Consider the following 57,671-nt stretch of genomic DNA (forward strand, 5'->3'; position numbering starts at 1 on the left):
AGCTAATTCCGGTTAGATTTGCATAAGTTTGGAAGAACGGTAGTCGATCTCGGGTCTGTCCGGCGGTTCCAGGGGCGTTACCGAAAGTAGTTTCGTCCTGAGCGGTCGAGCTCTTTTGATATTACAATATGTTCAGTTATTTTTTTGTAACTCACCGGAGACTTGCATGAAAATCGCTGGATCGATCCTGGCCGCTTCCATGGCCTTGTCTTCCCCCTCGTTCGCACACATCCAGCAGCAAGCGCCGGCGAGCGCCGCCGCCGCCGCGGCGCCGGATTCCATGCAGAGCGTGGTCGTCACTACCCGCCGCTTTCATGTCGAGCCGCGCGAGTTCGCCGACTATGAGTACGCCTACACCCTCGACAATGGCGAAACGGTGCGCTTCAGTCGCCGGGTAGGCCGTTTCTACGTCGCGATCAAGGGCTACGAGCCGGTGGAAATCCTCGCTTCCAGTCCGGCCCAGTTCGTGAGCCGGGGCGGCGCCACGCTGGTGTTCACGGAAGGCGGCGACGCGCTGACCATCGACAACTATCAGCTGCTCCAGGCTGAATCCGGCAGCCCGATCGTGTACGCGTTCGGCGGGCCCAGATAGGCCGGTCGTCAGGCCCGGCCGCCCGCCGGTCCCGGTCGCGGCCGGCGTGACCGTCCGCTGCGGATCGGCATCAGGCCGGCGCGGGTTCTTGTGGAAGCAGCGCCGCCGCGGCCAGACGCACATCCGGCGCCACCGCCGGCAAATGCGCGAACAGCGCCAGCACCGAGTCCAGCGGCATCGGCCGGTGGAACAGGTAGCCCTGCATGCAGGCGTTGCTGTGCGCGGCCAGGTACTGGGCCTGGTCCGGCGTTTCGACGCCTTCGGCCACCACGCGCAGGCCGAGGTGGCCGGCCATGGCCAGGATCGACTGCACGATCGCGGTCGCGTCCTGGTCGTGCGGGGTGTTGCGGATGAAGCTCTTGTCGATCTTCAGTTCGTACAGCGGCATGCGGGTCAGGTAGGCCAGGCTCGAGTAGCCGGTGCCGAAGTCGTCGACCGAGATGCGCAGGCCGAGCGCGGCCAGTTCGCCCATGCGCGCGATGGTTTCTTCCATGCGCTCGACCATCACGCCTTCGGTCACTTCGAGGATCAGCTGGCCGGCCGGCGCGCCCGTCTCTTCCAGGATCGCCGCGACGCGCGCCACGAAGTCGGGCTGGCGGAACTGCACCGGGCTGACGTTGACCGACAGCGGCAGCGCGTGACCGGCCGCGGCCAGCGTGTGCCAGGCCAGGCAGGCCTGGCGCAGCACCCATTCGCCCAGCGCCACGATCAGGCCACTGGCCTCGGCGACCGGGATGAACACGTCCGGCGGCACGCTGCTGCCGTCCTTGCGCCGCCAGCGCAGCAGCATCTCGGCGCCGCGCGGGCTGCCTTCGTGGTCCAGCTGCAGCTGCAGGTGCAGCGCCAGCTCGCCGTGCTCCAGCGCGTGCGCCAGGTCGCGCTCGAGGGTCAGCTTGCGCTCGGCCTCGACCAGCATGCCCGGCTCGAACAGCGCCACGCCGTTGCGGCCCTGGCCCTTGGCGTGGTACATCGCGGTGTCGGCTTCGCGCAGCAGGTCGTGCACGCTCTGGGCGCCGCCGGCGGCCAGCGCCACGCCGACGCTGGCCGAGGCGTAGTGGCGCTGGCCTTCGATGTCCATGCGTTCGGCCAGCGCCGAGCGGATGCGTTCCGCTATCGCAGTCGCGGCGTGGGTCTCGCCGACGTCGTCCAGCAGCACCACGAACTCGTCGCCACCCAGGCGCGCCACGATGCCGGCGCCGGCCACGATCGATTCCAGGCGCGTGGCGGCTTCGCGCAGCAGCAGGTCGCCGATGGCGTGGCCGCGCGCGTCGTTGATGGTCTTGAAGTCGTCCAGGTCGACGTACAGCACCGCGCCGCGCGCCGGGCCGGCCTGGGCCGCCGCCGCCAGCTGCCCGAGGCGGTCCATCAGCAGGCGCCGGTTGGGCAGGCCGGTCAGCACGTCGTAGAAGGCCAGGCGGTGGATCGCGGCCGCCGAGTTGCGCCGCTCGGTGACGTCGCGCCCGACCATCACCCAGTGCGTGATCGAGCCGGTCTCGCCGGCGAACGGCACCATCTCGAGCTGCATCCAGAACGGCGCGCCGGCGCGCGTGTAGTTGACCAGTTCCGCGCTCACCGCTTCCTTGCGCCGCACCGCGTGCACGATGCGCGCCACGGTGGCGCGGTCGGTCTCGGGGCCCTGCAGCATGCGCACGCTGCTGCCGACGATCTCCTCGCGCCGGTAGCCGGTGTGGCGCAGGAAGGCGTCGTTGGCGAAGATGATCGGCTGCTCGGCCCCAGGCGTGTCGACCATGCGCGCGATCAGCACCATGTCGTTCAGGCGCGCCACCGCCTCCGACGTCAGGCGCAGCTCGGCATTCACCGCACGCAGCCGCTCCTGGCCGGTCTCGAGCGAGGCGGCGGCGGTGCGCGCTTCGCGCAGCGTGTGCGACAGGCCCTTGAGCAGGGTGCCGGCGGTGAGCGTGACCAGCGCGCCGACGCAAGTGAAGTTGATGGCGATGACGACCGAGGTGATGAACGGGGTGCCGTCCAGGCCGTGCACGTACAGGGCGCCGGAGCCGCTGGCGCCGACCGCCACGATGAACAGGGCGCTCAGCGCCAGGCAGGCGATCCCGGGCCCGGTGCCGAGCAGGATCACCGCCATCAGCGGCGGAGCCATCAGGTAATTCAGGCCGACCGGCCCCACCGCCAGCATCAGGCCGACGGCGATCAGGAACAGCACTGCCAGGAAGTGCAGCACGCGCGGGGTGTAGCGCATGCGTTCCCAGCGCCAGATGGCGAAGATCCAGGCCAGCGCGATCACGTCCATGACGGCGACCTGCCACTTGCCGCGGTAGAGCATCAGGCCGATGCTGGGGATGGCCGCGATCGTGCCGAGGCCGAGAACGATCGGGAGCAGGGTGGAGAATACCCGCACGCGCCATCGCGCGATTTCGTCAACCGGGTCCATAGGGGTCCTGTTCTGCATGTCCACAGAAACTTTCTCCACGGCGCATAGTTTTTCTTGGTAGCAAAATTCTAGGCAGGCGGGGGTGCCTTTGTCACGCACTATTTAGGGGATTGTTGTGCTGCTGAAACTGCCGAGTGTGGCGGCGCCAACCGGCACCGCCACAAACCCGGTTCATCCGGCCGTCTGGGCCAGCAGTTCGTTGAGGTGCATGGTATTGACCGGCTTGACCATGTAATGGTCGAAACCGGCCTGGGCCGCCGCTTCGCGGTCCTGGGTGCGGCCGTAGCCGGTGGCGGCCACCAGCAGGGCGTTGCTGGTCTGCGGCAGGCGGCGCAGGCGGCGCGCCAGTTCGTTGCCGTCGACGTCGGGCAGGCCGATGTCGAGCAGGCAGACCTGGGGCGCGAACACCTTGGCGATCTCGATCGCGTCGGCCGCGCAGTACGCGATCTCGACCTCGTGGCCGGCCGCGCGCAGGAACAGGTTCAGGGTATGCGCGGCGTCCAGGTTGTCGTCCACCACCAGGATGCGCAGCCTGGGCGCGGCGGCAGGGGCGGCCCCGGCCTGCACCGGCGCCGTGAATGCCAACGCGGCCGCCACGCCCGGCGCCGCGCTGTCGGCCAGGTGGCGCGGCAGGCGCACGCTGAAGGTGCTGCCGCGTCCCAGGCCGGCGCTGGCGGCGGACACGCTGCCGCCGTGCAGCTCGACCAGGCTCTTGGCCAGCGCCAGGCCCAGGCCCAGGCCGCCCTGCGACCGATCCGGGGTGCGCTCGGCCTGGGTGAACAGGTCGAACACGCGCGTCACCAGGCCCGGCTCCATGCCGATGCCGTCGTCGCTGACCTCGAGCAGCCAGTGGGCGCCGTCTTCGTTCAGGCGCAGCGCGATGTGGCCGCCCTCGGGCGTGTACTTGGTGGCGTTGCCGAGCAGGTTGGCGACCACCTGCACCAGGCGCTTGTGGTCGCCCCGCACCTGGACGGCGCCGTTCGGCAGGTCGAGCACCACCTTGTGCCGGCGCGCCGCGATCAGGGGCCGGATCTGCTCGGCCGCGTCATTGACCACGTTGCGCAGGTCCAGCACCTGGGTCGACAGCGACACCAGGCCGCGCGTCACGCGCGAGACGTCGAGCAAATCGTCGACCAGGCTGGTCATGTGCTCGACCTGGCGCGCGATGATGGCGCAGGTCTGGGTGATCTGGGCGTTGTCGGAGTGCAGCAGCTTGAGCAGGTGCGCGCCGGTGCTGATCGGCGCCAGCGGATTGCGCAGCTCGTGCGCCAGCATCGCCAGGAACTCGTCCTTGCGCTGGTCGGCCGCGCGCAGCTCGCGTTCGGCCAGGCTGCGTGCGGTTTCCTTCTTCTGCAGGTTTTCCGCCATCTCGTCGAGCGCCACCGCCAGCTGGCCGATTTCTTCGCGCGCGCCGCCCTTCAGTCCGGGCATGCCGGTGCGCGCTTCCAGGTCGCCGGCGGCGATGCGGCGCGCCACCGCGGTCAGGCCGCGCACCCGGCGCACGATCAGCTTGTCGCCGGCGAGCCAGGCCGCCAGCAGCGCCAGCAGCGTGGTCGCGCCCAGGCCCAGCAGCGACATCAGCTGGGCGTCGCGCGCCACCTGGGTGATGGTGGCGGTCGGCACGCCGATGGTGACCGTGTAGTCGGTCAGGGCCGGGGCGCCGACGCGGGCAAAGGCGTGCAGGCGCTCGACGCCGTCCTCGCCCATCACCACCAGCGCGCGTCCGTGCTGGCTGCCATGCGCGCCCTGCCCGGTCTGGGCGCGCATTGCGGCCAGCAGCGGCGGCGCCACCCGCTTGCCGAACCAGCGCTCGGGATCGGGCCGGCGCGAGATCAGGTTACCCGAGGCGTCGGCCGTCTCCAGGATCGAGCCGGGCGGCATGCTGATATCGTTGACGAAGGTGTCCAGGCTGGCCAGGTCCATCGCGGCGAACACCACCGCCGCCACTTGCCCGTTGCGGTCGATCACGGGATAGGTGAGGTTGATGGTGTGCTTGCGGATCACGCGACCGAACACGTAGTCGCTGGCGATGAAGCGGCGCTCGGCCACGGCGCGCTTGAAGTGGCTGCGGTCGCCCAGGTTCACCGGATGCAGCATCGGCACCGCGCTGCAGCTGATTTCTCCGTCGGGCTGGATCAGGCCGAAGTTGACGAAGCCTTCGTTGCGGTCCAAAAAGTCGGCCAGCAGCGCGTTGCAGCCGGCGGTGTCGCCCATCAGGTCGGGTACGCTGACCAGGTCGACCAGGATCTGGCGCGCGCGGTCGATCGACTGCGCCTCGTTGGCGGCGGCCAGCGCGGTCAGGCGTTTCAGGTTTTCTTCCGAGGCGCGGATCGCCGCCTCGCGCTCGCGCAGGCCGCCCAGCACGGTGACCACCGCGATCGGCGTGACCGCGAGCAGCACCAGCAGCATCAGGCGGCTGCGCAGGCTGTTCAGGCCGAAGCGGCGCAGCAGACGGCTCATGGCGTTCCCGTTCGCAGGCGTTCGCCGAAGTCGACGATGCGGCGCACGCCTTCCATCAGCGTGGCGTGGTCGTCCGAGATGTAGCCGATGCGGATGAAGCCCGGCACGCCCAGCGCGTCGCCCGGCATCAGCGCCACCCGTTGCTGCTCGATCAGGCGCTCGGCGAAGCCGACGGTATCCATCGTCAGGGCGCGCACGTCGCCCCACAGGTAGGGGCCGGACGCCGGCGCCTGCATACCGATCCATGGCACCTCGGCCAGGTGGTGCAGCACCAGGTCGCGCCGCAGCCGATAGTCGCGCATCATCTCGTGCGGGGCGCCGGTGGCGAAGGCCGCGGCGGCCGCCACCTGCGACAGGTGCGGCGCGGCGGCGGTGATCGGGCCTTGCACGTTCTGCATCGCCTTGACGATGTGTTGCGGCGCCAGCGCGAAGCCGACGCGCCAGCCCATCATGGCGTAGCTCTGCGAAGCCGAGAACATGGTGACGATGCCGATGTCGCGCCAGGCGCGTTCATCCTGGCACAGGGAAGCCAGGCTGACGTGTTCGCCGTCGAAGATCAGGTGTTCGTAGCTTTCGTCGACGATCAGGTGCACGCCACCCGCGGCGGCCCAGTCGAGGATGTGTTCCAGTTCGGCGCGGGTGAACACCTTGCCGCTCGGGTTGTGCGGGTTGTTCAGCACCAGTGCCTTGACCTTGCCGAAGGCCGCCAGCGTGGCCGGGGTCAAGGTGTCCGGCAAATCGGTCATGACGACTTCCAGGCCGAGCAGCTCGGCGGTGGCCAGGTAGGCCGGCCAGTAGGGGCGGAACACGGCGATCCGGTCGCCCGGGTCGGTCATCGCGTACAGCGCCTGGTAGTAGGCCTGCTTGCAGCCGTTGGTGACGATGATCTCGTCGACGCTGGCCGCGATGCCGTTTTCACTGCCCAGCTTGGCGCGCAGCGCTTCGCGTACCCGGAGCGCGCCGCCGACCTCGGTGTAGGGCATGGTGCGCTGCTTGCCGAGCGCCGCACTCACCGCATCCAGCACCGCGGCCGGGGCCGGGAAGTGCGAGATCGCGATCGACAGGTCGATCACCTGCTCGCCGGCATTGCGCAGCGCTTCGGCGCGGCCGTGCATGGCGGTGGTGGCGAGCGGGCGGGAGTGGGCGATCCGGTTCGATATGTTCATCTGGAAGATTCCATGGTTGCTTTGTTGTTATAGGCAAGCTGTGTCTCGGGCAGCTCGGTCAATGGATCAGTGAATACGGCAAACACGGCAAAGTTTCTGGATTGTACTAAAAATTTAAGGATTTTCCGTGCTTCGAGACCTGTCGTGCGCGCGCCGGTTTGAACTTGATTTGTGGCGCTGTCAGCGTTAGATATGGATGAGGATTGAACTGCTGAGATGATCAACCGTCCAACGCCCATCGTCGTCGACAGGAGAGGATCGTGAAGGCGCCGCGGTTGAAGAAGTTGTTCGCGCAGCTCCCTTTGCCTAACCATCCGCAGCGGCGGGTAGTGCTCGACGCCCTGCATCCGGCTGCCGGACGTTCGTCCGCGATCACGGGATCGCCCACCAGGCAGTCAATGTGCAAGCCGGTGCACGGGGGGCGCGGGCGCCCAGGGCGCCGTCCACGTGCAAAACGTTAATGCCTACCATCAACGGTTCAAGAAGTGGCTGGTACGCTTTCATTGCCTGGCGTCATGCCGCTGCCCAACAACCTGGGCTGGTATTGGGCGCTCGATAGCGGCCCAATTGCGTCTGTCGAGCAATTGTTGCGCATCGCGTGCGGATTCATCCATACCTAACGATGACAGCGCCTAATTTGTTGACACTTCAGCCGGGGCCACGAGTAAGATAGTCGGGTGGCGGCTTCCAGGGGTTTTTGACAGTTAGCTTGGAACTCATGAAAATTTGTGTAGTCCTACACATACGGCGGTGAGTTCCACCGTGTCAGCCTGTGGAGAAGAAGGCTCTGGCCCTGCGAAACTGCAAGGTGAAACCGGCTTCGGCGAAGCAGGAATTCAACGGTAAAGCTAGCTATAAATAGTTTTACGTAAGTTTGAAAGAACGGAATCGGCATGAATATCGTGTGCGTGGGCGGTGGTCCGGCCGGGCTGTACTTCGCGCTGCTGGCCAGGTTGCGCGACCCGCTCAACAGCGTTACCGTATTCGAGCGCAACCGCTCCGGCGAGACCTTCGGCTGGCGCGTGGTGCTGTCCGACGCCGCGCTCGACACGCTGGCGCAGGCCGATGCGCCCAGCGCTGCCGCGATCCGTGCAGTCTTCAAGCGCTGGGATGCGATTGACATCCACGTCAAGGGCCGCACTGTCACATGGGGCGGCCACGGGTTCTGCGGCATCGGACGGCGGCGCCTGCTGGCGATCCTGGAGCAACGCTGCCGCGAACTGGGCGTCGCGATGGATCATGAGCGCGAGATCGGCGACGTGGCCGCGCTGGCCCGTGCCCATGCGGCTGACATGATCGTGGCCGCCGACGGCGTGCATGGCGCGCTGCGCCGGCAGTTTGCAGACAGCTTCCGGCCCGAGCTCGAACAACGCCATTGCCGATTCGTCTGGCTCGGCACGCGCAAGCGCTTCGATACCTTCACCTTCGTCTTTGAAAACACGCCGCACGGCTGGTTCCAGGCGCACGCCTACCGCTACGACGAGGAGATGTCGACCTTTATCGTCGAGACGCCGGATGAGACCTGGCGCGCCAGCGGCCTGGCCGACATGAACAGCGAACAGGCGCTGGCGTTTTGCGAGCGCCTGTTCGCGCGGTATCTCGACGGCGAGCCGCTGCTGGCGCAGGCCGGGCAGGGGCGTGGCGCGGCCAACTGGATGCGCTTTACGCGCCTGGTGTGCCGGCGCTGGGTGCTCGGGTTGCCGGTCGACGGCCGCCGCGTGCCGCTGGTGTTGATGGGCGACGCCGCCCACACGGCCCACTTCTCGATAGGTTCCGGCACCCGGCTGGCGCTGGAAGACGCGATCGCGCTGGCCGAGGCGCTGGGCAGGGCGTCGGACGCCGATGAGCCGGACCTGGAACGCTACCAGCAGGCGCGCCAGGTCGAAGTGCTCAAGCTGCAAAGCGCGGCGCGCAATTCGATGGAGTGGTTAGAGAACGTGGCGCGCTATGGCGATTTCGCGCCCGAGCAGTTCGCGCATTCGCTGCTCACGCGCAGCCAGCGCCTGTCGCATGAGAACCTGCGCCTGCGCGACGACGCCTACGTCGCCGGCTTCGAACGCTGGCTCGTGGCGCGCGCGGCAGGGCAGGCCGGGGTCGAGTGCCTTGATCCCGCGCCGCCGCCGATGTTCACCCCGTACCGCGTGCGCTCGCTGCTGCTGAAGAACCGCCTGGTGGTGTCGCCCATGGCGCAGTATTCAGCCGTCGACGGCCTGGTGGGCGACTACCACCTGGCGCACCTGGGCGCGCGCGCCCTTGGCGGGACGGCGCTGGTGATGGCCGAGATGACCTGCGTCTCGGCCGACGCCCGCATCACGCCCGGCTGTCCGGGGCTGTATGCGCCGCAGCACACGGCGTACGGCTACCTGCTGTCGAGCGTCGTCTCGCCGCTGACCAACCAACGCACCGACTTGTATGGCGGCAGCCTGGCCGCGCGTTGCCGCTATCCGCTCGAGGTATTCGCCGCCGTGCGCGCGGTATGGCCGCAGGAGTTGCCGATGAACGTGCGCATCTCGAGCCACGACTGGGTCGAGGGCGGCATCACGCCGCAGGACGCGGTCGCGGTGGCACGCCTGTCCCGCGACGCCGGCGCCGACATGATCGACTGCTCCTCGGGCCAGGTCAGCAAGCAGGAACATCCCGTGTTCGGCCGCATGTACCAGGCGCCGTTCGCCGACTGCATCCGCAACGAGGCCGGCATCGCCACCATCGCGGTCGGGGCGATCACGGACGCCGACCAGGTCAACGGCATCATCGCCGCCGGCCGCGCCGACCTGTGCGCGGTCGGCCGGCCGCACCTGGCCAACCCGGCCTGGACCTTGAGCGAGGCGGCGCGCATCGGCTGGCATGGCGTCGCGTGGCCGCGCCAGTACCTCGCCGGCAAGGCCCAGCTGGAACGCAACCTCGAACGCGAGCGCCTGCAGGCCGCAGCGCCGGACCATTGACGTCATCCACGCCAGGAGCATCGCATGCATCTACCAATGGGCGAACCGCACCGGCTGCCGGGCAGCGGCGCCAGCTTCGCCGGGTACCAGGGGCGCCACGTTGGATTCGCGCTGGAGGCCGGCGTCGCCACCATCACGCTCGACCGCCCCGAGCGCAAGAACCCGCTGACCTTCGACGCGTACGCCGAGCTGCGCGACCTGTTCCGCGCGCTGGCCGACGCTGCCGACGTCAAAGCCGTGGTGCTGACCGGCGCCGGCGAGAATTTCTGTTCCGGCGGCGACGTGCACGAGATTATCGGGCCGCTGACGCGCCTCGACATGCCCGGCCTGCTGGCGTTGACCCGCATGACGGGCGACCTGGTCAAGGCGATGCGCGCCAGCGCCGGTGCGATGCTGGCGCTGGCCTCGGACATCCGCTACGGCACCGCGCGCAGCCGCACCGCCTTCCTGTTCGCGAGCGTCGGCCTGGCCGGCTGCGACATGGGCGCCTGCGCGCTGCTGCCGCGCGTGGTGGACCAGGGCCGCGCCGCCGAGCTGTTATATACCGGACGCTCGCTTGGCGGCGAAGAGGGCGAGCGCTGGGGCTTTTTCAACCGCCTGTGCGAGCCTGATCAGGTGCTGGCCGAGGCCAGGGCCTTCGCCGCGACGCTGGCGAGCGGCCGGACCTTCGCCCACGGCATGACCAAGCGCATGCTGCAGCAGGAATGGAACATGGGCGTCGACGAGGCGATCGAGGCCGAGGCGCAGGCCCAGGCGATCTGTATGGCCACGCGCGACTTCCACCGCGCCTATCACGCCTTCGTGGCCAGGGAGCGACCGCACTTCGAGGGGGATTGATGGAACACGATTACCTGGACTGGCCGTTTTTCGATCCGCACCACGCGGAACTGGCGCGCGCCCTCGATTGCTGGGCCGCGGCCAACCTGGGCGACGCCCGCCCCGGCGCGGAGGGCGCCGACGTCGAGGCCATCTGCCGCGCTCTGGTCAAGCGCCTGGGCCGCGACGACTGGCTGCGCCACGCGGTGGCCGGCGTGGCCTTCGGCGGCGCCGGCCAGGCGATCGACACCCGCGCCCTGTGCCTGGTGCGCGAGACGCTGGCGCGCCACGCCGCGCTGGCCGACTTCGCGTTCGCCATGCAGGGCCTGGGCAGCGGCGCGATCTCGCTGTTCGGCACCGACGACCAGAAGCGGGCCTGGCTGCCGCGCGTGGCGCGCGGCCAGGCGATCGCCGCCTTCGCGCTGTCCGAGCCGCAGGCCGGCTCGGACGTGGCGGCGCTGAGCTGCGCCGCCCGCCGCGACGGCGACGGCTGGGTGCTGGACGGCGAGAAGACCTGGATCTCGAACGGCGGCATCGCCGATTTCTACATCCTGTTCGCGCGCAGCGGCGAAGGGGGCGCACGCGCCCCGCGGCGCGGCGCGGCCAAGGCCTCTGACGGCATCAGCGCCTTCATCCTCGACGCCGCCACGCCGGGATTGCAGATCGCCGAGCGCATCCACACCATGGCGCCGCACCCGATGGCGCGCCTGCGCCTTGATGGCTGCCGGGTGTCGGCGCATTGCCTGCTGGGCGAGGAAGGGCAGGGCTTCAAGGTGGCGATGGCCACGCTCGACGTGTTCCGCACCTCGGTCGCCGCCGCCGCGCTCGGGTTCGCACGGCGTGCGCTGAGCGAAGCGCTGGCGCATGCGGCAATGCGTCCCATGTTCGGCAAGACGCTGGCCGACTTCCAGCTGACCCAGGCCCGGCTGGCGCAGATGGCGCTCGAGATCGATGCCGCGGCGCTCCTGACCTACCGCGCCGCCTGGCTGCGCGACGCCGGCGGACGCGTGACGCAGGCTGCGGCGATGGCCAAGCTGGCCGCCACCGAAAGCGCGCAGCGCGTGGTCGACAGCGCGCTGCAGCTGTTCGGCGCGCGCGGCGTGCAGCGCGGCGCCGTGGTGGAAGGCCTGTACCGCGACGTGCGCGCCCTGCGCATCCATGAAGGCGCAAGCGAAGTGCAGCTGATGATCATCGCGCGCGAGCTGCTCGCCGCGCCTGCTTGAGGAGCGGAACTCTCGGCATACAGTTGGTGTATGAAACTACGTAAGCTGGTATCGGAATGCACCCGTGGCGAGGCTGATGGAAGAGCGGGGCGCGGGTCGAGATCGGGGTCACGGCCGTGTTGCCGTACCGAGTCCCGGACTGAGTCCGGACTGAGCGCCGCCGGCGTGGCGATTCTGCTACCTTGCTCCTTAATGTGACCCAGGGAGCAAGACATCATGAATGATCCAATCGTGCGCGTGATCCGCGACTTCGACATGGCCGAGCGCCTCCGTATCGACCTGCTGGCCGCCGGCCTGGGACCCGACAGCGTGCAGCTGTCCCCGATCGGCGACGAAGCCGGACCGGGCCAATCCAATTTCACCGTGGGCGACAATCCGAACGCCAAGGGCGGCACCGACTACAACGACGTGTACCGTCCCGAAGGCGACCATCATGGCGCGCTGATCCTCAAGGTGCTGGCGCTGGACGCCAACCAGCAGCAGCAGGCGCTGGCGATCCTGGAGCGGCATGGGGCGAACGACAAGGATGTCGTCGGTGGGGCCGGGTTGCACTGATCGACGCGAGCGTGCCGGTCGCCGCGGCCGGCCGGCACGTCACCCGATCAGCTCCAGCTCAGATCCGTTTTACTGAGCGGCAGTTCGCGCACCCGTTTTCCGGTCGCCGCAAAGATCGCATTGCACACCGCCGGCGCCAGCGGCGGCAGGGCCGGTTCGCCCAGCCCGGTCACCGGATGGCCCGATTTCACGAAATGCATCTCGATCCTGCCCGGCGCGTCGCCGATGCGCAGCAGCGGGTAATCGTGGAAGTTGCTCTGCACGATGCGGCCGTTCTCGATGTCCAGCGCCGGGAACATCAACGTCGACATGCCGTCGATCACCGAACCCTCGACCTGGTTCTCGGCCCCCGACAGGTTGACGATCTGCGGCCCGATGTCCGTCGCCACCACCACCCGGTCGACCTTGACTTTGCCGTCTTTCGACACCGTCACCTCGGCCACCTGCGCCACGTAGCCGCGATGGCTGAAGTGGAAGGCGATGCCCTGGCCCTGGCCGCGCGCGAAGGTCTTCTTGCCCCATCCCGCTTTCTCGGCCGCGGTCTGCAGCACCGCGCGCATGCGTGCCACCGCGTACGGCTGGCCGCGCTCGCCGGTCCCCGCCATCACCTCCTTGTCGCCCAGCAGTTCGAGGCGGAAGGCCAGCGGATCGCGTCCGGCCGCGTGCGCCAGTTCGTCGATGAAGCTGTGGAACACCCAGGCGAACACGCAGCTGCCCGGCGCGCGCCATGGGCCCATCGGCACCCGGCATTCGAGCGCGGTCTGCTCCAGCTTGCAGTTCTCCACCCAGCGGCCCGGGAATTCGTCGCCCGAGAGGTTGCCGCCGCTGCCCGGCTGCAGGATCGACTGGCCGTCGCGTTCGACGCGGTTGGCGAAGGTGACGAAGTGGTTGTGCCAGGCCACCGCCTTGCCCTGCGCATCGACTCCGCCGCGCAGGAAGTGAAAGCCGCCCGGGCGGTAGTGGTCGTGCTGCAGGTCGTCCTCGCGGGTCCAGGTCAGTTTCACTGGCGCCGAGGTCTTCAAGCGCTGGGCGATGGCGACCGCTTCGACGATGAAGTCCGAGCTGAGGCGCCGGCCGAAGCCGCCGCCGCTGCGGATGATGTGCATCGTGATTCTCTCCTTCGCGATGCCGAAGGTGCTCGTCACCAGCGCCTGGCCGGCGCCCGGGTTCTGGGTCGGCGCCCACAGTTCCAGCGAGCCGTCAGGCCTGGACCAGGCGGTGCAGTTTTGCGGCTCCATGCTGGCGTGCGAGATGAACGGGTAGCTGTAGGCCGCCTCGACGGTCCTGGCGGCGCCGGCCATCGCCTTGTCGACGTCGCCGTCGCTGCGCATCACGCCCGTTCCCGGCTTGCCGGCGGCTTGCTTCGCCTGCGCCGTGAAACCGGCCCAGCTGTGGGTGGCGCCGACGCCTTCGTCCCATTCGACTTCGAGCGCGCGGCGGGCGCGGATCGCGGCCCAGGTCGAGGTGGCGACGATCGCCACCCCCGGACGCAGGCCGTTCAGGTTGGCCGTGCCGTCGATGATGAACGCATCCTTGACGCCGGGCAGGGCGCGTACCGCATCCAGGTTGGCCTTCAGGGGCTTGCCGCCGAAGACGGGACACTTGGCGTACACCGCGTGCAGCATGCCCGGCAGCTGCACGTCGATGCCGAACAGCGGCTTGCCGACCACGATGGCGCCGTTGTCGACGCCGCCCACGCGCGTGCCGAGCAGCCTGAAGCTGGCCGGGTCTTTCAGCGTCACGCTCGCCGCATCCGGCACCGGCAGCCTGGCGGCGCTGTCCACCAGCGCGCCGTAGGCGATGCGGCGCTTGCTGGCGGCGTGCAGCACGGCGCCGCCTTCTGTCGTGCACTCGCCCGGGGCCACGCCCCAGCCTTGTGCCGCGGCCTGGACCAGCATCGCGCGCGCCGCCGCGCCCAGGCGGCGCAAGTTCTCGTAGTTGTTCGGGGTCGAAGTCGAGCCGCCGGCGCCCTGGCCGCCGTAGGCGGTTGGGTTCAGGTCGCCCTGGACAATGCGCACGCTGTTCCAGTCGACGTCGAGTTCCTCGGCGATCACCATCGGCAGCGAGGTCTTGATGCCCTGGCCGATCTCGGGCTGCTTCGAGGTCAGCGTCACGCTGCCGTCGCGCGCGATGCGGATGAAGGCGTTCGGCGTGAAGTCGGCCTGCGCGGCATCCTCGAGCGCGGCCAGCGCGCCACCGGACGACATGCCGATCAGGAGTGCGCCGCCTGTGGCGCCCGTGCGCAGGAAGCGGCGCCGGGAAAGGGAGCTGGGAGCGTGCATCATGCCTTTCCTTTCGCGCCGGAAGCGGTGGACGCGATCTCGGCCGCGCGATGGATACCCTTGCGGATGCGCATATAGGTCGCGCAGCGGCACAGGTTGCCGGCCATGGCCTCGTCGATCTGGGCGTCGGTCGGCTTCGGGTGTTGCTTGAGCAGGGCGCAGGCGCCCATGATCTGGCCCGACTGGCAGTAGCCGCATTGCGGCACGTCGAGTTCCTGCCAGGCCTGCTGCAGCGGATGGCGGCCTTGCGGGTCGAGCCCTTCGATGGTGGTGATCTTCTGCGTGCCGATGGCGGACACGGGCAGCACGCAGGAACGGGTAGCAATGCCGTCCAGGTGGACGGTGCAGGCGCCGCACTGGCCGAGGCCGCAGCCATACTTGGTCCCGACCAGGCCCAGCGTATCGCGCAGCGCCCACAGCAGCGGTGTATCCGGTTCGACGTCGACGACCATGGCCTTGCCGTTGACGTTCAGGGTGGTCTTGCTCATGACGCTCCTTCAGGCAAACAGAACAAAGGTCCAATCCTAGCGGAAATTTTGCCTTCTCAACAGCATATCGTTGCCCGATCAGGCCGCTTTGAACCGCTTCTGACGGGATCCGGTTCGCCATGCGAACCGTGCAGTCGGAACATCACCGTCGAGTATGTAATACTTTGTCGCTTTCACAGCAGCCACCCCACCTCTTATGCCGATCAACCGCCAGCGCCTGCGCCTGCTCCCCGCGAACCTCAAACTGCGCCTGGCGGCGGTTGCTTCCGTGCTGGTGTTTGTCGCCACGCTGCTCGTGACGCTGTCCACGCTGGCGGTGGCCGAGCGCGGCATGAAGCGCGTGATCGGCGACCAGCAATACGTGCTGTTGTCGAGCGCCGCCTCGTTCATGGACGACCGCATCGAGGCGCGCCTGCGCGAGCTGGAAGGCCTGGCCGCCGGCCTGCCGCGCGATGCGCTGGACCAGCCGCAGCGCTTGCGGCGCCACCTCGAACTGCAGGCGCCGCTGGGGCGGCCGGAGTTCCTGAACCTGTTGCTGCTCGATCCGCAGGGACGCCAGGTGATGTCGATGCGCTCGTTCGGCAGTGAGCGCACGCTCGACGCGCGCGGGCGCGCCTATTTCGACGAGGTGGTGGCGAGCCGGCGCAGCATGATGTCGCAGCCGATCGTCAGCCGCATTTCGGGACGCCAGGTGGTGATCGTCAGCACCCCGGTGGTCGATGGAGCGCGCCTGCTCGGCGTGCTGACGGCCAGCCTCGACCTGCGCGAGACCGGCTTCCTGCGCCAGCTCGGCGCGCTCAAACCCGGCGGCACCGGCTACCTGTTCCTGATGACTGCCGACGGCGTCATGATCGACCATCCCGACAAGGAGCGCGTGCTGCAGCCGGCCGCGCGCGGCGCGCACCTCGGCACCGAGCGCGCCCTGAATGGCTTCGAAGGCTGGCTCGAGGCGCGCGCACGCGACGGCAGCGACGCCATCTTCGCCTACCGCCGGCTGGCCTCGACCGGCTGGATCCTGGGCGCGCGCTATCCGTCCGCCGAAGCCTTCGCGCCGCTGGCGCGCATGCGCCACAACGCCATCTTCGGCGCGCTCGGGCTGGCGCTGGCGGCCGGGGTGCTGGCCTGGGTGCTGATGGTGCGCCTGCTGGCGCCGCTGCAGGCGCTGCGCGAGCGGGTGGCGGCGGTGCGCCACGACGGCGCCGGCATCGAGGTGCTGCACGACGGCCGCCAGGACGAGATCGGCGAACTGGGACGCGCCTTCCACGCCCTGATGGCCGAGCGCGAAGCGGCCGAAGCGTCGCGCTCGGCCAGCGAAAAGCGGCTGCGCATGATTGCCGATAACCTGCCGGTGCTGATCGCCTACCTCGACGAAGAGCGGCGCTTCCGCTACGGTAACGCCACCTTCGAGCGCTGGTTCGGCATCGCTCCCGCGCGCCTGGAAGGGATGTCGATCGCTGGCCTGATGGGCGTCGAGGCGGCCGGCCAGACGCGCGATTGCCTGGACCGCGCCTATGCCGGCCTGGACGCCACCTGCGAGCTGCAGATCCGCATCCACGGGCGCCGTATCCACCTGCAGGGCGTGTTCATTCCCGACCTGCGGCCGGACGGCAGCGTGGCCGGGGTGTACGCGCTCAAGCACGACACCACCCACGTCAAGGAAGTCGAGGCCCAGCTCACGCGCCTGGCGCGGGTCGACACGCTGACCGGCCTGGCCAACCGGCGCAGCTTCAACGAGACGCTGGAGGCAGCGCTGGGGCGCGCACAGCGCAGCCGCAAGCCGCTGGCGCTGGCCTACCTCGACGTCGACCACTTCAAGCGCATCAACGACAGCCACGGCCACGGCGTGGGCGACGAGGTGCTGCGCGAATTCGCGGCGCGGCTGGAGGCCGGCGTGCGCGCCACCGACACCCCGGCGCGCCTGTCGGGCGACGAGTTCGTGGTGATCCTGGAAGAGATCGGCGGACGTGCGGAGGCCGAGCGGATCGGGGCCAAGATCGTGGATGCGATGCGCTCGCCGTTCGTGACCGGGGCCGGGCCGCTGCAGGTGTCGGCCAGCGTCGGCATCGCCTTGTCGCGGCCCGGGCAGGACCAGGAGGGCTTGCTGGCCGCGGCCGACAGCGCGTTATACGCCGCCAAGGGCCGCGGCCGCGACGGTTACGCGGTGTACGACGAAGCCGCGTAGGGTTGGCGGCTACGCCGCCGACGCGTTCAAGGAACGCCGGCAAGTGGCGCGGCGGATCGAAAGCCGGTTGAGGTCAAGGAACGTCGGCAAGTGGCGCGGCGGATCGAAAGCCGGTTGAACGCGTCGGCGGCGTAGCCGCCAACCCTACGTAGCGTGGACCGGGGGGCGCAGCCGGCTTCGCCGTCCACGCGTTCAACCAACGTAAATCACAACCCCTCCGGATACGTCTCCGGCGGCTCGCCCGAATGCCACCCACTGGTGGCATCGAGCGGCTCCACCGCGCGCGTGCGGTCGATGTGGATCACCGCGTCGAACTGGCGCGGCAGCTGGGCGTGGAAGTAGTGGCTCTGGCGTTCGGTGCGCGGCAGGTACAGCACGCCGATGGCGCGTTCCAGCCGCTCTTCCATCAGCGCGTCGCGCACCGGGCCGGGATCGCGCAGCGGCAGGAAGAAGCGCTCGATGCCGGTGTCGTGCAGCAGCCGTTCGTAGCTGCCGGCCAGCGCCGGGCGCACGTGCTTGTGCCGCGCTTCGCCGTCCCATTCCGAGGCGGCGGTGACGCGCCCGTCATAGGTGGTGAATCCGATCAGGCAGGCGTCCTGGCCGTAAGCCTTGCGCGCCAGTTCGCCCACGGTCCACTCGCCCTGGCGCCCGATCTCGGTGGCGCGGGCGTCGCCGATGTGCGAGTTGTGCTCCCACACCACGATGCGCGCCGGCTTGCCGTCCTGCGACAGGTGGCGCGCGACCGCGTCGAGGGTTTCGGCCATGTGGCTGTCGCGCAGATTCCAGGACGAGATGCGGCCCTTGAACATGGTGCGGTAGTACTGCTCCGCGTTCTTCACCAGGCGCGCGTTCTGCTGGGCGTAGAAGAACGCGTCCTGGGCGCTGGCGCCGGCGTCGGCGGCGCCGTGCTGCATGTAGTCGCGCGCGCGGCCCTGCAGCTCGCGCAGCATGTCCAGCACACCCTGCTCGCACGACGGCGTCATGCCGAAGCTGGTGGCGTATCCGTACTGCTGGCTGTCGCGGTCGTAGTGGTCGAAGCAGGAGTATGCCTTGCGCGCCTCGCTGGCGGCGTTCGGGTCGACCCCTTCCAGGTAGCGCACCACCTCGTGGATCGAGGTGAACATGCTGTACAGGTCGAGGCCATAGAATCCGGCCTGGGGCGAACCGCTCTTCGCATTCCGCTCGCGCAGCCACTCGACGAAGTCCAGCACCGCCGTGTTGCGCCACATCCAGGACGGAAAGCGCTCGAAGCCGCCCAGGGCGGCGTGGCCGTCCGCGTCCTGGCCTTCGCCACGTACATAGCGGTTGACGCGCCAGGCGTCGGGCCAGTCGGCTTCGACCGCCACCGCGGTGAAGCCCTTTTCCTCGATCAGGCGCCTGGTAATGCGCGCGCGCTCCGCGTAGAACTCGTGGGTGCCGTGAGTGGCTTCGCCCAGCAGCACGAAGCGCGCGTTGCCGACCAGGTCGAGCAGGGCGTCGTAGTCGTCCGGCCCGCCGTCGAGCGGGTGCGCCGCCAGGCGCACCGCTTCAATTGCGGCGTCCTGCGCGGCATCGTGCGCGCCGGCGGCGCGCTTGTTGCCGAAGATGGCCATGGCTTCTCAATGCAGGAAGCTGTGGCTGGGACCGGCCTGCTGCGCCGCGTACTGCGAGCCGCCGCGCTCGATGAATTCCTTCATGCGCGCCAGGTCGTCGTCCATCTGGCGCTGCGGGTCGGCGCCCAGCATGCGCGCGATGCCGTGGCCCAGCACGCCGGCCGGCGGTGCGTACGACATGCGCACCGTGACCAGGGTGCCGCCGCGGGAGGGTTCGAAGCTCACGGTGCCTTCCTGCTCGATCTCGGAGCCCGGTTCGCTGCGCCACGACAGGCGGTCCGGACGCGACTGCTCGGTCATCACCGCGTTCCAGGCGTATTCCATGCCGCCCGGGCCGCGTACCGCCCAATGCGAGCGGCGGTGGCCGAGGTCGCGCACTTCGGTCACGTGCGACATGAAGCGCGGGAAGTTCTCGACGTCGGACCAGGCGTCATATACCTCTTTCGGGGAGGCGTCGATGTGGATCGTGCTTTCCACCTCGACCTGGCTGGCACTGCCGGCGCCGCGCGCGCGCAGGGCGTCGACCAGGTTGCGGCCACGGTCGCTGCGCAGCAGCACCGCCAGCGCGCCGAGGCCGAGCAGGGCGGCCACCGGCGAGCGGCGCACCAGGCCGACCACGCTCAGCGCGCCGGTGCCCAGCAGGGCGGAGTTGGTCAGGGTCGGGCTGCGCGATCCGAATACCTGCGACAGGTGGCCGCTCCATTCGCGCAGCTGGTCGCCGACCGCGTTGGCACGCTCGCGCGCGCCGCTGCGGATGTCGGCGCTTGCACGCCCGGCGGCCGCTTGCGCGCGGTGATAGACCTCGCCGGCGCGGTCGGTCGCGTGGTCATAGTCCTTGCCGGCGCGTTCGCGCACATCCTCGGCCAGGTGGCGCGCGCGTTCACGGACGTCGTGACCGCGTTCAGCCGCGCGCGCCGATTTTTCACGCGCCTTGTCGGCCGCATAGCCGGCCGCGTAGGCGGCGCGTTCGCGCGCTTCGTACGAGGCATCCGACAGGCGCTCACCGGCTTCGTGGGCGCTGTCGGCCAGGCGTTCGCGCGCATGTTCCAGCCGGTCGCGCGTCTTGTGCGAGGCGGCGGACAGGCGGTCCCCGGCTTTGTGGGCGGCGCCGGCCAGGCGTTCGCCGGCGCGGGCGTACACGTTCGAGGCGCGTTCACGGGCCGAGTCGAAGCGGCTCCCGGCATCGTGCCAGGCGTGTTCCAGATGCTCGCCGGTGCGCTGGCCGGCGTCGCGCAGCGCGCCGCGCGCGCGGGCACGGCGGGCTGCGCCGCGTTCCGGGTCGAAAGCGTACATCAAGAGGGCGCCGGCGACGGCTGCGCCTACCCACGCGCCTACTCCCGCACCTGCTCCTTTGCCCACGTTCATTCCTTGTTCGTTCGATTGGTCCATGTCCGCTCCTTTCGGTTGGTTGGCCGGTGTTCACGGCCGTGATTGGTTCTCAATATGTGCGTCTCATTGGCTGCCTTCCCGAGGCCAGGCCCACGCTTCCTTCAGCAGCTCCTGCACTTCCTCATCGCGCGTCTGGTCGAAGCTGCGGTACCACTGGCCGACGGCGCGAAAGTGCGCCGGCGTGGCCAGGCACACCAACTCGTCGACCCCCTCGCGCAGCGCGCGCACCGTGGCCGGCGCGCCCACCGGCGCCGCCACTACCAGCCGCGCCGGATGGCCGCTGCGCGCCACCTCCACCGCGACCCGCATGCTGGCGCCGGTGGCGATGCCGTCGTCGACCAGGATCACGCTGCGTCCCGCCAGCTGCGGCGGCGCGCGCTCTCCGCGGTAGCGCCGCTCGCGCCGTGCCAGCTCGCTTCGTTCCGCCGCCGTGACGGCGTCGACTTCGTGCTGGGTCACGCCCATCAGGCCCGGCACGCCCGGCTGCAGCACGCGCACGCCGCCGCTGCCGATGGCGCCCATCGCGAACTCGGGCTGGTGCGGCAGGCCGAGCTTGCGCACCAGCATCAGGTCGAGTTCGGCGTGCAGCGCCTGGGCGATCGGGAACCCGACCGGCACGCCGCCGCGCGGCAAAGCCAGCACCAGCAGGCCCGGCGTGCCCGCGTAGTGCCTGAGTTCCTGCGCCAACAGCCTGCCGGCATGGGCGCGGTCATCGAACGGTTCGGTCGCTTGCATGGGTCGCCAACGGTCGTGAATGCAGGTTGCGCCAGGACGTGGCACGGCTACGCGGCAAAGCCGCGACCGTTGTTTCAGCATACACAGGCTGGCGCCGTTCCGGCGTCCGTTTGCCGTGTGGAAATCGCTTGCGAGCTAGCGCAATGCAGAAAGGAAGAAGGAAAGACAGCGCAGCGGCTGCGCAAGGCAGCCGTTGCGGGAGGGGAGGGTGGCGCGTCGCTGCCGCCGCGGTCAGCAGTGGACGTCAGCCGAGCTGGCGATGGTGGAAGCGCAGGTGGTCTTCGACGAAGGTCGAGATGAAGTAATAGCCGTGGTCATACCCTTCGTGGCGGCGCAGTTCGAGCGGCTGGCCGGCGGCGGCGCAGGCGGCTTCGAATGCTTCCGGCAGCAATTGTTCTGCCAGGAATTTGTCGCCCAGGCCCTGGTCGATCAGGATGCCGCCGGGGAAGGGTGCCTTGTCCTGCTGCCCCATCAGCACGCTGGCGTCGTACGCCTGCCAGCTGGACTGGTCCGCGCCCAGGTAGCCGCCAAACGCCTTCTTGCCCCACGGGCACTGGCTCGGCGCGGCAATCGGCGCGAACGCCGAGACCGAGCGGAACAGGTCCGGGTGGCGCAGCGCCATCACCAGCGCGCCGTGGCCGCCCATCGAGTGGCCGAAGATGCCGACCCTCTTGGCGTCGGCCGGCAGCGTGGCCAGCACCAGTTCGCGCAGTTCCAGCAGGTAGCTGTGCATGCGGTAGTGGCGCGCCCACGGTTCCTCGGTGGCGTCGAGGTAGAAGCCGGCGCCGACGCCGAAGTCCCAGCTCTCGGCTTCGCTCGCTACGTTCGCGCCGCGCGGGCTGGTGTCGGGCGCGACCAGGATCACGCCCAGTTCGGCTGCCACGCGCTGGGCGCCGGCCTTGATCATGAAGGTCTCTTCGGTGCAGGTCAGGCCGGCCAGGTAGAACAGCACCGGCAGCTGTCGATCGGGCTGCTGCTGCGCGGCCGGAGGCAGGTAGACCGAGAAGCGCATCGGCAGGCCGATGGCGGTCGAGTCGTGCTGGTAGAAGCGCTGGACGCCGCCGAAGCAGGCGTGTTCGTTCAGGATGTCGGGCATGGTGGTCGGGTCGAGTGATTGATGACGCAAGTATGACGCCTCGCGACCCATCCTGCCAGCCGCGGGCGTTTTCCTGGACCGGGCCGGCCGCGCTTCAGCCGCCGCCGATGCCGCGCATGACGCGGCCGCTGCCGCCGCACATCGGACAGGATTTGCCGTCGGCCAGGGCGCCGCTGCCGGCGCAGGCGTCACAGATGTCCTCGCCGGCGCCGGGCGTGCCCGGTTCGGCTTCGTCGCCGGGGTTCAGGTCGTGTTCGGGTTGAATGCTCATGGCAGTCCTCGCTGGTTGGTGTGATGCCGATTGTAGGCAGGTCGGCAGGAGCGTGGCGCGCCACATGACTGCGGACGCGGCAGGTAACCGGCCGGCGGCACAACGTCATGATGTGCACATTGATGTGGATTTGATATTGACACCGGCGATCCATCAACAATACTCGTGGCGTCGCGTTCAATCCACCGGAGCAGCCCATGAGCCCGTACCGACCCGAGACAATCGACCAGTCCCGCGCCGCGCCGCCCCGTTCCGGCGAGCTGCGCAGCGATGCACGCCAGCGCGACATCGTCGCCGGTGGCATCGCGCTGCTGCGCGAGAGCGGCATCATGACGGCGGTCGAGTATCTGAAATCGCATGCCATCCGCCCGCACGTGATCGAGCGCGTGCTGCTGGAACCGCAGCGCCGCCGCGCCAGCGCCTGACCCTTCGCGTTCTTGCTGTACGTAAGCGACCGGCGCTGCCTTCCATGCACAAAGATTGCTCCAAATTTATTTGCAGTGCATACTAGGCTCACTTGATCTTTATTCGACAAGTGTGCGTAAGCCCTTGATTTTCAGGGCTGCCGGGATTGCCTTCCCATTAGGCAAATTGTTGAAACCCGCACGGATGGCCGCATCCAGCGTGTCAAGCCCCCGCTTTTCCACATACTTATTCACAGACTTTGTGGATATCCGGAAAACTTTAAACTTATCCGTGGGTTAGCCGCGACTGTTCAAGTCATGGCTGATGTCATCGCGCGTGCGTGCATGACAGGCGCGCGACGGCGCTGCAATTTCCGCTTGCCCGGCCTTACTGGATAAATGTACAGTATGGCATTTCCAGATTCGCCGCACCATGTCCGCCGTCGCCACGCCTCCTGCCATCGAAGACCCGTTCGCACTGCTCAACGACGAGCAGCGCGCCGCGGTCGAGCACGACATCGGCGTGGCCGCGCCGCGTCCGCTGCTGGTGGTGGCCGGCGCCGGTTCCGGCAAGACCAATACCCTGGCGCACCGGGTGGCGCGCCTGATGCAGGCCGGCGCCGATCCGCAGCGCATCCTGCTGCTGACGTTTTCGCGCCGCGCCGCCACCGAGATGGGACACCGCGCCAGCGCCGTGCTGCAGCGCCTGCTGGGCAGGGGCAGCAGCCAGGCGCCGGTGGCCTTGCCCTGGGCCGGCACCTTCCACGGCATCGGCGCGCGCCTGCTGCGCGAATACGCCGGACGCATCGGCCTGGATGAAGCTTTCACCATCCACGACCGCGGCGACTCCGAAGACCTGATGGGCCTGGTGCGCCACGAAATCGGCCTGACCGGCACCGAAAAGCGCTTCCCGCTCAAAGGCACTTGCCTGGCGATCTATTCGCGCGTGGTCAACAGCCGCGACCCGCTGGACGCGGTGCTGCAGTCGACCTTCCCGTGGTGCAGCGAGTGGGAAGAGCAGCTCAAGCGCTTGTTCGGCGCCTACGTCGACGCCAAGCAGGAGCAGAACGTGCTCGACTACGACGACCTGCTGCTGTTCTGGGCCGAGATGGCGGCCGACCCGGTGCTGGGGGCGGAACTCGGCGCCCGTTTCGACCACGTGCTGGTCGACGAATACCAGGACACCAATCGCCTGCAGGCCGCCATCCTCACCGGCATGAAGCCCGACGGCCGGGGCGTGATGGTGGTCGGCGACGATGCCCAGTCGATCTACGGTTTCCGTGGCGCCACGGTGCGCAACATCCTCGACTTCCCGAAGCAGTTCTCGCAGCCGGCGCGTTTGATCACGCTGGAGCGTAACTACCGCTCGACGCAACCGATCCTGGATGCCTCGAATGCCGTCATCGCGGCCGCGCTCGAGCGTCACGCCAAGACGCTGTGGACCGATAAAACGTCCAGCATCAAGCCGCAGATGGTATTGATTCCGGACGAAGCCGAGCAGGCGCGCTGGGTCTGCAGCCGCGTCCTCGAGCAGCGCGAAGCCGGCGTGACCTTGAAAAGCCAGGCGGTGCTGTTCCGCGCTGCCAGCCATAGCGCCGCGCTGGAGCTGGAACTGATGCGCCGCAACGTCCCGTTCGTGAAGTTCGGCGGCCTCAAGTTCCTGGAAGCGTCGCACATCAAGGACGTGCTGGCGCTGCTGCGCTTCGCCCAGAACCCAAGCGGGCGCATCGCCGGCTTCCGGGTACTGCAGCTGCTGCCGGGGATCGGCCCGGCCACCGCCACGCGCCTGCTCGATGCGGTGGGGGAGAGCGCCGACGCTACAACAGCGCTGGAAGCGGCCGGATCGCGCCTGCGCGGCGGCGACGACTGGTCGGCGTTCTGCGCCCTGTACCGGCGCCTGCGCACGCCCGGCCTGCGCTGGCCGATGGACCTGGAGCTGGCGATCGACTGGTACCAGCCGCACCTGGAACGGATGCACGACGACGCCGAGGTGCGCGCGGCCGACCTGGCCCAGTTGCTGGCGCTGTCGGCCGGCCACGCCAACCGCGAAAGTTTTCTGGCCGAGATCACGCTCGACCCGCCGGAAGCGACCAGCGACCGCGCCGGCGCGCCGCTGCTGGACGAAGACTATCTGATCCTGTCGACCATCCATTCGGCCAAGGGGCAGGAGTGGAAATCGGTGCACGTGCTGAACGTGGTCGACGGCTGCATCCCGTCGGACATGTCCACCGGCAACCAGGACGATATCGAGGAAGAGCGGCGCCTGCTGTACGTGGCCATGACCCGCGCGCGCGACAACCTGCACCTGGTGGTGCCGAACCGCTTTTTTGTGAAACAGCAGGCGCAGCTGGGCGACCGCCACATGTACGCGGCGCGTACGCGCTTCATCACGCCGGCCATGCTCAAGCATTTCGAAGAGAGCGCCTGGCTGAGCGCGGACAAACGCGAGAACCGCACCCCGATGCCGGACAGCGTGCGCATGCTGGTGCGCGAGCGCGCCCGGAACGCGTGGAAATGACGACAAATGGCGGCACGTTGTCGACTTATCCCCTGTGCACCGCCTTTGTAGGAATTTGCCCCACATATTCTTGCTGCACATTTGGAGTGCATGTGCAAGTCCTTGATTTATAAGGGAAGATTTTTTGCCCGTCGAACGGGCATTTTATTGAAACCCGCATCCTTGCTGCGCTTGCGGCTTGTCAAGAGCCGCTTGTCCACACAGTTATCCACATTTCTTGTGGATAGGCCAAAAGGCTGAATAAAATCAGCCACTTAGTGCTGGGCAATTGATTCAAATCAAGCTTTTCGCGGACAGGTTTTGACCCGTCCCGTTCTCCATTTTCCGCTGTTTTCGGCCGCGGCCCGGCGGCCGTGCATAGGGCATTCCCGTCCATGCTCAGCAGTCATGTGGGAAATTCACTAATATGTAAGCTGTCGAACAGTCAATGTCGACCACGATCCTTATCCTGTGATAAGTATCCCGGCCATTTGCAGCCCATGCTGCCGCCAGCTTGCTTCCGGCCTTCGCAATGGCACGGGGGCGACAGCGCTTGCCGCGCTGTCATGTCCGCGTCGTCCATTTCCAAGAAAGATAGGTATCAATGTCTTCAGCCAACCCCGCAACATCTTCCCAGGCGCCTGTCGCGCCCGCTACTCCTCCCGACACCAAGGAAAGCCGCTTCGTCTTCAAGGTCGCCATCGCCGCCACCATGGGCGCGCTGGCCTTCGGCTACGACACCGGCGTGATCTCGGGCGCCTTGCCCTTCATGAGCCTGCCGCCCGCGAGCGGCGGCCTCGGCCTCGATCCGGTCACCGAGGGCGTCGTCACCTCGTCGCTGGTGTTCGGCGCTGCGCTCGGTTCGCTGATGGCCGGCGGCTTGTCGGACCGTTTCGGCCGCCGCACCACGCTGCTCGGCCTGTCGCTGGTGTTCATGATCGGCGTGATCGGGTCGGTGCTGGCGCCGTCGGTGGCGGTGATGGTGGCGATGCGCTTCATCCTCGGCATGGCGGTCGGCGGCGCCTCGTCGACGGTGCCGGTGTTCATCGCCGAAATGGCCGGCCCCAGCCGGCGCGCACGCCTGGTCAGCCAGAACGAGCTGATGATCGTCAGCGGGCAGCTGGCGGCGTATGCCTTGAATGCCTTGCTGGCGTATTTCTCCGATTCGCCCTCGGTGTGGCGCACCATGCTGGCGATTTCCGCGGTGCCGGCGATCCTGCTCGGCATCGGCATGCTGATGGTGCCGTCCTCGCCGCGCTGGCTGGCCAGCAAGGGCCGCATGAAGGAGGCGCGCGCGGTGCTGGAGCAGATTCGTTCCAGCGACAAGCAGATCGAACTGGAAATGGCCGAGATGAAGAAGCTCAACGCCATCGGACACGAGCAGGCCGGCTGGTCAGCCATACTGGGCACGCCTTGGATCCGCAAGCTGCTGTGGATCGGCATCGGCCTCGGTTTCATGGCCCAGTTCACCGGCATCAACGCCTTCATGTACTTCACCCCGATCATCCTGACCTCGACCGGCCTCGGCACCAATGCGGCGCTGACCGCCACCATCGGCAACGGCGTGGTCTCGGTGATCGCCACCATGATCGGCATCTGGCTGATCGGGCGCCATGGTCGCCGGCCGATGTTGCTGACCGGCTTGAGTGGCGTGATCGCCACCCAGGCCGCCCTCGGCGCGGTGCTGCTGTGGATGCCGGAAGGGCTGCTGCGCAGCTACGCCGCGCTGGGCTGCATCCTGTGCTTCCTGCTGTGCATGCAGATGCTGATCGCGCCGGTGTACTGGCTGTTGATGTCGGAACTGTTCCCGATGCACGTGCGCGGCGTGCTGACCGGCACCGCGGTGGCCTGCCAGTGGGTGTTCAATGCGCTGGTGGCGCTGCTGTTCCCGATCGCGCTGCATCAGCTTGGCAGCGCGACCTTCTTCGTGTTCGCCGGGGTCAATATCGCGTCATTGCTGTTCGTGGCCACCTGCGTGCCCGAAACCCACGGCAAGTCGCTGGAAGGGCTGGAGCGGCATCTGCAGAAGGAGCTGAGCGCGCCGGCCTGACGCACTCGAACGTCCGGTGGCTGGTTCAGGCCGCCGGACTCACTGCTGTCTTGAGCCGCTCCAGCTGCTCCAGGAAGCGTTCACATGCCACGCCTGGAGGCCACGGCTCCCACGGCGTGCAGCCGTAATACTGCGCCAGCGGGTCCTCGAGGAGCACCTCGGAGCGGATCTTGAGTGTGCGCCGCACTTCCTCGCGCGACCATCCCGCCACGTGCACCGCCTCGCTGGCCGCCGCCACGCGGTCGGCGCGTTTATGGGCCGCGTGCGCGCGCGCATCCCAGGCCGGCAGGCCGTAGCGCAGGAACACCATGTGCTCCAGCCGCCTGGTGAGGGCGCGGAAGGCCTCGCCCAGGAACGGCTTGATTACCGAAATCGCATCGAAGCCGAGCAGGCCTTCCTCGGCGTCGTGCAGCAGTTCGCGCAATTCTTCCAGCGGCGTGATGCCGGGCGCCGCGACGCGCCGCAGCAGCATCACGCTGATCGAGTGCTGGGCCACCGACAGCGGCAGCGGCCAGGCCGAATGGCCGCCCCAGCGGTAAGTGCGGGCCAGGCCAAGCGCCAGGTCGGCGTCGTCCCAGTCGAAGGGGGTCGGGTCGAGCAGGTCGAGACGGCGCCCGGACGGCATGCGGACCCAGGCGCGCGTCCTGGCGTGGGCTTGGGCGTCGATGAGTGCAGGATTCGAAGATGTCAGCATGTGGCGATTTTACACACCGCGTCGCGCATTCCCGGCATGATTGACGCAGGCAAAGCCGGCGGCCGGGCGTCTGCCTACACTGGGTCGGATGGCGCTGTGCCGCGCCGGGGAGGGGAATGATGGCTGAGACGATGGATTGCGACCTGCTGGTGGTCGGCGGCGGCATCAATGGCGTGGGCATCGCCCGCGACGCCGCCGGACGCGGCCTGCGCGTGGTCTTGTGCGAGAAGGACGACCTGGGCGCGCATACCTCGTCCGCCTCCAGCAAACTGGTGCACGGCGGGCTGCGCTACCTCGAGCACCGCGAATTCGGCCTGGTGAGAAAGGCCCTGCGCGAGCGCGAGCTCCTGCTTTGCAGCGCGCCGCACATCATGCGCCCGCTGCGCTTCGTGATGCCGCATGTCGCGAACCGGCGCTCCGCCTGGCTGATCCGCGCCGGCCTGTTCCTGTACGACCGGCTGGCGCCGCGCGCCTTCCTGCCGGCCTCGGAAGCGTTCGAGCTGGCCGGGCACCGCGCCGGGCTGCCACTGAAACCCGAGTTCACCCGTGCGTTCGCCTATTCCGACGGCTGGGTCGACGATGCGCGGCTGGTGATCCTGAATGCCGTCGACGCCCGCGAACGCGGCGCGCTGGTGCTGCCGCGCACGCGCTGCGACGTGGTCACCCGGCGCGCCGATCACTGGCAGGCAAGGCTGCGCCGCGCCGAATCGTCTGCGGCCTTTGAGGTGAGGGCGCGGGCGCTGGTGAATGCCGCTGGTCCGTGGGCGGCGCGGCTGGCGGGGGAAGTCGCCGGACCGGGCACGCGCCGCGCGCTGCGTCTGGTGAAGGGCAGCCACATCGTGGTGCCGCGCCTGTTCGACCACTCCTGCGCCTACCTGTTGCAGCATGCCGACGGCCGGGTGGTGTTCGCGATGCCGTATGAAGGCGCCTTCACGCTGATCGGCACCACCGACGTCGAGTTCGACGGCAACCCGGATGCGCCGGCGATCGGCGCCGACGAGACGCTGTACCTGTGCGAGCTGGCCAATCGTTATTTCCGGCGCCAGATCGCGCCGCACGACGTGGTGTGGAGCTATTCGGGCGTGCGCCCGCTGCTCGAGGATGCGGCGGCCAGGGGCAGGGCCAGGGCGGCCGCCGTGACGCGCGACTACTTCCTGGAGCGCGATACCGGCGGGCCGCCGCTGTTGTCGGTATTGGGCGGGAAGATCACCACCTTCCGCAAGCTGGCCGAAGAGGCTGTGGACTGGCTGGCGCCGCTGCTGGGCAGCACGGCGCCGGCGTGGACTGCCGCCAGCGTGCTGCCCGGCGGCGACCTGTTCGGCGCGGCGCCGGAGGCGCGCGGGGTGTTGCAGTTCGACCGCTGGGTGACGGCGTTAAGGCGCAGGCACGAGTGGTTGCCGGCGCCGCTGGCGCTGCGCTATGCGCGCGCGTATGGGATGCGGGTGGAGCGGGTGCTGGAAGGGTGCGCCTCGCTCGGCGATCTGGGCGTCGAGGTGGCGCCAGGGTTGTATGAAGCCGAGCTGCGTTATCTTGTGGAGCAGGAGTGGGCCGCGTGCGCGGCGGATGTGTTGTGGCGGCGGACCAAGCTGGGTTTGCATCTGCGGCCCGGTGCGGCGCGCGATATCGACGCATGGATCATGCGCTCACGCGAGGCGCAAACCGGGATCATCGCGTAGGGTTGGCGGCTCCGCCGCCGACGCGTTCGAACGGCGTTCGATGCATTGAACGGTTTGCCGATGTCCGCTGAACGCGTCGGCGGCGAAGCCGCCAACCCTACGTTAGTGGACGCGTTTGTACCACGCCCCATCCTCGAACAGCGGCTGATAATCCGCCGCCCCCGCATCGGTCCCGTCCAGCACCCGATCCAGCCCCAGCACGCCGAACAAAGCCAGGCTGTCGCGGAACAGGCGCAGCACGCGCTGCCGCAGCACCGGCCCGAAATCCGGCAACGCCCGGCAGCACAGAATCGCATGGAACTCGTTGAACGACCCATCCGTCACCAGGCAGTACTGCAGCCAGGTGATCCGCTCGCGTAGTCGCGGCAGCAGACGCGCACGGCCGTCGCTGACTTCGAAATAATCGGCCAGCCGCCCCGCGCCGCCGCTGGCTTCGTAGCCCGGCTGCGCCGCCAGCAGCTGCGCCGCCGGCAGCGTAGCCTCGCGCACTTCCAGCAGCAGTTCGTCGCTGGCCAGCGTCGCGAACACCTCGGTGCGCCCGTACAGCTTTTCCTCGGCCAGCAGGATCGCCAGCGTCCACGCTTCGCCCACGCCGGCCGCCTCGGGCAGCCAGACCTTGGGCAGGGCGGTGGGGCGCAGGCTGTTGGACAAGGCGCTGCGCTGCCGGCGCGCCCACTCGGGGCGGTCGAACAGCGACGCCGCCGGCACCGCCAGCGCGCGCGTCACGTCGAGCGCGGCGCCCGGCGCGTGCAGCACCTGTTCCTGCAGCCGCGACACCGTCGCCAGCTCGCGCCGCGCCACCACTTCCTGCAGCCGGCGCCGCAGCAGCGCGCGGTCGTGGCTGCGGTAGTCCAGGCCGTGGCGCTGGTACAGGGCCTCGAGCAGCAGGTCGATCTCGAGCTCCTCCAGCGCCGGGTCCGTTGGCATTCCCGTGAATGCGTTCATCGAACGGTCACCGCTCCGCTCAGTTGAGCCAGACCCGCATCATCGACAGCAGCTGCGCCACGTCGACCGGCTTGGTGATGTAGTCCGAGGCGCCGGCGGCGATACACTTGTCGCGGTCGCCCTTCATCGCTTTCGCGGTCAGGGTGATGATCGGCAGCGAACGGAATTTCGGGATGCGGCGGATCGCCCGCATCGTGTCGTAGCCGTCCATCTCCGGCATCATGATGTCCATCAGGACGATCTCGATGGTCGGATCCTTTTCCAGCACCTCGATGCCGTCGCGGCCGTTCTCGGCGAACAGCACCTGCATCTGCTGGCGCTCCAGCAGCGTCGACAGGGCAAAGATGTTGCGCAGGTCGTCGTCGACGATCAGGACCTTGCGTCCGGCCAGGCCGCCGTTGAGCGCGTGGATCTCTTCCAGCATGCGCCGCTGGGTCTCGGGCAGGCTGGCCTGCGAGCGGTGCAGGAACAGCGCGGTCTCGTCCAGCAGGCGCTCGGGCGAGCGCGCGTCCTTGATCACGATGGTCTTGGCATAGCGCTTGAGCTTCGTGACTTCCTTGCGATCGAGTTCCTTGGCGGTGTAGATCACGACCGGCAGGTCGCGCAGGCGCTCGTCGCGGCCGATCTGGTCGAGCAGGTCGAAGCCCGAGATGTCCGGCAGCGTCAGGTCCAGCACCATGCAGTCGAAGTGCGACGACTGCAGCGCCTCCAGCGCGCTGTTGCCGTCTTCGACGGTGACGATGTGGATGTCGTTATTGCCGATCAGGGACACGATCGACTCGCGCTGGGCCGGGTCGTCGTCCACCACCAGCAGGCTGCGCTTGCCGCCCATCAGGAACTTCTGGATACGCTTGAATTCTTCCTGCAGCTGCTCGCGCGCCACCGGCTTGTTGATGTACGAGATCGCGCCCTGGCGCAGCGCGCGTTCGCGCTCGCGCAGCGCCGACATCACGTGCACCGGGATGTGGCGCGTGCTCGGGTCGCGCTTGAGGCGGTCGAGCACCGTGAAACCGTCGATGTCGGGCAGGTCGATGTCGAGCAGGATCGCCGACGGCAGGTAGTCGCGCGCCAGCGACAAGGTGGAATCCCCGCGCTGGGTCACAATTGCTTTGAAATTTTTCTCGCGCGCGAAGTCGAGCAGCACCTTGGCGAAGCGCTCGTCGTCCTCGACGATCAGCACCGACGGGTCGCCCGGCGTCACCAGGCCGCGGTCGTCCAGCACGCTGGCGTATTCGACCACCGCGCCGCTGGCGTCGGTGAGTTCGAAGGTCGCCACTTCACGCTGCTCCTGGATCACCGGCACCAGCGGGGCAGGCACGTTCTGCGGCGGCGCCAGGCGCGCCGGCTGCGGCTGGCGCGCCTGTTCGTAGTTGATGAAGCCGGCGCGGTTGTACGGCAGGTAGAGGGTGAAGATGGAGCCGGCGCCGACAGTCGATTCGACGCGGATTTCGCCGCCCAGCAGGCGCGCCAGTTCGCGTGAGATCGACAGACCCAGGCCGGTGCCGCCGTACTTGCGCGCGGTCGAGCCGTCGGCCTGCTGGAACGCCTCGAAGATCAGCTGCAGCTTGTCGGCCGGGATGCCGACGCCGGTGTCGTGCACCGAGAACGCCAGCACCGCGTCGGCGTGCTCCAGGTTCGGGTGGTCCGAGGTCCAGCCGCTGGTCACCAGGCTGATCGTCAAGGAAACCTGGCCGTGGCTGGTGAACTTGAATGCGTTCGACAGCAGGTTTTTGAGGACCTGCTGCAGGCGCGTGGTGTCGGTCATCACGGCCGCCGGCAGGTTCTCGGCCAGGTCGACCTGGAAGCCCAGGTGCTTGGCTTCGGCCATGTGGCGGAAGGTGCGGTCGACGTAGTTGCGCAGGTTCGAGAAGCGGTACTCCGACACGTCCAGCGTGACGGTGCCCGACTCGATCTTGGACAGGTCGAGGATGTCGTTGATCAGCGTGAGCAGGTCGGAGCCGGAGCCGAAGATGGTCTTGGCGAATTCGACCTGCTTGCCCGACAGGTTGCCCTCGGGGTTATCCGACAGCTGCTGCGCCAGGATCAGCAGCGAATTGAGTGGCGTGCGCAATTCGTGCGACATATTCGCCAGGAACTCGGACTTGTACTTGGACGACAGCGCCAGCTGGGTCGCCTTTTCTTCCAGCGCCAGTTTCGCTTGTTCGACCTCGCGGTTCTTGCGTTCCACCTCGATGTTCTGCTCGGAGAGCAGGCGCGCCTTCTCGCCCAGCTCCTGGTTGGTCTGCTGCAGTTCCTGCGCCAGTGATTGCGACTGGGTCAGCAGCGACTCGGTACGGCTGTTGGCCTCGATGGTGTTGAGCACCACGCCGATCGACTCCATCAGCTGGTCGAGGAAGGACAGGTGGGTTTCGGTGAAGCGGTCCAGCGACGCGATCTCGATCACCGCCTTGACCTGCTGCTCGAACAGGATCGGCAGCACCACGATATTGTTCGGCGGCGCCGAACCCAGGCCCGACGACACCACGATGTAGTCGCGCGGCACGTCGGTGAGCCAGATGCGGGTCTTCTCCAGCGCGCACTGGCCGACCAGGCCTTCGCCCGGCAGGAAGGAAGTCGGCAGCTTGCGGCTGGAACGGTAGCCGTAGGAGGCGATCATGCGCAGGCGCGCGTCGGACTCCTGCGAGTCCATCATGTAGAACACGCCGTGGTGGGCCGACACCAGCGGCGCCAGCTCCGACAGGATCAGCTTGGTCACCGCCTGCAGGTCGCGCTGGCCCTGCAGCAGGCGCGTGAAGCGCGCCAGGTTGGTTTTCAACCAGTCCTGCTGCGCGTTCTTCTGCGTGGTTTCCTTCAGGTTGCGGATCATCTCGTTGATGTTGTCCTTCAGGTAGGACACCTCGCCGCGCGCCTCCACTTGAATGGAACGCGACAGGTCGCCGCGGGTCACCGCGGTCGCCACTTCACCGATCGCGCGCATCTGGTTGGTCAGGTTCGCCGCCAGCTGGTTGACGTTCTCGGTCAAGTCCTTCCAGGTGCCGGCCACGCCCGAGACGTTCGCCTGGCCGCCCAGCTTGCCTTCGGTACCCACCTCGCGCGCCACGCGGGTGACCTCCGATGCGAACGAGGACAGCTGGTCCACCATGACGTTGATGGTGTCTTTCAGTTCCAGGATCTCGCCCTTCACGTCCACGGTAATTTTCTTGGACAGGTCGCCGCGCGCCACCGCGGTGGTCACCGCCGCGATGTTACGCACCTGGCCGGTCAGATTGGATGCCATGAAGTTGACGTTGTCGGTCAAGTCCTTCCAGGTGCCGCCCACGCCCGGCACGTAAGCCTGGCCGCCGAGTTTACCTTCGGTGCCGACCTCGCGCGCCACGCGCGTCACTTCCGAGGCGAACGAGTACAGGTGGTCCACCATCACGTTGATCGTGTGCTTCAGTTCCTGGATCTCGCCGTTCACGTCCACCGTGATCTTCTTGGACAGGTCGCCGCTTGCCACCGCGGTGGTCACCGCCGCGATGATACGCACCAGGCCGGTCAGATTGGATGCCATGAAGTTGACGTTGTCGGTCAAGTCCTTCCAGGTGCCGCCCACGCCCGGCACGTAAGCCTGGCCGCCGAGTTTACCTTCGGTGCCGACCTCGCGCGCCACGCGCGTCACTTCCGACGCGAACGAAGACAGCTGGTCGACCATCACGTTGATCGTGTTCTTCAGTTCCTGAATCTCGCCTTTCACGTCCACCGTGATCTTCTTGGACAGGTCGCCGTTTGCCACCGCGGTGGTCACCTCCGCGATGTTACGCACCTGCGCGGTCAGGTTGCCCGCCATCGAGTTCACGCCGTCGGTCAGGTCTTTCCAGGTGCCGGCCACGCCCGGCACGTTGGCCTGGCCACCGAGTTTACCTTCGGTGCCGACCTCGCGCGCCACGCGCGTCACTTCCGAGGCGAACGAGTTCAATTGGTCCACCATCACGTTGATGGTGTTCTTCAGTTCGAGAATCTCGCCCTTCACGTCGACCGTGATCTTCTTCGACAAGTCGCCGTTCGCCACCGCCGTGGTCACGTCCGCGATGTTACGCACCTGGCCCGTCAGGTTACCCGCCATCGAGTTGACCGAGTCGGTCAAGTCCTTCCAGGTGCCGGCCACGCCTTTCACCATCGCCTGGCCACCGAGCTTTCCATCGGTGCCGACCCCGCGCGCCACGCGCCTCACTTCCGACGAGATCGACGACATCTGGTCCACCATCACGTTGATGGTGTTCTTCAGTTCGAGAATCTCGCCCTTCACGTCGACCGTGATCTTCTTCGACAAGTCGCCGTTCGCCACCGCCGTTGTCACGTCCGCGATGTTACGCACCTGGCCCGTCAGGTTACCCGCCATCGAGTTGACCGAGTCGGTCAAGTCCTTCCAGGTGCCGGCCACGCCTTTCACCATCGCCTGGCCACCGAGCTTGCCTTCGGTGCCGACCTCGCGCGCCACGCGCGTGACTTCCGATGCGAACGACGACAGCTGGTCCACCATCACGTTGATGGTGTTCTTCAGTTCGAGAATGTCGCCCTTCACGTCCACCGTGATCTGTTTGGAGAGGTCGCCGTTCGCCACCGCGGAGGTCACCGCCGCGATGTTACGCACCTGGCCTGTCAGGTTGGACGCCATGAAGTTGACGTTGTCGGTCAAGTCCTTCCAGGTTCCGGCCACGCCATTCACCATCGCCTGGCCACCGAGCGTGCCTTCGGTGCCGACCTCGCGCGCCACGCGCGTGACTTCCGATGCGAACGACGACAGCTGGTCCACCATCACGTTGATGGTGTTCTTCAGTTCGAGAATTTCGCCCTTCACGTCCACCGTGATCTTTTTGGAGAGGTCGCCGTTCGCCACCGCGGTGGTCACCGCCGCGATGTTACGCACCTGGCCTGTCAGGTTGGACGCCATGAAGTTGACGTTGTCGGTCAAGTCCTTCCAGGTTCCCGCCACCCCCGGCACATAGGCCTGGCCGCCGAGCCTGCCTTCGGTACCCACCTCGCGCGCCACGCGCGTGACTTCCGAGGCGAAGGAGCGCAGCTGGTCCACCATGACGTTGATGGTGTCCTTCAGCTGCAGGATCTCGCCGCGCACGTCGACCGTGATCTTCTTCGACAAGTCGCCGTTCGCCACCGCGGTGGTCACCTCGGCAATGTTACGCACCTGCGAAGTCAGGTTGCCCGCCATCGAGTTCACCGAGTCGGTCAAGTCCTTCCAGGTGCCGGCCACGCCTTTCACCTGTGCCTGGCCGCCGAGTTTACCCTCGGTGCCGACCTCGCGCGCCACGCGCGTGACTTCGGACGAGAACGACGACAGCTGCTCGACCATGGTGTTGGCGGTCATCGCCGCGCGCAGGTATTGCCCCTTCAATGGATGGCCGTCGACTTCGAGCGCCATGGTCTGCGACAGGTCGCCTTTCGCCACCGCGCCGATGACGCGCGCCATCTCGGTGGTCGGGCGCACCAGGTCGTCGATCAGGGTGTTGACGGAACTGATCATGGTGCTCCAGCCGCCCACCACGCCCGGCAGGTCGGCGCGCTGGGTCAGGTGGCCTTCGCGGCCGACCACGCGCGACACTTCGGTCACCGTCTCCACCATCTTCTGCTTGGTCTCGATGATGTCGTTCAGGGTATCGGCGATCTTGCCCGACACGCCGGTCCAGTCGGATGGCATGCGCACCGAGAAGTCGCCCTTCTTCAGTGCCATCAATGTGGTGAGCAGCAATTTGACGTCCAACTGTTCGCCCATGTCGGTCATGGTGTTCATCGACTAGATCCTTGTTTCGGGTGAGGTGGTGAGGCAGGTGAGTGTGTATCGAGAATGTGCTTCGAGGAATTTTGACAAGATACCTTGCTGGCTTGCCAAGTCAAGATCCTGCGCGCTCGCTGCGACTTCAGGTTACAAATAATTGCAAATGTGAAATTTTATTCGTGCGGAGGGTAGTGGAAATTACACAAGCGCGGCGCACGATTGCATCCAGCATTGTTGTTTATGCACTACAACATGCAGATCGGGTGCAATTTTCGTGGTGGATTGTTAATTTCCGTGAATTTTGAAGGGGGTCGAAGCAACTAGCATACAGGTGTTGACCAAAAATTCCGCCCCCATGATTGATACCGCTCTATTAGTCGAGCTGATGCAGGCCAAGGATTCCTCCGAATGGAGTGACTCTTTGTACACGCTCGCGCGCAAGCTCGGCTTCGATCGGGTCTTGTATGGGGTGGTCGCGTCGCGCGACGCGCCGTTCGAATCGGCCTTTTTGCGCAGCAATTATTCGGAAAGCTGGCGCGAGCGCTACGACCGCAACGGCTTCGCCTACGTCGACCCGACCGTCACCCACAGCCTGTCGAGCAGCTTGCCGCTGGTGTGGGAGCCGGGCGCCTTCGCTTCCAGCCAACAGCAGACGCTGTACGAAGAAGCGCGCATGCATGGCCTGCGCAGCGGCGTGACGCTGCCGGTGCACGGGCCGCAGGGCGAGTTCGGGGTGCTCAGTTTTGCCTCGGATGCGCGTCCGGATGCCGAGGCCAGGCGCGCCGCCGCCGCCGCCTTGCCCGCCCTGACCCTGGTGCGCGACTACGCGCTGGCCTCGTCCGCACGTTTCCGTGACGCGCTGCTGAATCCGCAACCGCCGCGCCCGCTGCACCAGCATCACCACCAACAGCACCCGTATCACCAGCCCCACGTGCCGCAACACCAGATCGACGCTCAGCGCGCCGCCTTGCCGCGCCTGACCCGCCGGGAGCTGGAAGTGCTGCAATGGGTCATGGCCGGCAAATCGTCATGGGAGATCGCCCGGATTACAAGCTGTTCCGAAGCCACCGTCAATTTTCACCTGGCGAATGTCCGTCAAAAATTTGACGTGAACACCCGCCAGCAGGCGGTGGTCAAGGCGATCGCCCTGGGGCTGCTTACCCCTGAAGATCACCATCGTTGAGTTTGCCATTCATGTACATGCGCAACAGGATCGACACGGGCGCAGGGATCGCGAGGCCGGTTTCGAAGCGGCTGCCGCTGGACTGGGTGACGCCGAAGCGGCCCCAGAATTTTTCCTGGCTTTCGCGTTTGCCGATGCGCAGGCGGCGCAGTTCGTGCGGGGCCAGGCGGATGGGACCGGCGCCCGGAATGCCTCCGTGGGCCTGCAGTTCGGCAGCCAGTGCGTCGCACATCAGATCGTTTGCCATGGGTCTTCCTTTCGAGGTGAACAAGCGGGGCGGAAAGATGAAACGGGTTGATGGACAAAAGTATTGCACCGCCGACATTGCTCAGCACCTATCAGACCTGATAGTTACCGATCTATTCATTTTGCATAAAGAATTTATGCGCAATGCATTTTCTCTTCACGTTTCTGTTCATCACGATGCGATAGCAAGCGAGGGGGCTGACAAATGAGCATGCAAATCCGGATCGCGCCGCGCGGCGCCTTCAAATCGAACGAACTGTGCGAAATGCATACCTTGCGCGCCAGGGTGTTCCGCGGGCGTCTGGGATGGGAAGTGCCGGTCTTGTCCGGCATGGAGATCGACGGCTACGATGCGCTCGAGCCGCGCTACATGCAGATGCGCGAGGGCGATACGCTGCGCGGCTGCTGGCGGCTGCTGCCGACCGAGGGGCCGTACATGCTGAAGGATTCGTTCCCACAGCTGCTCGACGGCCAGGAGGCGCCGAGCGATCCGCAAATCTGGGAACTGTCGCGCTTTGCGCTGGAGACCGACGGCGGCGGCTTTGGTTTTTCAAGCATGACGATGGAGTCGATCGAGGCCGTGATCCGCCACGCCCACGAACAGGGCCTGCAGCGCTACGTCACCGTAACCACGGTGGCGATCGAGCGCATGCTGCGCCGCGCCGGGGTGGTAACTACCCGCATCGGCGCGCCGCAGCAGGTCGGCATCGAGCGCGCGGTGGCGCTGTATGTCGAGATCGGGCCGACCTGGGACGCGTTGTACGCTTCACGCCCGCTCACACCGCGCCCGCTGGCGTCCTAGCCTGGAGTCCGACCCGTTTGCGCGCCCAGCTGATGCACGAGGAAGGTATAGGTCAGCGCCCACATGCGCGCGGTCTGTTCGTTGTCGGCCGCGCCGGCGTGGCCGCCCTCGGTGTTTTCCCAGTACAGCACGTCGTGGCCCTCGTCCAGCATGCGCGCCGCCATCTTGCGCGCATGGCCCGGATGCACGCGGTCGTCGCGGGTCGAGGTGGTGAACAGCACCCGCGGGTAGCGCGTACCGGGGCGCAGGTTGTGGTACGGCGAGTAACGCGCCAGGTAGGCCCAGTCATCGGGATCGTCCGGGTCGCCGTATTCTCCCATCCACGAGGCGCCGGCCAGCAGTTCGTGGTAGCGCCGCATGTCGAGCAGCGGCACCTGGCACACCACGGCGCCGAACAGTTCCGGGCGCTGGGTCAGCGCCGCGCCCACCAGCAGGCCGCCATTGCTGCCGCCCATGATGCCCAGCTGCGCGGCGGTGGTGACGCCGCGCTTGACCAGATCGTCGCCGACGGCCAGGAAATCGTCGAAGGCGCGCTGGCGGTGCTGGCGCAGCGCGGCCTGGTGCCAGCGCGGACCGAATTCGCCGCCGCCGCGGATATTCGCCAGCACGTAGGTGCCGCCCTGATCCAGCCAGGCGGCGCCGGTCATGCCGCTGTAGAAGGGTTTGAGCGAGACCTCGAAGCCGCCGTAGCCGTACAGCAGGGTGGGGTTTGGCGCGCCGGGGCCGGCGCCGCGGCGGGTGACGACGAAGTAGGGCACCGGCGTGCCGTCTGCAGAAATCGCCGTGTGCTGGGCCACGTCGTAGGGTGCGGCGTCAAAAAAGGCCGGCATCGATTTCAATGGCGTGCGCGTGTCGCTGCCCGCGCTCATCAGGTACAGGGTGGTCGGGTGCAGGAAGTCGGTGACGGTCAGGAAGTAGTCGTCCGAGTTGTCGGAGTCGAGCGCTGCCACGCCCAGCGCGCCGAAGGCCGGCACGTCGACGTCGCGCCGCGTCCACGCTGTGCCGTCGACGCGTTGCAGCTCCACCACGCGGTTCTTGACGTTGTCGAGCACCGTCAGCAGCAGGGCGTTTTTGGTCACCGAGACGCCGTCGAGCGAGGTGGCCGGCGTCGGCTCGAACAACACCTCGAACGCGCGTTCGCCGGCCAGGAAGGCGTCGAAACCGGTGGCCAGCAGTGCGCCCTGCGGGTAAGTCTTGCCGCCGACTTCCCAGTCCGAACGCAGCTCGATCACCAGCTGGTCGCGCAGCGCGAAGGCGTTGGCGTCCTGCGGCTTGTCGATCCGGATCAGCTCATCGTCGCGGCGCAAAAACAGTTCGCTGGAGTAGAAATCGATCTGGCGCTGGATGAAGGCGCGTTCCCAGCCGGGCGTGTTGTCCTGGTGGCCGGAGGCGGCCAGGTCGTCTTCGGCCGCTTCGTAGACCGTTTTGGCGTCGGCCAGCGGCGTGCCGCGGCGCCACTCCTTGACGATGCGCGGGTAGCCGGATTCGGTCAGGCTGCCGGGGCCGAAGTCGGTGCCGACGTACAGGCGATCGCGGTCGATCCAGGACACGTCGCTCTTCGCTTCCGGCAGCGTGAAGCCATCCGCCACGAAGGCGCGGGCGGCCAGGTCGAACTCGCGCACCACGTGGGCGTCGCCGCCGCCGCGCGACAGCGACACCAGGCAGCGTTCGCCGTGCGGCTCGAGCCAGGCGACGCCGGCCCAGACCCAGTTTTCATCCTCGTCGCGCGCCAGCAGGTCGAGGTCGAGCACCGTCTCCCACTGCGGCGCCGGCTTGTGGTATTCGTCGAGCGTGGTGCGGCGCCAGATGCCGCGCGCGTGGTTGGCGTCGCGCCAGAAGTTGTAGCACAGGCCGTCGTGCACGCCGACGTAGGGAATCTTTTCGCTGGAGTCGAGGATCGCTTTCAGGCGCGCGCGCAGCGGCGCGAAGCCGGGACGGCCTTCCAGCTCGGCTTCGGCGGCGGCGTTGCGTTCGGCCACCCAGGCGCGCGCCCGTTCGCCGTCGATCTCTTCCAGCCACAGGTAAGGGTCGTGGTGCGGGTCGTCGTGCGGGTCGTCGTGCGCTTCGTTCGGCTGTTGCATGCTGTCCTCGTCAGTGCGTGTGTCCATACATTCATTCGTTGCGCGCCAGGCCGGCGCGCCGCCATACTAACAATTTTGCGAAGCGGGCATCGTCCGCCAGGGATAGCATGAAGCGAACCACTGCGCGCATCACCAGACGGGTGAAGTCCCGGGTCCAGTCCGGCCTCCAGCGTGTCGGACGCACCGTCGCGTTGCTGGCGAGCGGGATGCTGCTGGCGCTGGCGGTCGGGCTGCTGCTGTTCGCGGTCAGCGCGCGCAGCATCGAGGACGACGCCCGGCTGCGCTTCGACAACGAGGCGCGCGGCATCCAGGAGCGGCTCGACAGCGCGATCGCGTCCTACGGCCGCGCCGTGCGCGGCGTGGTGGCGCTGCACGCGGCCGGCAACGCCGACGGCCCGCCCGAGCGCGACGCCTTCCAGCGCTACGTGGCGGCGCTCGATATCGCACGCGATTATCCGGCGATCGAGGGCGTCAACTTCGCTACCCACGTGCCGGACAGGGAGCGCGACGCCTTCGTCGCCGGCATGCGCCGTGCCGGCGACCCGGACTTCGACATCCGGCCGGCCGGGCGCCGCGCCTATTACGAAGTGGTCAGCTACGAATATCCGCACGACCCGTCGAACCGCCGCCTGGGCATCGACATGGCCGCCAACCCGGCGGTGGCCGCGACCCTGGCGCACGCGCGCGACAGCGGCGGCATGAGCGCCTCGGGCCAGCCGATGTACCTGCGCCACCCGACCCCGCACATCGCGATCGGCATGCGCCTGCCGGTGTACCGCGGCGGAACGCTGCCGCCCGACGTCGAGGCGCGCCGCGCCGCCTTCGTCGGCACGGTCGGCGTCGCGTTCTCGGTGCAGGAACTGGTCAGCGGGGCGCTCGGTTCGCTGGAAGCGCGGCCGCTGCGCATGAGCCTCTACGGTTCCACCGCGCCGTATGCCGCGGGGACGCCAGCGGCGCCGGCGGCGGGCGACCGGCTGCTCGACGGCCCCGAGGTGCGCGCCGGCGCGCCCGATCCTGCGACCCATTTCGTCAGCGTGCAAGGCGTGAACTTCGCCGGCAGCCAGTGGAAGGCGCACATCTCGGCGCGCAAGGACGCGATGCTGGTCGGCTTGTCGCGCCACCTGCCGTGGGCCGCATTCGTGGCCGGCAGCGGCGCCACGCTGCTGGTGTACGTGCTGTTCCTGGCGCAGTGGCGCTCGCGCCGGGCCGCCGACCAGCAACGCCTGCTGCTCGACACGGTGCTCGACAACCTGGACGCCGAGGTCTACCTGAAGGACGACGCGCGCCGCATTCGCTACCTCAACGCCAAGGGCGCCAACGCGCTTGGGCGTCCGGCCGCGGAACTGATCGGCCTGCGCGACGTGGAGGCGATGCCGCCGGCGCAGGCCGACGCCGCCTGGGAGCACGAGCGCGCCATCCTGGAAGGCGGCAGCCGCAGCACGGTGCAGGTGGAGCAGGCTGCCCCCACGGATGGGGGGGGCGCGCGCCAGCTGTGGAGCGTGCGCGTGCCGCTGCAGGTGGGCGAGGACCCGGCGGTGCTGTGCGTCTCGACCGACGTCAGCGAGCTGCACCGGCTCAAGGCGCGGGCGGATGCCGCCAGCAAGGCCAAGAGCGACTTCCTGTCCAACATGAGCCACGAGATCCGCACCCCGATGAACAGCATCATCGGCATGACCCACCTGGCGCTGAACGCCGCGCCCGACCCGCGCCAGCGCGACTACCTGGAAAAGATCTACCACTCGGGCCAGCACCTGCTGGGCATCATCAACGACATCCTCGACTTTTCCAAGATCGAGGCGGGGATGCTGGAGCTGCGCCGCGAGACCTTCATGGTCGACGCCCTGATGCGCAACGTCGAAGTGCAGCTGGGCGCGCAGGCGGCGGCCAAGGGCCTCGGCTTCGACGTCGAGATCGCGCCCGAACTGATGCGGCCCCTGTGCGGCGACGTGCTGCGGCTGGAGCAGGTCTTGATCAACTTCGCCGGCAACGCCGTCAAGTTCTCGGAACGCGGCCGCATCAAGCTGCGCGCCCATCTGGCGCGCGCCTTCGGACCGGAAGTGCTGGTGCGCTTCGAGGTGCAGGACCGCGGCATCGGCATCGCGCCCGACGCGCTGCCGCAGCTGTTCACGCCATTCCAGCAGGCCGACCCCTCGGCCACGCGCCGCCACGGCGGCACCGGCTTAGGGCTCGCCATCAGCCGCCAGCTGGCCGAACTCATGGGCGGTGAAGTCGGCGTGACCAGCGACCCGGGCAGCGGCAGCACCTTCTGGTTCACCGCGCGCCTGTCGCTCGAAGACCGCGCCGCCATCGTCGGCCTGGGCGCCGCGCCGGCGCCGGCGATCGCGCGCCTGGACGAGTGCGCGGTGCTGCTGGTCGAGGACAACCCGTTCAACCAGCAGGTGGCGCGCGAGCTGCTCGAGCAGGCCGGGGCCGACGTCACGGTCGCAGGAGACGGCGCCCAGGCGCTGGAAGCGATGGCCAGGGCGGCGATGGCGGGCACGCGCTTCGACTGCGTGCTGATGGACGTGCAGATGCCGGTGATGGACGGGCTGGAAGCGACGCGCCGCATCCGCGCCAATGCGGCGCTGAAGGACACGCTGGTGGTGGCGATGACGGCCAACGCCGGCGTCGACGACCGCGCGCGCTGCCTGGAGGCGGGCATGAACGAGTTTCTGGCCAAGCCGGTGGTGCCGGAACTGCTGGCCGCCACCATTGCGCGCTGCCTTGGGCGCACCACGGCGCCGGTGCCGGATGTGGCAATGAAGTCGGCTACTTCCTCCGGCGCTGGCGCCAATGCGGTGACCGGCGGCGCCGACGTGCTCGATCTGGCGCGGCTGGCCGCCACTGCCGGTGGCGATACTGATCGCATGCGCAAGTACGCCTACCTGTTCCTGGAGACGGCGCGCGATAACCTGGGTGGGATCGAGGAGGCGCTGGCGGGTGGGGATCTGACGCACACGGCCAGCCTGGCGCATCAGCTCAAGTCGGCGGCGCGGGCGGTGGGGGCGCTGGGGTTCGGCGACGTGTGCGAGGACCTGGAGGCGCAGCCGGGGCGGATGGGGCAGGGGGATGGCGGGACGGTTGCAGTGGCTGGCACGGCGCAGGCGAGGGCGCTGGTGGCACGGCTTCGTGCTTTGTTATTGCGGATCGAGCGCGAAGTGTCGGCGCAGTTCGGGTGCAGGGCTAGCGATGGGCGATAAAGGTGATTAACGCTGATCGGACGAGGAAATCCATTGCCGTGGCCAGGCTCGACAATTGGACACAAGCTCGGCAATTTTGACGACAGGAATGGCAGCATTCTTACGCGATACGCGTACCACGTTTACACTTGCTGGATGACAATCGAGATTCGACCTGCCCGCGTGACTGAACGCCTGATCGTACGGAACCTGATGGAACTGTACCAGCATGACTTTTCCGAACTCGACGGCACTGATCTGGACGAGCATGGCCAATACGGGTATGACGACCTGGACTGCTTCTGGATCAACTCGGGATGGTCGGCTTACATAATCAAGGTCGACGATCGGTGGGTGGGATTCGTCCTGACCAACGATGAAGTTCAAACGCCCGGTAATACACGCGCCATCGTCGAGTTCTTCGTCGTTCGTAAATACCGTGGGCGCGGGGTTGGCAGGGAGGCGGCGCAACTCATCATGAGCAGGCAGCCGGCCAAATGGGAAATTCGCGTTATCGAAAGTAATACGGCGGCTCAACAGTTTTGGGGATCATTGATGAACGCCGTATGGCCCGCGAAGCATCAGATCGCATTCGTGGACAACGAACAGTGGCACGGTCCCATCTTCTCTGTCGACACGAACGTCGCGACGCCGTTTGACGCAGCAGAGTAGCAAACTACGCCAGCGCACCCGAGGCTGCCCACGGGTTCCTCCGACGCGTAATAGAATGCCTGCTCGTCAACCCACGTTCATCCCATGTCGATCCATTTCTACGAACCACGCCAAGGCCACGGACTCCCCCACGATCCCTTCAACGCCATCGTCGGCCCGCGTCCGATCGGCTGGATCTCGTCGCTGAGCCAGTCCGGCGTCCTGAACCTCGCCCCATACAGCTTCTTCAACGCCTTCAACTACATCCCGCCCATCGTCGGCTTCGCCAGCATCGGCGAAAAGGACACGCTGCGCAATGTCCAGGAAACCGGGCAATTCGTCTGGAACCTGGCGACCCGCCCATTGGCCGAAGCCATGAACGCCAGCTGCGCCGCTGTCTCCCCGGAAGTCGATGAATTCGCGCTGGCCGGACTCACGCCCGCGCCGTCGCGCCTGGTCAAGCCGCCGCGCGTCGAGGAAAGCCCGGTATCGTTCGAATGCCAGGTCACGCAGATCATCCAGCTGCAGCGCGCCGATGGCGACACGGTACCGACCTGGCTGGTCCTGGGTGAAGTCGTCGGCGTGCACATCGCGCAGGGTTCGCTCAAGGACGGCATCTATGACACCGCCGCCGCCGGCCACATCCTGCGTGGTGGTGGCCCGGCCGATTACTTCTCGATCGGCCCCGAGCAGCTGTTCCAGATGCACCGCCCGCGCTAGCCACCAACAAACGAAATGGCCCACGTCCGCGCCGCGCCGGCAGCGGACGTAACCGCAATCAAAAGCCCCCTCGCAAGGCTGAGCCAAGCTTTCGCTGACCCGCCAAACTTGGTATCCTGTGGCCCCAGCTCGACGGCATCCTCCCGCACCCAATCACTCGCATGTCTTCCCCTATCTCTCCCGGCCTGCTGATCCTCCATGGCAACCAGATGGAGCTGCTGCGCAGCGCCGTGTTCGACTGGCTGCGCAACCATCCGCTCGATCCCTTGGAAGAAGAAGTCTTCCTGGTGCAATCGAACGGCGTCGCCGAATGGCTCAAGATCGCGCTGGCCGAGGAACTCGGCGTGTGCGCCGCCACCCGCGTGGCGCTGCCCGCGCGCTTCATGTGGGAAGCCTATCGCGGCATGCTTGGGCGCGAGCGGGTGCCCACGCGCGCGCCGTTCGACAAGGATCCGCTCACCTGGCGTCTGATGCGCCTGCTGCCCACGCTGTTGCAGCAGGACGGCTACGAACCGCTGGCGCGCTTCCTGGCCGACGGCGACGCCGAGCGCCGGCTGCAGCTGGCCGAGCGCGTGGCCGACCTGTACGACCAGTACCAGGTGTACCGCGCCGACTGGCTGCAGGACTGGGCCGAGGGCCGCGACGTGCTGCGGCGCGCCGTGGGCGAACCGCTGCCGCTGGCGCCCGAGCAGCGCTGGCAGGCCTGCCTGTGGCGCGCGATCCACGAGAGCCTGCCGCCCGAGCAGCGCTGGAGCGGCCGCGCCACCATCCATGCGCAGTTTTTGTCGGCGGTCGAGCAGGACTTCCCGCCGGCCAGCCGCCTGCCGCGCCGGGTGGTGCTGTTCGGGATGTCGACCCTGCCGTATCAGACGCTGCAGGCGATCGCCGCGCTGGCGCGCCACACGCAGGTGCTGTTCGCCGTGCCGAATCCGTGCCGCTTCTATTGGGGCGACATCATCGAAGGGCGCGAGCTGCTGAAGGCCGCGCGCCGGCGCCAGCCTCTGCGCGACGGCGCAGATCTCGGCGCGATCCCGATCGAGGAACTGCACGCGCACAGCCATCCGCTGCTCGCAAGCTGGGGGCGGCAGGGCCGCGACTTCGTGCGCATGCTCGACGAATTCGACAACCAACTCGGCGAAGAGCAGGGCGACAACGCCCACATGCGGGTCGACCTGTTCGCCGACGACGATGGCGCCACGCTGCTGGCGCAGGCTCAGGCCGCGGTGCGCGACCTGGTGCCGCTGTCCGAGCATCCGCACGTGCCGCCACTGCCGGACGACCGCTCGATCGAGTTCCACGTCACCCACAGCGTGCAGCGCGAAGTCGAGGTGCTGCACGACCAGCTGCTGTCCTGGTTCGCCGACGATCCGACACTGCGTCCGCGCGACGTGGTGGTGATGGTGCCCGACATCGACACCTTCTCGCCGGCGATCCACGCGGTGTTCGACCAGCATCGTGGTACCGACCCGCGCCACATCCCGTTCGAGATCGGCGACGTGCGCGATCGCAGCGTCAACCCGCTGCTGGTGTCGCTCGAATGGCTGCTGCGCCTGCCGCAGCAGCGCTGCCGCCAGAGCGAGGTGCGCGACCTGCTGGACGTGCCGGCGGTGGCGCAGCGCTTCGGCCTGAGCGACGAAGACTTGCCGATCCTGGGCCGCTGGATCGAAGGCGCCGGCGTGCGCTGGGGCCTGGACCGCGCACACCGCGCCGGCCTGGGACTGGGCATGGCGGGCGAGCAGAACGCCTGGATCTTCGGCGTGCGCCGCATGCTGCTCGGCTACGCCAGCGGCGCCGGCGCAAGCTTCGGCGAGATCGAGCCGTATGCCGAAGTCGGTGGCCTGGATGCGGCGCTGGCCGGCTCGCTGGCGCAGTTGGTCGACTGCCTGCTCAACTGGCGCGCCGCGCTGGACAAGCCGCGCCGTCCCGCCGAATGGGGCGAAGCGGCGCGCGAGATGCTGTCGTGCTTCTACGCTGCCAGCGACGAAGCCGACCGCCTGACGCTGGCCAGCTTGAGCGAGGGCCTGCAATGCTGGCTCGAGACCTGTGATGCCGCCGGCTTCGACGAACCGGTGCCGCTGGCTGTATTGCGCGAAGCCTGGCTGAATGAACTCGACCAGCCGACCCTGAACCACCAGTTCGTGTCGGGCGGCGTGACCTTCTGCACCCTGATGCCGATGCGCGCGGTGCCGTTCCGCGTGGTGTGCCTGCTGGGCATGAACGACGGCGACTTCCCGCGCCGCGCGCGCCACTCGGACTTCGACCTGCTGGCGCTGCCGGGCATGGCGCGTCCGGGCGATCGCTCGCGCCGCGACGACGACCGTTACCTGATGCTGGAAGCGCTGCTGGCTGCGCGCGACAAGTTCTACGTCAGCTGGGTCGGGCGCAATGTGCGCGACAACAGCGAACAGCCGCCGTCCGTGCTGGTGGCGCAGCTGCGCGACTACCTGGCCGCCGGTTGGGATCTGGATCTGGACGAGCGCACCACGGAACACGCGCTGCAGCCGTTCAGCCGCCGCTATTTCCAGCGCGGCGGCCTGCTGACTTATGCCGGCGAATGGCGCTCGGCCCACGGCGTCGAGGAAGACGCCGTCCTCGACGCCTTGCCGCGGCACGAACTGGAGCCCGACTTCGTGCTCAAGCTGGGCGAACTGGCCAGCTTCCTGCGCCAGCCGGCGCGTTACTTCTTCCGCCGCCGCCTGGGCGTGGTGTTCGCCGATGCGGTGCAGGTGGGCGAGGACGAAGAGCCGTTCGCGCTCGACGCGCTCGAACGCTTCCAGATCGAAGACCACCTGCTCGACGACAGCGGCGAGCCGGAACCGATCGACGAAGTGCGCGCCACGCTGGCCGAACGGGCCGGGCGCCTGGCGCGCGAAGGCGTGCTGCCGATCGGCCTGGTGGGACGCATGTGGCAGGAGCAGCTGGTGAGCTCCCTGGTGCCGGTGCGCACTGAATGGCTGCGCCTGGGCGCGCGCTTCCCGCAAGCAGCGCCCAAGCTGGCGGTGTCGTTCGAACTCGATGGCGTGCCGCTCGACGACTGGATCGACCGCCTGCGCAGCAGCGCGGAAGGGCAGACCGCGTGGCTGATGCAGCTGTCTTCACGCGTGCTGGACCGGGGCGGCAAGCCGCGCGGCGACAAGCTGATCGGCCCATGGCTGCGCCAACTGGCCAGCAGCGCCGCCGGCAGTCCGGTGGCCGGCTACCTGGTGGCGCGCGACGCCGTGGTCGAGATGAAGCCTTTGGCGCAGGAAGACTCGCTGGCCGTGCTGCGCGACCTGGCGCGCCTGTGGCGCGCCAATATGGACAGCCCGCTGCCGGTGGCCTGCCGCACCGCGCTGGCCCACCTGGCGGAGGGCGATCCACGCACTGTGTACGACGGCGGCTTCGAGCTGTCCGGCGAGGTCGAGGACCTGTGCCTGGCGCGCCTGTGGCCGGACTTCGACGCCTTGCGGACGGCCGGCGCTTGGCCCGAACTGGCCGAGGAATTGTATGGACCGCTGGCGCGCTGGATGGATGGCGCACTGACGATCAAACTGCTGCAGGAAGTGTAAAGCATGAGCCAGAAGCTCGACCCTCTCGTATTCCCCCTGCACGGCTCGCGCCTGATCGAGGCCTCGGCCGGCACCGGCAAGACCTGGACCATCGCCGCGCTGTACGTGCGCCTGGTGCTGGGTCACGGTGGCGACGACGCCTTCGTGCGCCCGCTGTTGCCGTCCGAGATCCTGGTGATGACCTTCACCCGCGCCGCCACGCGCGAGCTGGCCAACCGCGTGCGCGAACGCCTGGTGCAGGCCGCGGCCTATTTCCGTGGCGAGCTGCAACTGGACGACGCGTACCTGGAAGCGGTGGCCGACAGCTACGCCGAAGGCAGTGAGCGCAGCATCGCCGCGCACCGCCTGATGCTGGCCGCCGAGACGATGGACGAGGCGGCGATCTTCACCATCGACGCCTGGTGCCAGCGCATGCTGCGCGAGCACGCGTTCGATTCCGGCAGCCTGTTCGACGAAGAACTGGTGAGCGACGAGCGCCTGCTGTTCGAGGATGCGGCGCACGACTACTGGCGCCAGCACGTGTATCCGCTCGGCGCCGAGCCACTCGACGCCGTGCTGCAGACCTGGAGCGACGTCGAGGCCATGAAGCACGGCGTGCGCGAGCTGGTGCATCGCGGCGCGCTGCTGGGCGAGGTCGCGCAGGAGCCGCTCGGGACACTCGTGGCGCGCCTGGCGCGCGCCCAGCGCGAGGAGCTCGGCCGCCTGAAACAGGGCTGGAGCGAGCGCGCCGATGCGATGGAGCGCTGGATCGCAGGACACCGCGAGCGCGACCCCAAGTGCTTCAACGGCACCAAGATGCGCGCCGATTCGCTGGTCAAGTGGTTCGACGCGCTGCGCACCTGGGCGGCAAACCCGGACCTGCACCTGCCGGACCTGAACGACACCGCCTGGCGCCGCCTGACCCCGGGCGGCATCGAGGACGCGTTCAGCAAGAATTTCTCGACCGAGGTGCCGGATGTTTTCGACGCCACCGCCGCGCTGCAGGAAGCGCTGGGCGCGATGGACCCGATCGCGCACGCACTGCTGCGCCACGCGGCCGGCCACATCGGCGCGCGCATGCAGGAACTCAAGCGCCGCAACCGCCAGTTCGGCTTCGCCGACATGCTCGAGCGCCTGAAGGCCGCGCTGGAAGGCGAAAACGGCGCGGCGCTGCGCCAGCGCATCGTGGAGCAGTACCCGGTGGCCCTGGTCGACGAATTCCAGGACACCTCGCCCGACCAGTACCGCATCTTCGACCTGCTGTACCGGGTGGCCGACAACGACCCGCAGCAAGGCCTGTTCCTGATCGGCGACCCGAAGCAGTCGATCTATGGCTTCCGCGGCGCCGACATCCACAGCTATCTGTCGGCGCGGCGCGCCACCACGGGCCGCCACTACCAGCTCGGCACCAATTACCGCTCGACGGCGGCGCTGGTGGCGTCGGTCAACCAGCTGTTCCTGCACGCCGAACGGAACGCCAACGGCAGCGGCTACAGCGCCGGCGCGTTCCGCTTCCGGCGCGGCGACGATAACCCGCTGCCGTTCGAAGCGGTCGACGCCAAGGGCCACCGCAAACAACTGGTCGGGGTCGAAGGCGAAATGCAGGCGCTGGCCGTCTGCACCACCTGCCGCGACGACCTCAAGGCAGAGGACTACCGCGACTTTTTCGCCCAGCACTGCGCCGAGCATATCGTCGGGCTGCTCAACGACGAGCGCGTGGGTTTTCTCGAGCAGGACGATGAAGTCGACGAGAAATTCACGCGGTTGATGCCGGCCGATATCGCGATCCTGGTGCGCGACCGGCGCGAAGCCGCCGCCATCCGGCGCGCGCTGGCGCGGCGCAAGGTCCCGAGCGTGTACCTGTCGGACAAGGATTCGGTGGTCGAAAGCGAAGAGGCGCTTGATGTGCTGCGCTGGCTGTACGCGGTCGCCAACCCGCTCGACGGCGGCCTGGCGCGCGCGGCGTTTGCCACGCGCACCGCAGGCCTGGGCCTGGCCGAACTGGCGCGCTTCTCGCACGACGAGCTGGCGTGGGAAGCGCGCGTCGAGCAACTGAAGGCGCTGCACGGCATCTGGCAGCGGCGCGGCGTGCTGGCCATGCTGCGCAGCTTCATCCACGAACTCGGCCTGCCGGCGCGCCTGCTGCGCGAAGCGGGCGGCGAGCGGCGCCTGACCAACCTGTTGCACCTGGCCGAGCTGCTGCAGGAAGCCAGCGCCCAGCTGGAAGGCGAACAGGCGCTGACGCGCTGGTTCGCCGAGCAGATCGAGGGCCTGGGTTCGGGCGGCGACGAACGGGTGCTGCGCCTGGAAAGCGACGCCGAGCTGGTGAAGGTGGTCACGGTCCATAAATCGAAGGGCCTGGAGTATCCGCTGGTGTACCTGCCGTTCGCGGTCACCGCGCGGCGTACCGATCGCCGCAACCGCGCCTTCTTCGAATACGTCGATCCCGATGGCGAACGCCACCTCGACCTGGCGCTGTCGGACGACGCGCTCGACGCGGTCGACCGCGCCCGCATCGAGGAAGACCTGCGCCTGCTGTACGTGGCGGTCACGCGCGCGCGCCACTTTTTGTGGCTGGGCGCGGCGGCGGTGGCGTCCGGGCGCAAGGGCGACAACCGGCTGCACGAATCGGCGCTCGGCTACCTGCTGGGCGGAGGCGACGCGATCGCCGCCGGCGCGCTGCGCGACCATTTCGAGCGCCTGCGCGGCGACGTGGATGGCATCGCGCTGCACGAGCTGGAGCCGGCGGAAGGACTGACGATGCTGGCCCGTCACGACGCGCGTCCCGAGCTGCTGGAGGCGCCGCGCTACCACGCCGACTTCGAGCGCGACTGGGCGGTCGGCTCGTTCACGTCGCTCACACGCCATGCGGTAGCGCCGCCGGCGCCGATGCGGGCGCAGGAACAGACGCTGATGGAAGAAGCGCCGCAGGTCGTCACGCCGCCGCGCATCGAAGACGCGCCATGGCACCGCTTCCCGCGCGGCTCGGTGCCCGGCAACTTCCTGCACGAGCAGCTCGAATGGCTGGCGCGCGAGGGCTTCGACTGTCTGCACGATCCGAACTGTGAAGCGCGGCTGGTGCAGCGCATCGAACGCGCCGGCTGGGGCCATCGGCTCGACGATGCGCTGGCCTGGTTGCGCGCGATCGTCGACACGCCGCTGCCGCCGCTGGGCGTGGCCCTTAGCGGCCTGCGTGGCGTGCTGCCCGAGATGGAATTCTGGTTCCCGAGCGAGCAGCTCAAGTTGCCGAAACTCGATGCCCTGTGCCGCAAACACCTGCTGGGCGCGGTCGAGCGGCCGACGCTGCCCGAGAAAACCCTGCATGGCATGCTGAAAGGCTTTGCCGACCTGGTGTTCGAAATCGATGGCCGCTACTGGGTGCTGGACTACAAGTCGAACGCGCTCGGCACCGGCGACGATGCCTACACCCGGCTGGCGATGGAAGCCGGCATGGCCGGCCACCGCTACGACATCCAGGGCACGATCTACATGCTGGCGCTGCACCGGCTGCTGCGCGCGCGTTTGGGCGATGCCTACGAACCCGAATATCAGCTGGGCGGGGCGCTGTTCCTGTTCCTGCGCGGGATCGCCAACCCCGAGACGCACGGCTGCTGCGTGCTGGCGCCGGACATGGAGCTGCTGGACAAACTGGAACGACTGCTGGACAAGAACGATGGCCAAGACGAGTACTAAAAGCGCCGGCCCGGCGAACATCGACGCGCTCTGGGACCAGATCGGCGCGCTGACCGAGGCCGGCGAATTGCGCCGGCTGTCGAATGCGTTCGCGCGCTTCGTCGCTTCGCTCGGCAGCGCGCCGCCGCCGCTGGTGCTGGCGGCCGCCGTGCTGTCCGAGCTGGAAGGCCATGGCCACAGCTGCGTGCAGCTGGCCGACCTGGCCGAAGCCGAGGGCAGCGCCGGCCTGGCGCCGCTGCTGGGCTGGAGCGAAGAGCAATGGCGCGCGCTGGCGGCGCTGGCCGGGCCGCTGCCGAAAGGCGTCAAGGGTTGGCACACGCTGCTGTCCGGCTGCGAGCAGGTGTGGGACCGCGAGTCGTTCGACTACGACCAGCCGCTGGTGCTGGACGGCGAGCGCCTGTATCTGCGCCGCTACTGGCGCGACGAGACCCAGGTGGCGCGCGCCGTGCGCCAGCGCGCCGAAGCGGCGCTGCCGGTCGATACGGCGGCGGTGCGCGGCTGGCTCGACACGCTGTTCCCGGCGCAGCCCGATGCGCCGGCGCCGGACTGGCAAAAGCTGGCCTGCGCCATCGCCCTGCGCGGCGCAGTGGCGATCATCACGGGCGGCCCCGGCACCGGCAAGACCTATACCGTGGCGCGCCTGCTGGCGCTGCTGTTCGCGACCGCGCCCGAGGCCAGTCGCCAGCGCGTGGCCCTGGCCGCACCGACCGGCAAGGCGGCGGCGCGCCTGAAGCAGTCGATCGACAAGGCGCTGGGCGAACTGGCCGAGCGCGTCGGCGACCGCCTGCCGTTGCGCGAGCTGACGGGCCGCATGGGCGCGGCGCGCACGCTGCACAGTCTCCTGGGCGCGCGGCCCGACACCCGCGCCTTTGCCCACCACCGCGGCAATCCGCTCGACGTCGACGTGCTGATCGTCGACGAAGCGTCGATGGTGCACCTGGAGATGATGGCCAGCCTGCTCGATGCGCTGCCGCCGACGGCGACATTGATCCTGCTGGGCGACAAGGACCAGCTGGCGTCGGTGGAGGCAGGCGCGGTGCTGGGCGACCTGTGCCACGACGCGCACGACGGCAACTACGATGCCGACACGCTGGCCTACGTGGCTGCCGCCAGCGGCGAGGCGATCCCCGCGCAGTATGCCGGCGCCGGCGGCCCGCTGGCCCAGCAGACCGTGATGCTGCGCCACAGCCGCCGCTTCGGCGGCCCGATCGGGCAGCTGGCGCTGGCCATCAACGCGGGCGACGGCGACCGCGCCGAGGACGTGCTGCGCGCGGGCGAGGGCAGCGTGCACTGGATCGAGGGTGCGCAGCCGGCGCAGTTGCTGGCGCTGGCGCAAACCGGCTACGCGCCGTACCTGGAGCATCTGCGCGCCGGCGAGCAGGGCGACCATGAGGCGTGGGTACGCGGCGTGCTGCAGAAGTTCGAGGCGTTCCGCATCCTGTGCGCGGTGCGTGACGGCGAGTGGGGCGTGGCGGGACTGAACGAGGCGATCGAGAAGCGCCTGGAGTCGGCGCGGCTGTTGCGGCGCAGCGGCGAGTGGTATGTCGGGCGGCCGGTGATGGTGACCCGCAACGACTACGCGACCTCGGTGTTCAATGGCGACATCGGCGTCACCCTGCCGGATCCGGCGCGCGCCGGGGCGCTGCGGGTCTACTTCCTGGAAGGGGACAAGGTGCGCAGCGTGCTGGCCACGCGCCTGCGCAATGTGGAGACGGCGTTCGCGATGACCGTGCATAAATCGCAGGGCTCGGAGTTCGCGCACACGGTGCTGGCCTTGCCGCGCGAGCGCAATGCGGTGTTGACGCGCGAGCTGGTGTACACCGGGATCACGCGCGCCAGTAAAGAGTTTACGCTGGTGACGCCGGCCGGCGACGTGCTGTTCGACGCGATTGCACGGCGGACGCACCGCACCAGCGGCTTGCAGGAATTGATCGGATAGGAGACGGCGGTGCGTGCATCGGGATGGCTGGTCGGCGGTGTGCTCGGTATCGGTGTCGTCCATGCGGCCAGCGCCAGCTGGCCCGAGCCGCCCGTGCACGAGGGAGTGCGGGTGGTGCGCGTGACGGTGCTGCTCACGCCTCCGGGAATGCGTTTCTCCGCGCCGCTGACCTATGCCGGGCTGCAGGCGGTCGGCTGCCGCTTCAGCACCGCATTCCGACCCGACCGGCAGGCGGCTCTGGTGGATATCATGGAGCGTCACCTGCTCCACAGTCAGTCGAGCCGCTTCAGCACCGCCTCTCTGCGCAATGCGATCGAACTGCATCTGCACGACGGCGCCGTGCTGCGCTACACCTTTGGCGATGATTCCGCGGCCGACGGTGTGGTCGATGGCTGGCGTGATCGCCGGGGTGGCACGCGTGGCACGGGGTCGGCATCGATGCCGGTGGTCGCACTGCGCGGTTTCCTGCGCGAGGTACGGGCCTGGGCCGCCGGCGACGTCGGCCGCGTCAACGTCGAGCCAGAATGCCTGCGCGATCCGCAACCATCGATACCGAGCAAATAAAAAGGGCCCTGACTGGCCCCTTGGGTTGATGCGCTGTACGTTTCGCGGCGTGATCAGTCGCGACGCTTGCGCGCCGTCTTGACCTTCGCCTGCTTGCGCTTGCTGACCGCCTTCGCTTTCGCGCCCGACTTGGCGCGCGCGCTCGCCTTCGCCTTCGAGCGCCCGGCGCTGGCCTTGATGCGTGGACCGCCGGTGGCGGCGCGCGCGACACGGGCCACCGGCTCGTCGCCGGTGATGAAGCGGCGGATATTCAGCGCGTCCATGATGCGCGCCGACGAGGCGCCAGCGTTGAGCAGCACCAGGGTCGCGTTCTTGCCGGCGGCCTTGATGTTCATGATCAGGCAGCGGCCCGCTTCGTTGGTGAAGCCGGTTTTCGACAGGCCGACGTCCCAGCCCTTGGCGCCGACCAGGCGGTTGGTGTTGCGGTATTCGACGCCGCGGCCGTTGATGTCGATGATGTCGCGGGTCTCGGTGGTCATGCGCACGATCTCGGGATACCTGGTCGAGGCGGTGGCCATCTTGACCAGGTCGGTCGCGGTCGAGCGGTTGTGCGGTGACAGGCCGGTCGGCTCTTCGATCGAGGTCTGGGTCATGCCCAGCGCGTGGATCTTGCGGCGCACGGCAGCCTTGAAGCCTTCCTTGCCGCCCGGGTAGGTGCGGGCCAGCGCGGCGGCGGCGCGGTTATCCGACGACATCAGCGCCAGGTGCAGCACGTCGCGGCGCGAGATGCTGGCGCCGACCGGCACGCGCGAGCTGCTGTATTTGACGGTGTCGACGTCGCTGCGGTCGATTTCGATCTGCTCGTCCATGTCCAGCTTGGCGTCGAGCACGACCATCGCCGTCATCAGCTTGGTCAGCGAGGCGATCGGCACCACCTGGTCGGCATTCTTTTCGATCAGCACCTTGCCGGTGCCGTCTTCTACTACTAGTACCGACTGCGAGCCGAACGGCACTGCGAATGCAGCGGCCGAGAACGTCATCAGCGCGGTGGCGAACAATTTCTTGATCATTGGGCGATTTGAATTCGGGTGGAGGTTGAACGTCACGGGCGCCAGGCGGCGCTTTCAACATCTGTCTGTAGGGCAACTACAGAATTGAACGATAGCATCTATACGCAATGCATGTCTATGGCGCACAAGAAAATTCCCCTAAAGCAGAAGAAAATTTTACTGAAATGTGACACCTTGGTGAACTGAATTTATTGGTTGAAATAATTAATGAGCAAGCTCAATAGATTCGGTCGGAGATAATGGATGAGTTACGCCCACAAATAAAAACAGCCCCGCACGGAGCAGGGCTGTTTATTTATCCAGTATTTATTGACGATCTGTTCAATATTTATTTCGACTGATAAATCTTATCGAATTCGCCGCCATCGTCGAAGTGGCGCTTCTGCGCTGCGCGCCAGCCGCCGAATACCTCGTCCACGGTGAACAGGCTGATCGGCTTGTAATTGGCCGCGTATTTCTTCATCACGTTTTCATTGCGCACGCGCATGAAGTGCTTGGCGCCGAATTCCTGGCCGGCCGGCGAATACAGGAAGTTCAGGTAAGCGGTCGCCGGCTGGCGCAGCTTGCGGCGGTCGACCACCTTGTCGACCACGGCCACCGGCGATTCGGCCAGGATCGAAGTCGCCGGATAGACGACTTCGAAGTTATTGCCGAATTCCTGGCGCACCATGCTCACTTCGTTTTCGAAGGTCACCAGCACGTCGCCGATCTGGCGCTGGGTGAAGGTGGTGGTGGCTGCGCGGCCGCCGCCGTCCAGGATCGGCACGTTCTTGAAGATCTTGCCGACCAGCTCGCGCGCCTGGGCTTCGTTGCCGCCTTTCTTGATCACCGAGCCCCAGGCCGCCAGATAGGTATAGCGGCCGTTGCCGGCGGTCTTCGGATTCGGGATCACCACCTGCACGCCCGAACGTGCCAGGTCTTGCCAGTCGCGCACCCCCTTCGGATTGCCTTTGCGGACCAGGAACACCATGGTCGAGTAATACGGCGCCGCATTGTTCGGGAACTTCCTGGCCCAGTCCTTCGCCACCAGGCCGCGGTCGGCCAGCATGTCGATGTCGTTGGCCTGGTTCATCGTCACCACCGAAGCTTCCAGGCCGTCGGCCACCGCGCGCGCCTGCTTGCTCGAGCCGCCGTGCGATTGCTTGACGGTCACGGTCTGGCCGGTCTGCTGTTTATAGGCAGCGATGAAGGCCGGGTTCACGTCCTTGTAGAGCTCGCGCGCAACGTCGTACGACACGTTCAGCAGTTCGGTCTGGGCCGCGGCCTGCACCGACAGGGTGCTGCCGGCCGCCATGGCCAATACCAGCAGCGCGCGGCGCAGGGAGCTGGAAGGGGAGTTGCGCATGGTGTTCTCGCTTATCTCTAAGAGTAATGACAGTGTGCATGTTCCCTAATTTCCGCTTTGAACGGAACAATACTTTCGTCATATCCTTATTCGCAGCACGCGCTTGGGGGCGCGCCGAGCAGACCCCGGCGGTTTCGGTGTATAGTCGAGGTCATGCGACGCCCGAGGGCGCCCTGATAGTTGCCCCACGTTGTCCACGCTGTTTTGTTCGAGTAGAGATGTAATGTCCACGCGTATCCAGATTCGCAGGGCGCTCCCTGACGACGCGCCGGCTGCCTGCGCCCTGCTGCGGCGCTCCATCGAGGAAGGTTGCCGCGACGAACATCGCGACCAGCCGGCCGTGCTCGACGCGTGGCTCGGCAACAAAACGCCGGCCACGGTCCTGGCCTGGTTTTCGTCTCCCGTCAATTACGCCCTGGTCGCCGAGAGCGAAGGGCAGCTGGTCGGACTGGCGCTCCTGACCCAGGCCGGCAAGGTGGCGCTGTGCTATGTGCTGCCCGAGGCGCTGCGCTGCGGCGTCGGCCGCGCACTGCTG

General features: G+C 67.7%; 39 protein-coding genes (1 of these 39 running past the window's edge). 21 read left to right on the forward strand and 18 right to left on the reverse strand.

What is annotated here, in order from left to right; all coding sequences use genetic code 11:
- Positions 1–166 precede the first annotated feature (166 nt).
- Positions 167–592, forward strand: coding sequence for a hypothetical protein (locus QPK27_RS21400; RefSeq protein ID WP_290420204.1), 426 nt, complete (start codon positions 167–169; stop codon positions 590–592).
- Between the two features lie 70 nt (positions 593–662).
- Here QPK27_RS21400 and QPK27_RS21405 read toward each other — a convergent pair whose 3' ends face one another.
- From QPK27_RS21405 to QPK27_RS21420, 4 genes are all read right to left on the reverse strand, one after another.
- Positions 663–2,999 (reverse strand): bifunctional diguanylate cyclase/phosphodiesterase, encoded by a 2,337-nt coding sequence (locus tag QPK27_RS21405; protein ID WP_290420205.1) that lies wholly within the window; start codon positions 2,997–2,999, stop codon positions 663–665.
- A gap of 171 nt (positions 3,000–3,170) precedes the next feature.
- On the reverse strand, positions 3,171–5,459 hold the full coding sequence (locus tag QPK27_RS21410) for an ATP-binding protein (RefSeq protein ID WP_290420206.1): 2,289 nt from the start codon (positions 5,457–5,459) through the stop codon (positions 3,171–3,173).
- Positions 5,456–6,625: a pyridoxal phosphate-dependent aminotransferase gene (locus tag QPK27_RS21415; protein WP_290420207.1), complete on the reverse strand. Its 1,170-nt coding sequence runs from the start codon at positions 6,623–6,625 to the stop codon at positions 5,456–5,458. The genes QPK27_RS21410 and QPK27_RS21415 overlap by 4 nt, the downstream gene beginning before the upstream one ends.
- A complete protein-coding gene (locus QPK27_RS21420) occupies positions 6,622–6,972 on the reverse strand; it encodes a hypothetical protein (RefSeq protein WP_290420208.1) in 351 nt (116 codons plus the stop codon). Before QPK27_RS21420 ends, QPK27_RS21415 begins: the two co-directional genes overlap by 4 nt.
- A 546-nt stretch (positions 6,973–7,518) precedes the next feature.
- On the opposite strand from QPK27_RS21420, the gene QPK27_RS21430 reads away from it, so the two are divergent.
- The 4 genes from QPK27_RS21430 to QPK27_RS21445 all read left to right on the forward strand — a co-directional run bounded on the left by QPK27_RS21430 (position 7,519) and on the right by QPK27_RS21445 (position 12,161).
- The gene (locus tag QPK27_RS21430; RefSeq protein WP_290420209.1) at positions 7,519–9,567 is read left to right on the forward strand and encodes an FAD-dependent monooxygenase; all 2,049 of its coding nucleotides are present in this window, start codon (positions 7,519–7,521) and stop codon (positions 9,565–9,567) included.
- Positions 9,568–9,591: 24 nt separating this feature from the next.
- Positions 9,592–10,404, forward strand: a complete 813-nt coding sequence (locus tag QPK27_RS21435) for an enoyl-CoA hydratase family protein (protein ID WP_290420210.1) — start codon at positions 9,592–9,594, stop codon at positions 10,402–10,404.
- The gene (locus tag QPK27_RS21440; RefSeq protein ID WP_290420211.1) at positions 10,401–11,606 is read left to right on the forward strand and encodes an acyl-CoA dehydrogenase family protein; all 1,206 of its coding nucleotides are present in this window, start codon (positions 10,401–10,403) and stop codon (positions 11,604–11,606) included. Before QPK27_RS21435 ends, QPK27_RS21440 begins: the two co-directional genes overlap by 4 nt.
- Positions 11,607–11,822: 216 nt before the next feature.
- Positions 11,823–12,161 (forward strand): hypothetical protein, encoded by a 339-nt coding sequence (locus tag QPK27_RS21445; RefSeq protein WP_290420212.1) that lies wholly within the window; start codon positions 11,823–11,825, stop codon positions 12,159–12,161.
- A 47-nt stretch (positions 12,162–12,208) separates the two neighbouring features.
- Here the strand turns inward: QPK27_RS21445 and QPK27_RS21450 are convergent, their stop codons facing one another.
- Both QPK27_RS21450 and QPK27_RS21455 read right to left on the reverse strand, forming a co-directional pair.
- Positions 12,209–14,446 carry a molybdopterin cofactor-binding domain-containing protein gene (locus QPK27_RS21450; RefSeq protein ID WP_290420213.1) on the reverse strand — a complete coding sequence of 746 codons (2,238 nt, stop codon included), beginning with the start codon at positions 14,444–14,446 and terminating at the stop codon, positions 12,209–12,211.
- Positions 14,443–14,931 carry a (2Fe-2S)-binding protein gene (locus QPK27_RS21455; protein ID WP_290420214.1) on the reverse strand — a complete coding sequence of 163 codons (489 nt, stop codon included), beginning with the start codon at positions 14,929–14,931 and terminating at the stop codon, positions 14,443–14,445. Before QPK27_RS21455 ends, QPK27_RS21450 begins: the two co-directional genes overlap by 4 nt.
- Positions 14,932–15,127: 196 nt before the next feature.
- Between QPK27_RS21455 and QPK27_RS21460 the strand changes: the two genes are divergently transcribed.
- Positions 15,128–17,113 (forward strand): diguanylate cyclase domain-containing protein, encoded by a 1,986-nt coding sequence (locus QPK27_RS21460; protein WP_290420215.1) that lies wholly within the window; start codon positions 15,128–15,130, stop codon positions 17,111–17,113.
- A 206-nt stretch (positions 17,114–17,319) separates the two neighbouring features.
- On the opposite strand, the gene QPK27_RS21465 is transcribed toward QPK27_RS21460, so the two are convergent.
- From QPK27_RS21465 to QPK27_RS21485, 5 genes are all read right to left on the reverse strand, one after another.
- A complete protein-coding gene (locus tag QPK27_RS21465) occupies positions 17,320–18,705 on the reverse strand; it encodes an erythromycin esterase family protein (protein WP_290420216.1) in 1,386 nt (461 codons plus the stop codon).
- Positions 18,706–18,711: 6 nt separating this feature from the next.
- Positions 18,712–20,094, reverse strand: a complete 1,383-nt coding sequence (locus QPK27_RS21470) for an SRPBCC family protein (RefSeq protein WP_290420217.1) — start codon at positions 20,092–20,094, stop codon at positions 18,712–18,714.
- 63 nt (positions 20,095–20,157) lie between these two features.
- The gene (locus QPK27_RS21475) at positions 20,158–20,829 is read right to left on the reverse strand and encodes a phosphoribosyltransferase (RefSeq protein WP_290420218.1); all 672 of its coding nucleotides are present in this window, start codon (positions 20,827–20,829) and stop codon (positions 20,158–20,160) included.
- Between the two features lie 244 nt (positions 20,830–21,073).
- Positions 21,074–21,925 (reverse strand): S-formylglutathione hydrolase, encoded by an 852-nt coding sequence (fghA, locus tag QPK27_RS21480; RefSeq protein ID WP_290420250.1) that lies wholly within the window; start codon positions 21,923–21,925, stop codon positions 21,074–21,076.
- A 94-nt stretch (positions 21,926–22,019) separates the two neighbouring features.
- On the reverse strand, positions 22,020–22,196 hold the full coding sequence (locus tag QPK27_RS21485; RefSeq protein ID WP_290420219.1) for a hypothetical protein: 177 nt from the start codon (positions 22,194–22,196) through the stop codon (positions 22,020–22,022).
- A gap of 197 nt (positions 22,197–22,393) precedes the next feature.
- Here QPK27_RS21485 and QPK27_RS21490 point away from each other — a divergent pair, with 197 nt between their 5' ends.
- The 3 genes from QPK27_RS21490 (at position 22,394) to QPK27_RS21500 (ending at position 27,147) form a co-directional block, all read left to right on the forward strand.
- On the forward strand, positions 22,394–22,621 hold the full coding sequence (locus QPK27_RS21490) for a hypothetical protein (RefSeq protein WP_290420220.1): 228 nt from the start codon (positions 22,394–22,396) through the stop codon (positions 22,619–22,621).
- Between the two features lie 412 nt (positions 22,622–23,033).
- Entirely contained in the window at positions 23,034–25,118 is a 2,085-nt protein-coding gene (locus QPK27_RS21495) for an ATP-dependent helicase (RefSeq protein ID WP_290420221.1), read from the forward strand.
- A 583-nt stretch (positions 25,119–25,701) separates the two neighbouring features.
- Complete coding sequence (locus QPK27_RS21500) at positions 25,702–27,147, forward strand: sugar porter family MFS transporter (protein WP_290420222.1); 1,446 nt, start codon at positions 25,702–25,704, stop codon at positions 27,145–27,147.
- 25 nt (positions 27,148–27,172) lie between these two features.
- Here QPK27_RS21500 and QPK27_RS21505 read toward each other — a convergent pair whose 3' ends face one another.
- Entirely contained in the window at positions 27,173–27,772 is a 600-nt protein-coding gene (locus QPK27_RS21505; protein WP_290420251.1) for a phosphohydrolase, read from the reverse strand.
- 188 nt (positions 27,773–27,960) lie between these two features.
- On the opposite strand from QPK27_RS21505, the gene glpD reads away from it, so the two are divergent.
- Complete coding sequence (glpD, locus tag QPK27_RS21510; RefSeq protein WP_374047101.1) at positions 27,961–29,517, forward strand: glycerol-3-phosphate dehydrogenase; 1,557 nt, start codon at positions 27,961–27,963, stop codon at positions 29,515–29,517.
- 102 nt (positions 29,518–29,619) lie between these two features.
- Here glpD and QPK27_RS21515 read toward each other — a convergent pair whose 3' ends face one another.
- Together QPK27_RS21515 and QPK27_RS21520 are read right to left on the reverse strand one after the other, a co-directional pair.
- A complete protein-coding gene (locus tag QPK27_RS21515; RefSeq protein ID WP_290420224.1) occupies positions 29,620–30,444 on the reverse strand; it encodes a chemotaxis protein in 825 nt (274 codons plus the stop codon).
- Between the two features lie 37 nt (positions 30,445–30,481).
- A complete protein-coding gene (locus QPK27_RS21520; RefSeq protein ID WP_290420225.1) occupies positions 30,482–36,211 on the reverse strand; it encodes a HAMP domain-containing protein in 5,730 nt (1,909 codons plus the stop codon).
- Positions 36,212–36,551: 340 nt separating this feature from the next.
- Between QPK27_RS21520 and QPK27_RS21525 the strand changes: the two genes are divergently transcribed.
- Positions 36,552–37,379, forward strand: a complete 828-nt coding sequence (locus QPK27_RS21525; RefSeq protein ID WP_290420226.1) for a LuxR family transcriptional regulator — start codon at positions 36,552–36,554, stop codon at positions 37,377–37,379.
- Here QPK27_RS21525 and QPK27_RS21530 read toward each other — a convergent pair.
- Positions 37,354–37,626 carry a DNA-binding transcriptional regulator gene (locus QPK27_RS21530; protein ID WP_290420227.1) on the reverse strand — a complete coding sequence of 91 codons (273 nt, stop codon included), beginning with the start codon at positions 37,624–37,626 and terminating at the stop codon, positions 37,354–37,356. The two genes, QPK27_RS21525 and QPK27_RS21530, sit on opposite strands and share 26 nt — an antisense overlap.
- Between QPK27_RS21530 and QPK27_RS21535 the strand changes: the two genes are divergently transcribed.
- Both QPK27_RS21535 and QPK27_RS21540 read left to right on the forward strand, forming a co-directional pair.
- Positions 37,625–37,834 (forward strand): hypothetical protein, encoded by a 210-nt coding sequence (locus QPK27_RS21535; RefSeq protein WP_290420228.1) that lies wholly within the window; start codon positions 37,625–37,627, stop codon positions 37,832–37,834. The genes QPK27_RS21530 and QPK27_RS21535 overlap by 2 nt on opposite strands.
- Entirely contained in the window at positions 37,831–38,427 is a 597-nt protein-coding gene (locus QPK27_RS21540) for an acyl-homoserine-lactone synthase (protein WP_290420229.1), read from the forward strand. The genes QPK27_RS21535 and QPK27_RS21540 overlap by 4 nt, the downstream gene beginning before the upstream one ends.
- Here QPK27_RS21540 and QPK27_RS21545 read toward each other — a convergent pair.
- Positions 38,424–40,535 (reverse strand): prolyl oligopeptidase family serine peptidase, encoded by a 2,112-nt coding sequence (locus QPK27_RS21545; protein ID WP_308633591.1) that lies wholly within the window; start codon positions 40,533–40,535, stop codon positions 38,424–38,426. The two genes, QPK27_RS21540 and QPK27_RS21545, sit on opposite strands and share 4 nt — an antisense overlap.
- Positions 40,536–40,615: 80 nt before the next feature.
- Between QPK27_RS21545 and QPK27_RS21550 the strand changes: the two genes are divergently transcribed.
- The 7 genes from QPK27_RS21550 to QPK27_RS21580 all read left to right on the forward strand — a co-directional run bounded on the left by QPK27_RS21550 (position 40,616) and on the right by QPK27_RS21580 (position 54,781).
- Positions 40,616–43,708 carry a CHASE domain-containing protein gene (locus QPK27_RS21550; RefSeq protein WP_290420230.1) on the forward strand — a complete coding sequence of 1,031 codons (3,093 nt, stop codon included), beginning with the start codon at positions 40,616–40,618 and terminating at the stop codon, positions 43,706–43,708.
- Positions 43,709–43,900: 192 nt separating this feature from the next.
- Positions 43,901–44,359 carry a GNAT family N-acetyltransferase gene (locus QPK27_RS21555; protein ID WP_290420231.1) on the forward strand — a complete coding sequence of 153 codons (459 nt, stop codon included), beginning with the start codon at positions 43,901–43,903 and terminating at the stop codon, positions 44,357–44,359.
- 84 nt (positions 44,360–44,443) lie between these two features.
- The gene (locus QPK27_RS21560) at positions 44,444–45,058 is read left to right on the forward strand and encodes a flavin reductase family protein (RefSeq protein ID WP_290420232.1); all 615 of its coding nucleotides are present in this window, start codon (positions 44,444–44,446) and stop codon (positions 45,056–45,058) included.
- A 161-nt stretch (positions 45,059–45,219) separates the two neighbouring features.
- On the forward strand, positions 45,220–48,606 hold the full coding sequence (gene recC / locus QPK27_RS21565; protein ID WP_290420233.1) for an exodeoxyribonuclease V subunit gamma: 3,387 nt from the start codon (positions 45,220–45,222) through the stop codon (positions 48,604–48,606).
- Positions 48,607–48,609: 3 nt separating this feature from the next.
- Positions 48,610–52,278 carry an exodeoxyribonuclease V subunit beta gene (gene recB, locus QPK27_RS21570; protein WP_290420234.1) on the forward strand — a complete coding sequence of 1,223 codons (3,669 nt, stop codon included), beginning with the start codon at positions 48,610–48,612 and terminating at the stop codon, positions 52,276–52,278.
- Positions 52,259–54,217, forward strand: coding sequence for an exodeoxyribonuclease V subunit alpha (gene recD, locus QPK27_RS21575; RefSeq protein WP_290420235.1), 1,959 nt, complete (start codon positions 52,259–52,261; stop codon positions 54,215–54,217). Before recB ends, recD begins: the two co-directional genes overlap by 20 nt.
- Positions 54,218–54,226: 9 nt before the next feature.
- On the forward strand, positions 54,227–54,781 hold the full coding sequence (locus tag QPK27_RS21580) for a hypothetical protein (protein WP_290420236.1): 555 nt from the start codon (positions 54,227–54,229) through the stop codon (positions 54,779–54,781).
- Positions 54,782–54,834: 53 nt separating this feature from the next.
- On the opposite strand, the gene QPK27_RS21585 is transcribed toward QPK27_RS21580, so the two are convergent.
- Together QPK27_RS21585 and QPK27_RS21590 are read right to left on the reverse strand one after the other, a co-directional pair.
- The gene (locus tag QPK27_RS21585; RefSeq protein ID WP_290420237.1) at positions 54,835–55,791 is read right to left on the reverse strand and encodes a serine hydrolase; all 957 of its coding nucleotides are present in this window, start codon (positions 55,789–55,791) and stop codon (positions 54,835–54,837) included.
- Between the two features lie 328 nt (positions 55,792–56,119).
- Positions 56,120–57,136 carry a sulfate ABC transporter substrate-binding protein gene (locus QPK27_RS21590; protein ID WP_290420238.1) on the reverse strand — a complete coding sequence of 339 codons (1,017 nt, stop codon included), beginning with the start codon at positions 57,134–57,136 and terminating at the stop codon, positions 56,120–56,122.
- Between the two features lie 223 nt (positions 57,137–57,359).
- Here QPK27_RS21590 and QPK27_RS21595 point away from each other — a divergent pair, with 223 nt between their 5' ends.
- Positions 57,360–57,671: the 5' portion of a GNAT family N-acetyltransferase gene (locus tag QPK27_RS21595; RefSeq protein WP_290420239.1), read on the forward strand. It continues 213 nt past the right edge of the window; 312 of the gene's 525 nt are visible here — the first part of the coding sequence; the start codon lies at positions 57,360–57,362; its stop codon lies off the right edge, out of view.

Source organism: Massilia sp. YIM B02443 (genome assembly GCF_030411955.1).
Classification (GTDB): domain Bacteria; phylum Pseudomonadota; class Gammaproteobacteria; order Burkholderiales; family Burkholderiaceae_D; genus Telluria.

What these genes read in the sequence shown, in the direction of transcription:
- QPK27_RS21400 (WP_290420204.1), top strand. Translation starts at nt 167, where the DNA reads ATGAAAATCGCTGGATCGATCCTGGCCGCTTCCATGGCCTTGTCTTCC.
- QPK27_RS21405 (WP_290420205.1), bottom strand. Translation starts at nt 2,999, where the DNA reads ATGGACCCGGTTGACGAAATCGCGCGATGGCGCGTGCGGGTATTCTCC.
- QPK27_RS21410 (WP_290420206.1), bottom strand. Translation starts at nt 5,459, where the DNA reads ATGAGCCGTCTGCTGCGCCGCTTCGGCCTGAACAGCCTGCGCAGCCGC.
- QPK27_RS21415 (WP_290420207.1), bottom strand. Translation starts at nt 6,625, where the DNA reads ATGAACATATCGAACCGGATCGCCCACTCCCGCCCGCTCGCCACCACC.
- QPK27_RS21420 (WP_290420208.1), bottom strand. Translation starts at nt 6,972, where the DNA reads ATGCAGGGCGTCGAGCACTACCCGCCGCTGCGGATGGTTAGGCAAAGG.
- QPK27_RS21430 (WP_290420209.1), top strand. Translation starts at nt 7,519, where the DNA reads ATGAATATCGTGTGCGTGGGCGGTGGTCCGGCCGGGCTGTACTTCGCG.
- QPK27_RS21435 (WP_290420210.1), top strand. Translation starts at nt 9,592, where the DNA reads ATGCATCTACCAATGGGCGAACCGCACCGGCTGCCGGGCAGCGGCGCC.
- QPK27_RS21445 (WP_290420212.1), top strand. Translation starts at nt 11,823, where the DNA reads ATGAATGATCCAATCGTGCGCGTGATCCGCGACTTCGACATGGCCGAG.
- QPK27_RS21450 (WP_290420213.1), bottom strand. Translation starts at nt 14,446, where the DNA reads ATGATGCACGCTCCCAGCTCCCTTTCCCGGCGCCGCTTCCTGCGCACG.
- QPK27_RS21455 (WP_290420214.1), bottom strand. Translation starts at nt 14,931, where the DNA reads ATGAGCAAGACCACCCTGAACGTCAACGGCAAGGCCATGGTCGTCGAC.
- QPK27_RS21460 (WP_290420215.1), top strand. Translation starts at nt 15,128, where the DNA reads ATGCCGATCAACCGCCAGCGCCTGCGCCTGCTCCCCGCGAACCTCAAA.
- QPK27_RS21465 (WP_290420216.1), bottom strand. Translation starts at nt 18,705, where the DNA reads ATGGCCATCTTCGGCAACAAGCGCGCCGCCGGCGCGCACGATGCCGCG.
- QPK27_RS21470 (WP_290420217.1), bottom strand. Translation starts at nt 20,094, where the DNA reads ATGGACCAATCGAACGAACAAGGAATGAACGTGGGCAAAGGAGCAGGT.
- QPK27_RS21475 (WP_290420218.1), bottom strand. Translation starts at nt 20,829, where the DNA reads ATGCAAGCGACCGAACCGTTCGATGACCGCGCCCATGCCGGCAGGCTG.
- fghA (WP_290420250.1), bottom strand. Translation starts at nt 21,925, where the DNA reads ATGCCCGACATCCTGAACGAACACGCCTGCTTCGGCGGCGTCCAGCGC.
- QPK27_RS21485 (WP_290420219.1), bottom strand. Translation starts at nt 22,196, where the DNA reads ATGAGCATTCAACCCGAACACGACCTGAACCCCGGCGACGAAGCCGAA.
- QPK27_RS21490 (WP_290420220.1), top strand. Translation starts at nt 22,394, where the DNA reads ATGAGCCCGTACCGACCCGAGACAATCGACCAGTCCCGCGCCGCGCCG.
- QPK27_RS21495 (WP_290420221.1), top strand. Translation starts at nt 23,034, where the DNA reads ATGTCCGCCGTCGCCACGCCTCCTGCCATCGAAGACCCGTTCGCACTG.
- QPK27_RS21500 (WP_290420222.1), top strand. Translation starts at nt 25,702, where the DNA reads ATGTCTTCAGCCAACCCCGCAACATCTTCCCAGGCGCCTGTCGCGCCC.
- QPK27_RS21505 (WP_290420251.1), bottom strand. Translation starts at nt 27,772, where the DNA reads ATGCCGTCCGGGCGCCGTCTCGACCTGCTCGACCCGACCCCCTTCGAC.
- glpD (WP_374047101.1), top strand. Translation starts at nt 27,961, where the DNA reads ATGGCTGAGACGATGGATTGCGACCTGCTGGTGGTCGGCGGCGGCATC.
- QPK27_RS21515 (WP_290420224.1), bottom strand. Translation starts at nt 30,444, where the DNA reads ATGCCAACGGACCCGGCGCTGGAGGAGCTCGAGATCGACCTGCTGCTC.
- QPK27_RS21520 (WP_290420225.1), bottom strand. Translation starts at nt 36,211, where the DNA reads ATGAACACCATGACCGACATGGGCGAACAGTTGGACGTCAAATTGCTG.
- QPK27_RS21525 (WP_290420226.1), top strand. Translation starts at nt 36,552, where the DNA reads ATGATTGATACCGCTCTATTAGTCGAGCTGATGCAGGCCAAGGATTCC.
- QPK27_RS21535 (WP_290420228.1), top strand. Translation starts at nt 37,625, where the DNA reads ATGGGTCTTCCTTTCGAGGTGAACAAGCGGGGCGGAAAGATGAAACGG.
- QPK27_RS21530 (WP_290420227.1), bottom strand. Translation starts at nt 37,626, where the DNA reads ATGGCAAACGATCTGATGTGCGACGCACTGGCTGCCGAACTGCAGGCC.
- QPK27_RS21540 (WP_290420229.1), top strand. Translation starts at nt 37,831, where the DNA reads ATGAGCATGCAAATCCGGATCGCGCCGCGCGGCGCCTTCAAATCGAAC.
- QPK27_RS21545 (WP_308633591.1), bottom strand. Translation starts at nt 40,535, where the DNA reads ATGGACACACGCACTGACGAGGACAGCATGCAACAGCCGAACGAAGCG.
- QPK27_RS21550 (WP_290420230.1), top strand. Translation starts at nt 40,616, where the DNA reads ATGAAGCGAACCACTGCGCGCATCACCAGACGGGTGAAGTCCCGGGTC.
- QPK27_RS21555 (WP_290420231.1), top strand. Translation starts at nt 43,901, where the DNA reads ATGGAACTGTACCAGCATGACTTTTCCGAACTCGACGGCACTGATCTG.
- QPK27_RS21560 (WP_290420232.1), top strand. Translation starts at nt 44,444, where the DNA reads ATGTCGATCCATTTCTACGAACCACGCCAAGGCCACGGACTCCCCCAC.
- recC (WP_290420233.1), top strand. Translation starts at nt 45,220, where the DNA reads ATGTCTTCCCCTATCTCTCCCGGCCTGCTGATCCTCCATGGCAACCAG.
- recB (WP_290420234.1), top strand. Translation starts at nt 48,610, where the DNA reads ATGAGCCAGAAGCTCGACCCTCTCGTATTCCCCCTGCACGGCTCGCGC.
- recD (WP_290420235.1), top strand. Translation starts at nt 52,259, where the DNA reads ATGGCCAAGACGAGTACTAAAAGCGCCGGCCCGGCGAACATCGACGCG.
- QPK27_RS21585 (WP_290420237.1), bottom strand. Translation starts at nt 55,791, where the DNA reads ATGATCAAGAAATTGTTCGCCACCGCGCTGATGACGTTCTCGGCCGCT.
- QPK27_RS21590 (WP_290420238.1), bottom strand. Translation starts at nt 57,136, where the DNA reads ATGCGCAACTCCCCTTCCAGCTCCCTGCGCCGCGCGCTGCTGGTATTG.